Genomic DNA, 56,417 nt, shown 5'->3' with positions numbered 1-56,417 from the left:
AGCATCGGCCCGGTGCCGTCGCGGCGGCGAGCACCGCGTTCGGCTGGCCCGTCACCCCCAACTCGATCGAAATCTTCTGATACATCGGCGGGCGCGGCCCGAGGCGGTACTGTCGGCGTATGGGTGGGATCCAGCGCCGGCGGCGCCGCATGCGGCAACATCAGCCGGTGACCTCGACCGCGCCCGCACCGCCGGAGGCACCGCTGACCCCCACACCCTCGGCGGCAGAACCGGCGCCCCCCACCCCCGAGCCCGAGCCCGAGCCGGAGGAGGCCGCGGCCCCGAAGGCGGTGCCGCGCCCCTCGCCGCACCACCTCGCGGAGCTCTCCGGCACGTTCGCGATGACGTCGGCGGTGCACGACCCGGAGCCGGCGCCGGCCGCCGAGCCGCACGAGGAAGAGCCCCACGAGGACCATCAACCGCATCACGACACGCACCACCACCATCACCATCACGACGAGGTGGTGTCCGAGCGCGGGCTGCGCGGCCTCGTGGGCGGCGGCGCGTCGCAGGTGAGCGTGTCGGCGGCAATGCGGGCGCGCGACGCGGCCCGGCCGAGCGACGACGACATCGCCGCCGCCGAGCGGGACCTGCAGATCATCCGGCGCGGCTGGGTGCCCCGCGAGGAGCTGACCCGGCCGGGCCGCCGCTCGCCGACGAGCTGAACGCTCGGTGGCCGTTGCACAGCGGTGCGTGAGGGGTCCGTCCGACTGATTTGTGGCCGCTCCGGCCGCGCTCTACGGTGGCTAACGCCTGCTGTCGCAGTACGGAAGAGGCCCCCCGTTGTTCGTGCCGCACTGGATTCGCCGGAAGATCATCCTGCCCATCGCCGCCGCCGCCATCCTCGGCGGCGCCAACGTGCCCCCGCTGTATTCGGCCACCGTCGACTGGCTGCACGAACAGAAGATCAACAGCCCGGAGTACAAGGCGGCCAACGGCTACTGGCAGGTCGTCGAGCTGCCCAAGGGTCAGCGGGTCAACGCGATCCACGCCGCGCTGCTGCCGTCGGGCCGCATCCTGCTGATCGCCGGGTCGGGCAACGACCGCGAGCAGTTCCAGGCCGGCACGTTCAAGACGCTGGTCTTCGACCCGGTCACCGGCCACACGACGCTGGTGCCGACGCCGAACGACCTGTTCTGCGCCGGGCACGCGTTCCTGCCGGACGGCAAGCTGCTGGTGGCCGGCGGCACGCTGCGCTACGAGGTGCTCGAGAACGACGTCAAGAAGGCCGGCGGCACGATCACGGTCAAGAACGAGTCGCCCGAGGGGCCGCGCACGTTCCCCAAGGGCACCGTGCTCGACAGCGTGGACGGGCACAAGTACATCCTCGGCGACGACGTCACCGTCCCGGCCGCCACGAAGGTCACCTACCCGCCGCACCACCCCGGCGACCAGCCCAAGGTCGTCATCACAGCCGGCGAGGCGAGGGTCTGGGTCGACGCGGCCGGCGAGGGCGCCGAATACGTGGTCGACCACAAGGCGCAGTACGAGTTCGAGGGCCTGACCGGCGTCGACCACCACAACTACTACGCGCTCGCCGACAAGATCACCATGGACAAGCAGGACTACCAGGGCCGCAAGGAGGCCTACGAGTTCAACCCGGTGACCGAGCAGTACGAGCGCGTCCAGGACATGCACGAGAAGCGGTGGTATCCGACGCTGACCGGCCTCGCCGACGGCTCGGTGCTCGCGGTGTCCGGTCTCGACGGCGGCGGCCAGGTCGTGGACGGGTCCAAGAACGAGATCTACGACCCGAAGACGAAGACGTGGACGCTCCGCAAGGACCTCGACCACTACTTCCCGACCTACCCGGCCCTGTTCCAGACCGGCAAGGACAACGTCCTGTTCTTCTCCGGCTCCAACAGCGGTTACGGCCCGGCGACCAAGGGCCGCGACCCGGGCCTGTGGGACCTGACCACCAACGACTTCCAGACGGTGCCGGGCATGCGCGACACCGACCAGCTGGAGACGAGCGGCTCGGCCTGGGCCGGCCCGGTGCAGAACCAGACGGTCATGGTCGTGGGCGGCGGCGGCGTCGGCGAGTCCTCGAAGGCGACGAGCCGGATCGACATCATCAAGCTCAACGGGGAGAACCCGCACTTCGAGCCCGGCCCGAGCCTGCCGCAGCCGACGCGGTACCCCAACCTCGTGCAGCTGCCCGACGACACCGTGCTCATCACCAACGGCGCCTCGGACTACCGCGGCCGCGGCGCGACGGACAACCACACGGCGCGCATCTACCACCCGGACACCAACACGCTGACCTACGCCGCCGACCCGCACGTCGGGCGCAACTACCACAGCGCGGCGGTGCTGCTGCCCGACGGCCGGGTGCTCACGGTGGGCTCCGACCCGCTGTTCCGGGACAAGAAGAACACCATCAGCGGGACGTTCGAGCAGCGTCTGGAGATCTACACGCCGGCGTATCTGTACCGCGGCGGCGCCCGCCCGGCGATCGGCGACGGCCCGACGGCGCTCACCGCCGGCCAGTCGGCCACTTACAAGACCGGCTCCCCGGACGAGATCGCCGCGGTCCGCCTGATCCGCCCGAGCGCGGCCACGCACATGCTCAACACCGACCAGCGCTCGCTGATCCTGGACTACAAGACCACCGTCGACTCGGTGACGGTCACGCTGCCGACCTCGCCGGCGCTGATGCCGCCGGGGCCCTACATGCTGTTCCTGCTCAACAAGGACGGCGTGCCCTCCGAGGCCAAGTGGGTCTCGGTCGCCTGACCGGCGCAAGGCCGGGCCCCGCTGACGCGGCGGCCCGGCCGGCGAAACAGTCGCCTTACGGCAGCGGGGGCAGGACGTGGGTGCTCTCGTAGTCGAGCACCTGGTCGATGCGCCGAGCGTGGCGCTCGTTGCCGGAGAACTTCGTCGTCAGGAAGGCCGTCACGAGCGTGGTGGCCTCGTCCAGCGTGTGCTGGCGCGCGCCGATGGCGACGACGTTGGCGTTGTTGTGCTCGCGGCCCAGCTGGGCGGTCTCGACGTTCCACGCCAGGGCGGCCCGAACGCCGGGGACCTTGTTGGCGGCGATCTGCTCGCCGTTGCCGGAGCCGCCGATGACCACGCCGAGGCTGTCGGGGTCGGCGACGACCCTGGCGGCGGTGTGGAAGCAGAAGGCCGGGTAGTCGTCGTCGGGGTCGTACTTCGCCGGCCCGACGTCCACGATCTCGTAGCCCTGCAGCCCGAGGGCGCTGACCAGGTGCACCTTCAGCTCATAGCCGGCATGGTCCGAACCAAGGTAGACGCGCATACCCGGCAGTCTGTCAGAACCGGATCAGGCCCAGGCACGAACCCGCCAGCAAGCCGCCGCCCAGCAGGACGAGGCCGAACACCCAACCGGCGGTCGCGCCCGTCTGGAGCCGCCAGATACGGCGGCGGTCCCACACGAGCGCGGCCGCCGCGAACGCGCCGATCCCGCAGGCGGCGATCATGGCCGCCAGGAAGAACTGCATCTGCATGTGCACACCCCAGGCCCGGAAGTTCAGCGGCCTAGTGTGTATCACGATCGGGTGACTAGAACGAATCGAGCTGCGCCACGACCAGTCCGGCCCGCGCCTTCGGCGTGAACCAGGTGCTCTTGCGGGGCATCTTCTGGCGGGCCAGGTTGACCGCGACGAAGTCGTCGACGGTCACCGGCGCGATGAGCACGGCCAGCTCAGCGCGGCCGGCGTCGACCTCGCCGCGCAGCCACTCGGCCGGGTAGTCGCCGCCGACGTAGGTGATCCGCTTGTCGCCCGGCTCGAGGCCGAGGGCCTCGGCGAACAGCCGCCGCTCGACGAGGGCGTGGTCGAGGTTGTCCACGACCCCGGCGTCCTCGATGCGCGGCAGCGCGGCCGACCAGGAGCCGTCGCGGGTGTACAGGTGCACGCGGCCGCCCGCGGCGGGCACGCCGGCGGGGCCGGACAGCGCCTCCAGCTCGAGGCCGTCGAGCGGGCCGGGCAGCTCGGAGACGAGCCGGTTGTACGGCTGGATCGCCACCGACTCCGGCGTGGTGATGACCGCGAGGAAGCGCGGGTAGCCCGCCGTCTGCGCGGCGAGGCTGCGGTGGTTGCCGTCGGCGACGACGAGTTCGCCGCCGCCGGCGAGGGCCAGCAGGCGGTCGCGGGTGGTGCCGGCGCCGACGGCCCAGATCTCGTGAGCGCGCCCGGACGGGTCGAGGTCGGTGACGGCGGGGCTGCCGGCGGCGGCGACGGCCTGGGCCAGCGCCGTGTGCAGCGCGTCGCCGTGCGCCGTCTGCAGCAGCAGCACGGGCGAGAGCAGGTGCCGGGTGGCCTCGGCGAGCGCGACTCGCTCCCGGACCTTCTCGATGAAGACGTCCTCGTTGCGGATGACCGTGCCGGGCTCGTCGGCGCTGGTCGAGATCTGGTCGGTGTCGACCATGCACCACAGGCCGTAGGCGCGGGCGCCGTCGGGCGCGGTGATCCGGTACAGCACCACGACATCGGCGGCGGGCGCGTAGTTGCCGTCGTCCTTGGCCGACTGCAGCCGCGCCACGGCGTCGGGCAGGCAGTCCAGGAAGGGCCGCCCGACGCTCTGCGGCGCCCGGTGCGGCATCTCCACGGCCAGGGCGCTGGATGGGTTGGCGGCGATGATCGCGGTGATCTCCGCGTCGTCGGCGAACTCGTCGTAGTTCTGCGCTCCGGTCCCTCCGGTGGAGAGCCAGGCGTGGGCGATCGGGTGCGCAACCGTCATGGAACGACGCTATAGCTCAGTGAGCGGCGGCCTTGGCACGGGGGATGGTGCGTCCCGAAGTGCGGCGCAGCGCGCCGCGGACGAGTCCGGAGGCGCACACGACCACCGGCGGCGCGAGCAATGCGCTCACGTCGTCGGGCAGCTCGGGCAGCTCGTCCTTCCAGGTCCGTTCCTGGACGGTCCAACGGGTCTCAGACATGGTCTCGGCCTCTCCCAGAGATGTCGTCGCTACATTGCGAACGCCATCTGTTCGCGCCGGCGTCGCACCGGCTGTGCGTCTTTCCTGTGTGCTTCTTCCAGGGAACGACACGCGAGACCGGCCGATACGGTTCTGTCGCCGACGCGGCACGAAAACAGTACTCATGGGTGAGGAACCCGCGACGATCCGTCACCCGATCAGGAATATGCGGGTGTGGTCCGGGTGAGGAGTTTGACGATTCGCAACGCCATCCCGCGGGGCTGGCGGCGGCGCAGCTCTACGATGTCGGCCAGCGCGTGAATGATCTTCAGGCCGCGGCCGGCCTCCGCGTCGGGCGGGGCGTCGGGAACCTCAGCGATCTCCTCGAGCCCAGTGCCCTCGTCGACGACGTCGATGATGCAGCGGTCCTCGTGGATCGTGACGGTCACCTCGTAGTCGGTGCCGGCGTGCTGTACCGCGTTGGCACACGCCTCACCGATGGCCAGGCCGATGTCGTCGCGGCACTCCTTGGTCACCGAGAAGACGGCCAGGGCCGCGTCGAGGACGCGCCGGGTCAGCGGCACCGTGGAGCGGTCGCGCGGCAGGGAGAGCGAGAGCCGGACTTCCATCCCCACGTCGGACTCCCTTCGCGTGCCATGGCTGCCCTTTTAGGGTGCCCCGGAGGCCACGAGAGGAAACTCGGCCCGGACGCGGCGGGTCACGACGCGCTCGGCGACGAAGGACAGGAACGGCACGGTGCCGGCCAGCAGGACCAGCACCGTGAACGGCAGCTTCCAGCGGGCGCGGCGGGCCAGGTCGGCGGCGAGCACCAGGTAGACCATGTAGAGGAAGCCGTGCGCCGGGCCGACAACGGCCACGATGGTGTCGTCGTCGGTGGTGTACTTCAGCACCGTGCCGGCCGTGAGCACGAGCAGCAGCACGCCCACGATCCAGGCCACGACGCGGTAGCGGGTCAGCGCAGGGTTCAGGTTCATGTCCGGTTCATCCTGGGAAGTCGCTCGGTCGGCGGTCTGGGTTGGCGGAGAGCCAGGCGAGCATCCGGTTGTACTGCGCAAGCTCCGGATCATCCTCGTCGCTCACGGCAGGCGTCGCGGGCGCCCGGCTCACCGGCGGGCGCAGCGGCGGCGGGGCGGGCCTCGGCGCGCGCGTCCCCCGGGCGTCGCGCACGGCGCGCGCCCACAGGAAGATCACGAAGAGCGCGAACAGCGGCCATTGCACGGTGTACGCCCAGCTGAGCATGTTGCCGGCGGCGGCCCGCTGATACTGCCAGCGGCCGGCGAGCAGGCAGACGGCCACCCCGGCGAGCGCCAGGACGTGTCCGAGCACCCACCGGGTAGTGAAGAACTGCCGCACGGGTAGGCAGGCTACTCCTTTTGTGTTCAGTCGAACTCGGGACCCACATCCCGCGTGCGCTTGATCTCGTAGAAGCCGGGCGTGCCGGCGACCAGGAGGGTGCCGTCCCAGAGGCGGCCGGCGGCCTCGCCCTTGGGCCGGGGGGGTGACAACCGGGCCGAAGAAAGCGATGAGATTGCCGTCCGGGCCGGGCACGTGGATGACGGGGGTGCCGACGTCCATGCCGACCGGGTTCATCCCGGCGAAGTGGCTCTCGCGCAGCTGCGCGTCGTACTCGGTGGACTCGGCGTACTCGGCCAGGTCGGCGGGGAGCCCGGCCTCGACGAGCGCGGAGCGGTACAGCTCGTCGCTCAGCTCCTGCTTGTCGTGGTGAATCCGGCTGCCAAGTGCGGTGTAAAGCGGACGAAGTACCTCATTGCCGAACTTCTGCTCGGCGGCGATCGCGACGCGGACAGGCCCCCAACCCTTTGCCAGACCCTCCTTGTATCGCTCCGGCAGGTCGTCGCGCCCCTCGTTCAGAATGGACAGGCTCATGACGTGGAAGCGCACCCTGACGGGCCGCACCTGTTCCACCTCGAGAAGCCAGCGAGACGTGATCCAGGCCCACGGGCAGCGCGGGTCGAACCACATGTCGGCGATGACGCGGTCTTCGGCCATGACGGTGACCACCTCACTAGTGAAAGAGTCGGAAATCCATTCCGATCCTTACTCCTCCACCATGGCGGACACTACTTCGCGCGTGGGTGACCTGAGCCACTCCCCCAGCGTCCTCCACGAACATGGAACACTCGGTGTGACGCCGTCGACGGGGACGGCCACAGCGAAACGACAGGAGACGACACGTGGCCGGTGTACGCAACCTACGCCAGGTCGAAGCGGTCGAGCGGGCTCGCCTGCTCGACGTCACGGCGTACGACATCAGCCTCGACCTGACCGATGGCGCCGGAAATCCCGGGGAAGGCACGTTCCGGTCGACCAGCGAGGTGCGGTTCACCTGCCGGGAGCCGGGAGCCGACACCTTCATCGAGGTCGCCGCGGCTGCCCTGCGCGGCGCGACGCTCAACGGTGAGCCCGTCGACACCAGCGGCTGGTCCACGGAGGGCGGTCTGCCGCTCGCGGGCCTGCGCGCCGAGAACGTCCTGGTCGTGGACGCCGACTTCACGTACTCGACGACCGGCCAGGGCCTGCACCGCAGCGTCGACCCGGTGGACAAGGAGGTGTATCTCTACAGCCAGTTCGAGACGGCCGACGCGCAGCGCGCCTTCGCGTGCTTCGACCAGCCCGACCTCAAGGCCCGGTTCACGTTCCGCGTCACGGCGCCGGCGCACTGGAAGATCATCTCCAACATGCCGCTGGAGCGGCAGGAGGGCCTGGTGCGCGTCTTCGCGCAGACGCCGCCGATGAGCACCTACATCACCGCCGTGTGCGCCGGCCCCTACCACGAGGTCCGCGAGACGCACGACGGCATCGATCTCGGCGTGTTCTGCCGGCAGTCGATGAAGCAGTACCTCGACGCCGACGACATCAACCTGATCACCAAGCAGGGCTTCGACTTCTTCCACGAAGAGTTCGGCATCCGCTACCCGCTGCCGAAGTACGACCAGGTGTACTCCCCGGAGTTCAACGCCGGCGCGATGGAGAACTTCGGCTGCGTGGTCCACGCCGAGCAGCACTACATCTTCCGCTCGCCGGTCACCGACTTCGAGTACGAGCAGCGGGCCAACACGATCCTGCACGAGCTCGCACACATGTGGTTCGGCGACCTGGTCACCATGCGCTGGTGGGACGACCTGTGGCTCAACGAGTCGTTCGCGGAGTGGGCGAGCCACTGGTGCAACACCCACGCGACCCGCTTCACCGACGCCTGGACGACCTTCCTGTCGGTGCGCAAGAACTGGGGCTACCGGCAGGACCAGCTGTCCTCGACGCACCCGGTGTACACCGAGATGCCCGACGTCGAGGCGGTCGAGGTCAACTTCGACGGCATCACCTACGCCAAGGGCGCCAGCGTCATCAAGCAGCTGGTCGCGTACGTCGGCATCGACCCGTTCCGCAGCGGCCTGCGGGCGTACTTCCAGCAGCACCAGTGGGGCAACGCGACCTTCGACGACCTGCTCACCGCGCTGGAGACCGCCAGCGGCAAGGAGCTGCGCAAGTTCGCCGCCCAGTGGCTGGAGACCGCGCAGGTCAACACCCTGCGCCCGGAGGTCACCATCGCCGCCGACGGCACCTACGAGCGGGTCGTCGTGCAGCAGGAGGCCCCGGCGGCCTACCCGACGCTGCGCACCCACCGCATCGGCATCGGCCTCTACGACCTCGTCGACGGCGGCCTGGTCCGCCGCGAGCTCATCGAGACCGACGTGGACGGCGAGCGCACCGAGATCGCCGTCCTCGCCGGCCGCCCCGCCGCCGACGTGCTGCTGCTCAACGACGACGACCTGACGTACGCCAAGCTGCGCCTCGACCCGCGCTCCATGGCCACGGTCGTCGACCACATCGACGGCCTGGACAACTCGCTGGCCCGCGCGCTGGTCTGGTCGGCCTCGTGGGACATGGTCCGCGACGCCGAGCTCGCCGCCCGCGACTACGTCCGGCTCGTCGCCGGCGGCCTGCCGGCCGAGAAGGACATCAACCTCGTCACGGCCACGATCCGCCAGGCCCAGTCGGCCCTCGTGTTCTACGCCGACCCGGCCTGGGCGCCGCAGGGCTGGACCCAGCTGGCCGACACGGCCCGCGAGGCCCTGCGCTCGGCCGAGCCCGGCAGCGGCTTCCAGCTGGCGTGGGCACGCTCGTTCGCGGCCGCGGCCCGCAGCGAGTCCGACCTGGCGGTACTCGCGGGCTGGCTCCGCGGCGACGACGTGCCGTCGGGCCTGACCATCCAGGCCGACCTGCGCTGGGGCATCCTGCACGCGCTGATCGCCAACGGCGCCGCCGACCCGGCCCAGATCGAGGCCGAGCTCGACCGCGACCGCACCGCGAGCGGCGAACGCCAGGCCGCTCTGGCCCGCGCCCTGGTCCCGACGCCCGAGTCGAAGGCCGAGACGTGGCGCCGCCTGACCGAGGACCACGCGCTGCCGAACTGGCTGCAGCGTTCGCTGCTGCAGGGCTTCCAGCACTCGGCACAGACCGCCCTCACCGCCCCGTACGTCCCCGCCTACTTCGACGCGCTCCTCCCGGTGTGGGAGAGCCGCGACAGCGAGCCGGCGGCGGAGTTCGTGGAGATGGGCTACCCGGCGTACCAGGTGAGCGAGGACACGGTGGCCCGCACCGAGGCCTGGCTGGCCACGCCGGACAGCCCGGCGCCGCTGCGGCGCCTGGTCGGCGAGGGGCGCGACGGCATCGTGCGCGCCCTGAAGGCTCGCGCGAAGGACGCCTCGGCCTAGCGCAGTTCGCTTTCGACCCCCGCCGCCTCCGGGCGCGCGGGGGTCGTTGCTTTCCGGCACCCCACGAGCCACGAGGCGCCGCCCAGCCGAGGCCGCCGCCCCCGCAAGCCCGCAGCCGCGGCGAGGCGCCGCCGAGCCACGGACGTCACCCCGCAGCTGCAGCGAGGCGCCGCCCAGGCACGGACGTCACCCCGCAGCTGCAGCGAGGCGCCGCCCAGGCACGGACGTCGCCCCCGCAGCCACAGCGAGGCGCCGCCCCAGCCGAGGCCCAGGCCGTCGCCCCCGCAACCCGCAGCCGCGGCGAGGCGCCATCAGCGAGGCCGAGGCCGCCGCGCCCGGCAGCCCGCAGCCGCGGCGAGGTGCCGCCCAGTCACGGACGTCGCCCGCGCGGCCGCAGCGCGAGGTCCGAAACCGAGCCGCGGCAAGGACCGAGGCGAGGCCGGCAAAGGCGACGGCGCGCGTCCCCAATGCGGGGCGCGCGCCGTGATCGCTGGTTGATCGGGGTCGGGCTCGGCGGTGCGGCTCCGCTTCATTCACCGTACCCGCCGCCACCTAACCGATCTTCAAACCGGTTTCGGAGCGTAGTTCTCCGTCACGCCTAGTGGCGGCCGGCGTGGTCGGCCAGTTGGGCCAGGCCGCTCACCAGGCCGCCGGCCAGGTCGCCGCCGCCGAAGGACGCGGCCATCGACAGGGCGGCCAGCTTCGCGGCGCGGTCCGGGAGGCGGCGGCGAGCCTCGCCGCCCGTGACGATCTCCAGGAGGCGCTGGTTCGGGGAGAGCGCGATGAGCACGGAGTGCGGCGGGTCGGCGAGCTGGGCGTGCAGCTTCTCCGCATGCGCGCGGACCGGCTCCTCCAGGTCGCCGACGTAGATGCTGAACGTCAGGCCGGTCGACGAGTCGGCCAGGCGCAGCGCCTCGTCCAGGCGCAGCAGCTGGCGCGTGGTGAACGGGCCGTTGAGGACTTCGGGGCGACCCACGTGGGTCCCCGTGCTACCAACGGTCACTTGCGCCTCCGATGACGTGCGGCTGGGCCTTGTCGCCGGACCACTCGGTCGCGGTGGCCTCGCCGCCTGCGGTCAGTTCCGCCCGCCGCGCGCCGGTGAGCTCGCGGGCGTTCGCCGCCTTGGTCAGCTGCTCGGGCGCGGAGAGGAACCAGACGGGCGTGAATTCAAACGGCCGTCCGGGCCGGTAGCGCTTGCTACGGCGGGAACCTCCCGCGTAGACGGCGCCCGCGATGAGCAGGATGACCGCTGCCGGGATGCCGGCGAAGATCAGCGTCGTCTCGATGATGGACAAGCTCAACGCCCCCAGGCGTCGAAGGGACTAAAAGACCGGCTTCACGTTAGCGGGCGGCCATGACCAGCCGGTTGCCGGGGGCCTACCGTCACTGACATGGACCTCTCGCGCCACTATGCCGAAACGCAGGACGCCCAGGACTCGATCGGACATTTCCGGTCGCTTTTCTATATTCCGGACAACGAGCTCGTCTACTACGACGGTAACTCGCTCGGGCGCCTGCCGCTGGCCACCCGCGAGCGGCTCCGCGAGGCCATCGACCGCGAATGGGGGCACGACCTGATCCGGGGCTGGGACGTGTGGATCGACCTGGCCCGGTCCGCCGGTGACATTCTGGCCGCATCGGTACTCCATGTCGCGCCCGGCGAAGTGATCCTGTCGGACTCGACCAGCGTCAACCTGTACAAGCTCGCGGCCGCGGCGCTGGATGCCCGCCCGGGGCGCCGCGCGATCGTCATCGACGACGACAACTTCCCCACCGACCGGTACGTCCTGGAGGGCCTCGCCGCCGCCCGCGGCCTCGAGTTGCGCGTCGTCGAGACCGACATCGACGCGGGGATCGACCCGGCGCGCGTGGCCGCGGCCCTCGACGACGACGTGGCGCTGGTGTGCCTGTCCCACGTCGCGTACCGCTCCGGCGCCATCGCCGACATGGTGGCGATCACCACTGCCGCGCACCGGGTGGGCGCCCTCACACTGTGGGATCTGTGCCACTCGGCGGGCGCCGTCCGGGTGCCGCTGCGCGAGTCGGGCGCGGACCTGGCGGTGGGGTGCACGTACAAGTACCTCAACGCCGGCCCGGGCGCCCCCGCGTTCCTGTATGTCCGGCGGGATCTGCAGGAGGCGCTGCGCCAGCCGATCTGGGGCTGGTTCGGAAGGCGCGACCAGTTCGCGATGGCGGCCGGCTACGACCCGGCCGAGTCCATCGACCGCTACCTGGTCGGCACCCCGCCGGTCCTCGGCGGCTATGCCGTCATCGAGGGCGCGCGCATCACCGCGGAGGCCGGCGTCGATGCGCTCGCGGCGAAGGGGCAACGGCTCACGGAGTACACCAACCAACTGGCCCAGGAATGGCTCGGACCGCGACTGACCCTCGCGAGCCCGGCCGATCCGCGGCGCCGCGGCAGCCACGTGACGTTCCGCTCGCCCGAGGCCTGGCAGATGTGCCAGGCCCTCAAGGCGGCCGGGGTCATTCCGGACTTCCGCACGCCGGAGCGGCTGCGGATCGGCCTGGCCCCGCTCTACACGCGGTTCGTCGACGTGTACGACGGCATGGCGCGGCTGCGCGACATCGTGGAGTCCGACGCGCACCTGTCGTACCCGGCCGAACTGGGCCGGGTCACGTGATCTAGGCGGCCTGGACCAGGCCGTCGGCCGGGAGGTCCAGCCAGTCGGCCCAGCGCGGGTCCGGGGTGCGGTGCCCGAGGACCCGCCACGCCACGCCCTTGGGCGCTATTGGGGTGGTATGCAAACGCCAGCCGAGTTCGGCTGGCGTTTTGTCACCTTTGGTGTGGTTGCAGCGGGCGCAGGCGGCTACGACGTTCTCCCAGGCGTGCCGCCCGCCCCGGCTACGTGGCATCACGTGGTCGATGGTCTCGGCGGGGCCGCGGCAGTAGGCGCAACGCCATCCGTCGCGGGCGAATATGCCGCGCCTGGAGAGGCCTATATGCGTGCGGTACGGCACCCGGACGTAGCGGGTGAGCCGGACCACGGACGGCACCGGCAACTCGTTCATCGCACTGTGGAGGATCCCGTCACCGTCGGCGACGCACACGGCCTTCGACGTCAGGACCAGGATGGTGGCACGTCTGACAGACACGACACACAGCGGCTCGTAGGTGGCATTGAGCACCAGCGCACCCGATACTCGTGCGGGTCGTATGTCAGGCATCGCGCCGTCTCCCTTGCTACGTGAAGGATGTCTCCCTGGAAATGGCCATGTGAGGTCAACTCGCCGGCCCACCGGCGGCGGTCCGTGGGCTAATCGTCCCTGATAGATCCTCGGATTGCACGTACTATTTGCGGCCGGTGGGTGAACCTTCGCCGGTGTTAGCCCCTGAACCCCCCACATTTGTGCGAACTTGCCCCGTTCGCCCCGGTTTGCCGCTAGGAGCTTTGTGATCAGCCCGCTCGCGATGCCTCTGGAGACGCCGACCCCCTCCGTCGTTCCGAAGCCGAGCTGCGCCGGCAAGAGCGGCCTGTGCGACTACGTCTTCGACCTGACCCACAACGGCTGGCTCGCCGAGAGTAGCTACTGGGTGCTGGTCAAGCCGCTGACGATCCTGGTGATCATCCTCATCGCGTTCGTGGTGCGGGCTCTGATCCACCGCGCCGTCGACCGCCTGATCAAGCACACGGTCTCCGAGAACGAGACAGGAGGCTCGCTGCTGCGGCCGCTGCGCAACCGGCTGCCCAACGCGCTGACGCTGCCCACCGAGCGGCGCAACCAGCGGGCCCGGGCGCTCGGATCAGTGCTGCGCAGCATCGCCTCGGCAGTGGTGTTCTCCATCGCGGCGATGCTGGTGCTCGGAGAGATCGGCATCAACCTCGGTCCGCTGCTGGCCAGCGCCGGCATCGCCGGCCTCGCGATCGGCTTCGGCGCGCAGAACCTGGTGAAGGACTTCATCGCGGGCCTGTTCATGCTGCTCGAGGACCAGTACGGCGTCGGCGACGTCGTCGACGTCGGCGAGACCAGCGGCACCGTCGAGGCGGTGGGGCTGCGCATCACCACGATCCGCGACGCCGCCGGCGTGGTCTGGTACGTGCGCAACGGCGAGATCGTCCGGGTCGGCAACAAGAGCCAGGGCTGGGCCGTGGTCAACATCGACGTGCCCGTCGGGTTCGTCGCGGTCGACCAGGCGACCGCCGTGCTGCGCGAGGCCGCCGAGGCGTTCGGCGCGGACCCGGAATTCGCCGACGACTTCATCGACCCGCCGAAGGTGCTCGGCGTCGAGCAGCTCACCGCCGACGGCGCGGTGCTGCGCACGACGGTGAAGACCTCCACCGAGGCGCAGTGGCGGGTCGGCCGCGAGCTGCGGCGGCGGCTCACCGAGGCGCTCGAGCGGGCCGGCATCGCCGCCCAGCTCACCGCGGCGCGCATGTTCATCCGCCCGGGCTCCACGGAGGGGAACGACGCCCCGACCGGCGCTGGGGTCAACCCGTCCGGACCGACCTGACCGATCCTTCTCGACGAGCCACCCGGCCGTGGTACACCTGGCTTCGTGTAGCCATATAGCCAGTACTGCGCCGAACGGTGGAATTTGTCCGATCTAGCGGCCATCTGTGATCAACCCGGAGGGTAGGGTCGCGCGTCGGGTGGTCATTCGGTTATCGTCCGTTCGTTCAGGTGCATCGCTGCACAGTGTCCCGGTCCGCCGCCGTTGACCCCTGTACGTGGCGGAATGACCGGTTCGGCCGCGCCCGCGAACGTTTGACGCCGCTGTCGTGACCGTGGGAAGGGGGCTCAGCCGGTGTCAGATCCCGACGAGTCCGCTCAGCGCCCTGCAACCATTCGCGAGACGCTCGCCAACAAGGAGTTCGCGGCCTCGTTCTGGGCGCAGGCGCAGTCCACACTGGGCGACAACGTGGCTCGCGCGGCGATCGTCGCGGTGGTCTACGGCCAGACCAAGTCGCCGCTGCTGGCGGCCGCCGCGTTCGCGGTCAGCTACCTGCCCTGGCTCGGCTTCGGCGCGCTGCTGGCGGCATGGGCCGAGCGCCACCCCTACCGGCGCACCATGATCGGCTGCGACCTGATCCGCGCCGGCATCATGTTCCTGCTGGCCGCCTACCCGCACGCGCCGGCCGGCCTGCTCATCGCCCTGCTGTTCGTCAACGCGCTGCTGAGCCCGCCGTTCGACGCCTCCCGCTCGGCGCTGCTGCCGCAGCTGATCAGCGGCGAGCAGTACGTCACCGGCGTGACCCTGTCGCGCACCACCGCCCAGATCGCGCTGATCGGCGGCTACGGCCTCGGCGCCCTGCTGGTGAGCATCGACGACTCGGCCGCGCTGCTGTTCAACGCGATCACCTTCGTGGTCTCGGCGCTACTGGTGCGCACCATGGTCCGGGAGCGCCCGCCGAGCCTGAAGGCCGAGCAGCGCACCAACCTGGTGCGCGAGGCGATCGACGGCTACCGGGTCGTGCTCCGCTCGCCGGTCATGCGCTCCATCGCGCTGATCGTGTTCAGCGGCGTGTGCTTCGGCGTGATCCCCGAGGGCATCGCCGCGACCTGGGCGGCGCACCTGGCCGGGCACGCCGACTCCTTCGCGTTCGGCGCCATCATGACGGCCGCAGCGTGCGGCTTCGTGCTCGGCAGCGCTCTGGTGACCTGGCTGCTGCGGCCCCAGCGGCGCGTGGCGCTCATCCGGCCAGTGGCGCTCATCACACCGCTGGTGCTGGTGCCCGCGCTGTTCGACCCCAACCTGGTCGTCGTCGTCATCATGACGGTGATCAGCGGCGCCTCCCTGGCGATCACGCTGCCGGCCGGCAACGGGCTCTTCGTGCAGGTGCTGCCGCCGGCCTACCGGGCCCGCGCGTTCGGCGTCATGCAGAGCGGCATGCACCTCATCCAGGGCGGCGCGGTCATGCTCACGGGCTGGCTCGCGTTCATGTATCCGCTGCCCGACGTCGTGGGCTTCCTCGGCATCGCCGGCGTCGCCGTGCTGGTGCTGATCATCGCCTCCTGGCCGACGCCGGCCACGATCGCCGACGCGATCGCGGCCAACAAGGTGCGGGTCGCCGCCGATGCGCACGCCGCCGCGAGCCCCGGGCAGATCGAGGACTTCGGCGAGGTCACGATCGACCTGGGCCGCGCGCCGCTGCCCCCGCGCCGGCGCCCCTCGCCCGGCCCGTCGGCGCGCCGCGAGCCCCCGATGCCCGACCCGGCGGAGCGCACGGTCGACCTGACGGAGCGCACCGCGGAGCTCGGCGGCCTCCCGCCCGCACCGCCGTCGCAGCCGGCGCGGCATAGTTGACGGCGTGACGTCCCCCAACTTCTACGAGCTCGTCGGTGGCGAGCCGACGTTTCGCAAGCTCGTCGACGAGTTCTACGCCGGTGTGGCCGAGGACCCGATCCTCCGCCCGCTGTACCCGGAGGAGGACCTCGGCCCGGCCAACGAGCGCTTCCGGCTGTTCCTGATCCAGTACTGGGGCGGCCCGAGCACCTACTCGGAGAACCGCGGCCACCCGCGGCTGCGGATGCGCCACGCGCCCTTCCGGATCGCCTCGGCCGAGCGCGACGCGTGGCTGCGGCAGATGCGCCGGGCCGTCGACGCGATCCAGCTCGCGCCCGAGCACGAGGCGGTGCTGTGGGAGTACCTGGAGCGGGCCGCCCACTTCATGGTCAACGCCGACGATCCGGACGAATCGGAATCACCGGCCATTCCCGTGCTTTAGCCCGGACCCCCAGCGCATTCCGCAGGGCGTGGGCGCCAGGGCGCCCCTGGCGCTGCTGCCCGCGTCGTGAGGTACCACCGAAAAAGCAATCGGCCCCCGTCCAAGGACGGGGGCCGACTTCACATGGGGTGACTGATGGGATTTGAACCCACGACACCCGGGACCACAACCCGGTGCTCTGCCAACTGAGCTACAGCCACCATGAACTCGCCCGCTAATAGTAGGGCATGGGGGGCGGGATCCGTCGACGGGGTTATGACCCGTTCGTGTCGCCTTCCTTGCTGAGCTCGGCGGCGATCGCCTTGGCGGTGTCGACGTCGGGCCCGGGCAGCGGAACGAAGAGCGTGCGCCGGTAGTACTCGAGCTCCCGGATGCTCTCCCGGATGTCGGCCAGGGCGCGGTGTGCGAGGCCCTTCGGCGGCTGGCCGAAGTACACCCGCGGATACCACCGCCGGCACAGCTCTTTGATCGACGAGACGTCGATCATCCGGTAGTGCAGGTGGTGGTCGAGGCGCGGCATGTCCCGCGCGAGGAAGCCGCGGTCGGTCGCGATCGAGTTGCCGCACAGCGGGGCGGTGCGCGGGTCGCGCACGTGCTCCGTGATGTACGTCATGATCATGTCCTCGGCTTCGGCCAGGCTAACGGTGGAGGCGCGCACCGCCTCGGTCAGCCCCGACCGCCCGTGCATCTCGCGAACGACCTCGAGCATGCCGTCCAGCGCCGCGTCCTCGGCGTGGATCACCACGTCGACGCCCTCGCCGAGCACGTTGAGATCCGGGTCGGTCACCAGCGCCGCGACCTCGATCAGCGCGTCCTTACCCAGATCGAGACCCGTCATCTCACAGTCGATCCAGACCAGAAGATCACCCACACCCGACAGCCTAGTGTTCATCTGGCCGACTGCTCACCTCTCGGTGCAGGCAACCACCTAAACTGCGCGATCTCGTTATCAACGGGCCGCACGGTGACGACTCGCTCACCGTGCGGCGCGCCGATGCGGCGGGCGGCGCCCAGGCCTTTCCCCGGCACTGCCAGAGCGGCATCACCGGCAAATCGGTCGGGCCGTTCAGGACTTCACGGGCACCTGCACCGTGACCGTCGTCTGGTTGAGGTCGTCGACCCGGGCCGTGAACTTGAACTCCCATGTGCCCGGGGCGGTGAGCGTGATCTGCCCCGCCGCGTGGTCGTCGCCGATCCCCAGCAACGGCACGGCGAGCGGCTCGATCTCCTTGGACGGCAGCGCGGCGGTCGCCCGCCACTCGACGACGGTCTGGGGCCCGGAGCCGTCGGGCTTGAGGGCGTACAGGTGGACGGCGTTCAGCCCGACCTGGCCCGGCGAGATGTCGACCTGGAGCTTGAGCAGGTTGGTCGTGACGGTGCTGTCGAACGGGCCGGCCGGGACCCCGTTCTGGCTGCGGGCCGGGCTGGTCTGCACGAGCACCGACGTCAGCGCGAGCACGATCACGGCGATCGCGACCTCGATGAGCACCGCGGTGCGCAGCCGCTTGCGATCCGTCCCGTTCGCGGCCTCCTGGGCGCCCTCGCCCTGTGTGCCGCTTTCGCCTTCGCCGGCCTCATCGCCTGGTTCGTCATCTTCGAGGGCATCGTCGCTTTCGGCGTCACGCACCGCTTCCGACGTGCCGCCCATTCCAGGCATTTCCGAACTGCCGCCGACGCCCACCGCTACCGGGATCGGGGTGAAGCGGCGATTCGTGATGCGGCGGGAGTACGCCGCCACGGACACCACGACGGCGAGCAGCGCGACCTTGGCGATGACCAGCTGGCCGTACAACGTGCCGGTGAGCGCGTCGAGCGTGCCGATCTCCACGAGCGCCTGCGCGGTGCCGGCCAGCACGAGCACGGTGATCGCGAAGAGCGCCCACCCGGACCACACCGGGACGATCGCGGTGAGCTCGCGGGTGTTGGCCCGCCGCAGCAGGAACCCGAACAGCATGACCAGGCCGCCCAGCCAGATCGACATGGCCGCGAGGTGTGCGACGTCGGCCACGACCGTCAGCGTCGGCACCGGCGAGGCGCTCGGGTGCCCGGAGACCGGCCAGGTCCCGAGGCCGACCACGCCGAGGATGACCAGGAGCGTCTGGTCGATCTTGCTGGCCCGCCCGGCGATGAGCGGCCGCAGCAGCAGGGCCACCGCGATGACCACGCCGAGCCGGACCAGGTGCGCGGCGCCGAACGGGGTGCCCAGCACCTCACGGGTGGCGGCGCCGGAGACGTCGAAAAGGGACGTTCCGGCGGTATAGGGGATCTGGAGGTACAACTCCAGGATCGTGCTGACCGCGAGCAGCCCGGCGCCGGCCTGCGCCAGCCGACCCGGATCGCGGGTGGGCAGCCGGCGCGGCCAGAGGGCGAACAGGATCAGCGCCGGGCCGATGAGCAGCACGAGCCCGGCGAAGCCCAGGAAGCGCGCCACCGACATTGCGTTCTTGACCACGGCGTCGGTCTGGACAGAGGAGCCGGCGTCGTCCTGGTTGGGGACGGCGGAGGGCTGGCCGTAGGAGAAGGTGTAGCCGCCGCTGACCGGGTGGCTGTCGGCCGAGATGACCCGGTAGCTGACCAGGTACGTGCCCTTCGGGCCGCCCTGTTTGAGCGGGATGACCAGCTCCGAGTCACGCACGGCCGGCTTGCCGGTGTCGGCGCGGTTGCCGTCCGGCCCGGTCACCCGGATCTTGTCGACGACCAATCGGACCGGCTCGCTGAAGTTCAGCGTGACCTCGCCCGGGAGCTGGTCGAGCACCGTCCCGGCGACGGGTGCGGTCTGCTCGAGGGTGGCGTGCGCGCTGGCGGGCGCGGCGGGCAGCACGAGGATGGCCAGGGCGCCCAGGAGCATCGCCAGGGGTATGGACCATCTGCGTCGGGTCATGACGTCATGATTTCTCGCCCGTCATGCTCGGGTGGTCGCGGGTCACCCCTCAAAAGTTCCCGGTGACTTTGAGTGTCGGCTCATGGACGTACCGCTATGGGCGCCCGCGCGCGAGAAGACCACGCGATAGAGTCCCAGTCATGACGACAACGCGCCTCGAGCCGGGTGACACCGCCCCCGAGTTCACGCTGCAAACGGACCGGGACGAGCCTTTGTCGCTCGCCGACCTTCGCGGCCGCAAGGTCGTCCTGTATGTCTATCCCGCCGCGATGACCCCCGGCTGCACCAAGCAGGCGTGCGACTTCCGCGACAACCTCGCCTCGCTCAAGGCGGCCGGCTACGAGGTCGTCGGCATCTCGCCGGACTCCCCCGCGAAGCTGGCCCAGTTCCGCGAGCGCGACGCCATCACGTTCCCGCTGGTCTCCGACCCGGACCGCGCGGTCCTGCGCGCCTACGGCGCATACGGCGAGAAGCAGAACTACGGCCGCACGGTGCTCGGCGTGATCCGCTCGACGTTCGTGATCGACGAGAAGGGGCAGATCGAGCGCGCCATGTACAACGTCCGGGCCACCGGCCATGTGGCGAAGCTGCGCAAGGACCTCGGCCTGGACTGACGCCACGCCGCCGCCCGCGTATTGCGGGCCGAGCATGGTGAAGCCCGGTGGAGTATCCATCCACCGGGCTTCGGCGTGCCGCCCAATTGCGCACACCGGCGACGTTTGAAGAACGTGGATCAGATTATGACGTCGCGCTCTTCGATTGAGCTATCGGCCCATGGAGAGGACCGAGCGGGAGTTGAACCCGCAACCTCGACGACTGGCGTCCCGTTCGTTTGATCCGGCGTTCGGCGGCGAATGCTCAGACTGGAGCGAGAAGTTGAGTTTGTGTTTCGGCTCCCGCGGCCGCCTCTTCCGTTGGGCTACGCCGCCACGTGAATGGCGGCGGGAGGAATCGAACCTCCACATTGACACCGCGCGCACCTGTCAAACTGAGCCTCAGGTTCAGTCTGCGCTCCTTGCGCACCGCCGATCCTATGCTCACCCGAAGAGGTAGCGAAACACCTTTTCGCCGGTCTCCTGCTCGACCACCTCGACCGCGTTGGCCTCCTCGCGGGCGAACTTCACCGCCGCCTGCAGCCGCTCCACGCGCTCGATGAGCTCGTTGACGCGCTTGGCGGGCAGGGCGCCGGAGAACTTCACGGTCTTCCAGTACCCGATGACCACGTCCTCGTAGTAGACCTCGACCTGCGCCGGGTGCTTCTCCGTCGCCTCGGCCTTCACGTGGTTGCGCGGGATCTTCTTCGTGCGCGTGGTCTGGGTCGGCTCGGTGGCGTACGTGTCGGCCGAAGCGTCGTACACCCACGTCTCCGCGGCGTCGAGCACCGGCAGCTTGCGCACGAACGTGAGCAGGTCGGCGAGCTGCTTCTCGAGGAACAGCAGGTACGACACGGGCACCTCGCGCAGCAGTGTGTTGCCGTCGACGACGACATCGGCGCGGGCCACGCAGTTCGTCCAGTCCTTCGTGGCGGTCACGTCGAACAGGCGCGTGAGAATGGTGCCCGTCTGCCGCAGCACCTCTTCGGCCTTGACCTGCACGCGCGTCGACTCGGGCGGCAGCTGCTCGCCCTCCTCGTCCTTCGGGCGGTACGTGCGGGAGATACCGGCCAGCAGCGCCGGCTTCTGCAGGACGTGGTGTGCCTCGGTGAGGTCCTGGAACGAGCGGGACTTCACGCCCTTCTCGACCGCGATGATCTGATTCAGCTTCGTCATAATGCGCACGAGTGTACGAGCCGGTCCGCCACCCGGAGAAACGATAAAACGCAAGCACCGAGGCGGCCACAACCCCCGATCCCCGTGGGGTTTCCGCGGACATGGTCTGCAGACGAGCGCAAGGTGCGAGCTAGGCGCAACCACCGATCCCCGTGGGGTTTCCGGGGGCTCGGCCCCCGGAGCCAGCATGACGCCCGACCAGGTCCGCGCTTTCCGCGGACATGGTCCGCCCGAGGGCGTGGGGCCGGTGAGAGTCGAACTCACACTGGCACGGACCTAAACCGTGTGCCTCTGCCATTGGGCTACGGCCCCGTGTAGACCGAGAGACACAATACTCAGGCCAGGCGCGTGATCTCCACCGTGACGCCGAGGTGCTTGCTCGGCGCGCCGTGGTATACCCCGCGCAGCGGCGGCACGTCGTCGTAGTCACGCCCGCGGGCGACCACGACGTGACGCGGTCCGACCGGCACACCGTTCGTGGGATCGAAGCCGGTCCACTCGCCGCACCACCACTCGACCCAGGCGTGGCTCTGCCCGGCGACCGTCTCGCCCACCTCGGCCTCGACCTTCGGGTGGAGGTACCCCGAGACGTACCGCGCCGGCACCCCTCGCGCCCGCAGCAGCCCGACGGTCAGGTGCGCGATGTCCTGGCAAACGCCCTGGCGCAGGTCCCACGCCTCCTGGGCGCTGGTCTGCACGCCGGTCGACCCGGGCACGTATGCGACCTCGGCGCGCACCCACTCCGACACCGCCTCCGCGGCCTCGGCCGGCGCCAGCCCGCCGGTGCCGGCCCACGCCTGCTCGACGAGCGCCGGGTCGACCGCGGTCACCCGGCTGTCGGCGAGGAACTCGGCGTGCGCGTCGCGCACGGCGTCGGCGACCAGCCCGTCCCAGCCGAGCCGGATGCGGGGCGCAGGCGGCGAGAAGACTTCGACGAGGCTGCTGGACACGACCCGCAGCTGCTGGTGCGGCCGGTGCAGGTCGAACGCGGTGACCTGGGTCGCCCAGTAGTCGTGGTAGCGGTAGGTGGTCGCGCCGGGCGTGACCTCGACCTGGCTGAACAGCGTCGTCTGCCAGGGCAGGGTCAGCGGGGTCAGCCGGGCCTCGTTGTACGACGCGGAGACGGTGCCCGCGTACTGGTAGCCGGTGACGTGCCGGATCTTCAGGCGCCAGTTCATGACCCACCCCAAGCGACGGTGCCCCACGTGACGGGCGTGGACTGCGGGAAGTACCGATCGGTGATCGCCGCGCTCGCCGTGGCGCAGGTCTGCTGCAGGGCGCGCAGGTGCTGCGGCAGCTCGGCGAGCAGGACGCTGGTGTCGGCGTACTCCAGGCGCGTGCGAATCTGCCCGATCGGCCGCCGCGCCGCGTCGGTCACGCCGGCCCGCTCGATGGTGGGTGCGAGATCGATCAGGCACTGCTCGGCGGTACCGAGTGCGTGCAACGCGGACCGGGGAAACAGGCGGTCCAGGAGCAGGAACTCGGTGACCCGCTGCGGGTCGAACGTGCCGCCGTGGGTGCGCAGGAACGCCTCGTCGGCGCCGCACGAGCGCAGCACCGTGCGCCAGCCGGTGACCTCGTCCGGGGTCGTGGTCTGGATCGACAGCAGCCGGGCGGTCATGTCGACCCGCTCGAGGCTGCGCCCAAGCACGAGGAAACGCCACCCGTCGTCGCGGCTCATCGTCGACTCGGCGAGCCCGGCGAGCACCGCGGCCCGCTCCCGGACATAGCTGAGGAACACGGTCGGCCCGAGGCGCTCAGCGGCGACCCGCCGCGAGGCGAGCGTGTGCCACGTGACGTTGAGGCACTCCCACATCTCGCTGGAGATCGTCTCGCGCACCCCGCGCGCGTTGTCGCGCGCCGCCACGACCGCGCCGGAAATCGCGCTCGGGTCCTCCGCGTCGAACGCGAGCAGCTCCAGCACGTCGCCGGTGGTGAGGCGCCGGTCCTGCGGCGCGGGCGCGCCGAGGATCGACAAGAGCGTGCGGCAGGCCGTGTCCTCGTCGGCCCACGGGTCCTCCAGCAGCCGCCCGAGGAACGCGTCGAGAATGCGGGCGGTGTCGTCGGCGCGCTCGATGTAGCGCCCGATCCAGAACAGCGACTCCGCGATGCGACTGAGCATCAGCTCTCCTACTGCTGTTGTCCGGCCATCTGCGCGGCCGCCGGCCCGCTGTCGCGCGGGCTGCCGCCCGAGTCGCGGGGCTCGACCGCGACGCGGGGCCTCGGCACGGGCGCCGGCTCGCCCGGATGCGCCAGCACCCAGGTGTCCTTCGACCCGCCACCCTGACTGGAGTTGACCACCAGCGCCCCCTCGGGCAGCGCGACCCGCGTCAGCCCGCCCGGCAGGAGCCAGATCTCATTGCCGTCGTTGACCGCGAACGGCCGCAGGTCGATGTGCCGCGGCGCGACCCGGTCCCCGAGCAGCGTCGGCGACGTCGACAGCGCCACCGGCCGTTGCGCGATCCACCCGCGCGGATCCTTCTTGACCGCCCGGCGCAGCGCGTCGAGCGTCTCCTCGGACGCCTGCGGCCCAATGACGATCCCCTTGCCCCCCGCCCCGTCGACGGGCTTGAGCACCAGTTGATCGAGCCGCCCGAGCACGTCGTGCAGCACATCGGGATCGCGGTCGTCCAGCCGGTACGTCTCGACGTTGTCGATCAGCGGTTCCTCGGAGAGGTAGTAGCGGATCAGGTCGGGCACGTAGGTGTACACGAGCTTGTCGTCGGCCACCCCGTTGCCGACGGCGTTGGCGAGCGTCACCTGCCCGGCCCGCGCCGCGTTCACGATCCCCGGGCACCCGATCACCGAGTCCGGCCGGAAGTGCAGCGGGTCCATGAACTCGTCGTCGACGCGCCGATACACCACGTGCACGGGACGTTCCCCCTGCGTCGTGCGCATCCGCACCCGGTTGCCGCTGCACACGAGGTCCCGCCCTTCGACGAGCTCGACACCCATCAACCGGGCGAGCAGCGCATGCTCGAAGTACGCGGCGTTGTACACCCCAGGCGTCAACACCACGACGGTCGGATCGTCCACCCCTTCAGGCGCCGCGGCTCGCAGCGCCGCCAACAGCCGCGCCGGGTAGTCGTCGACGGGCCGCACCCGAGCATCCGCGAACAACGCCGGCATCGTGTGCGTGAGCGCCCGCCGGTTCTCGATGACGTACGAGACCCCGGACGGAATCCGGAGATTGTCCTCGAGTACCCGGAACCGCCCTTCTTCGTCCCGCACGAGATCGACCCCGCTGATGTGCACCCGCACCCCATTGGCCGGCTCGATCCCGTAGGCCTGCCGATGAAAGTGCGCGCTCGTCGTCACCAGCCGCCGCGGCACCACCCCGTCGGCAAACACCCGCCCCGGCCCGTAGATGTCCGCGAGGAACATTTCGAGCGCCTTGACCCGCTGCTGCACCGCAGCGGTCAGAAGATCCCATTCCGCCGCATCAAGAATCCGCGGAATAAGATCGAGCGGAAACGGTCTCTCTTCCCCCGCGTACGCGAAGGTCACCCCTCGATCCGTGAACACCCGGGCCAGCTGATCGGCCCGAAACCGCAGGTCGGCCGGCGCCAACGGCTGCAGTGCGGCGAACAGCGACCGATAGGGCGACCGCGGCTGTCCGGGGCGCTCGAACATCTCGTCCCAAGCTTCGAACATGCCCCCGGACATCGAGTACTCATCGAAGATGTCCGCCATGACGAGAGCCTAGGCACAAACCGTTTCGCCCGCATTACCGGTGTGTTTTGGCCCGCGATCTTGCGCTCCGTAGATACCGATGATCTATATATGCATGACTCGGACCGCGTCACTACCTGACCGTTGTTCCCACCAGACACCGGTCGGCGCTGGCGCGCCTCCCTGCCACCTGATCGCCGCCAAGCCCCGCAGCCGCAAGGCACTCGGCGCCGACTCCCGCCTTACCGCGCGGCCATCCGCATCCGGTTGAGCACCGCAACGGCATCTTCGGGTTCATCGACACTGACGGTGAACTGCCGCCCCGCAAAGTCGAACATCAACGCCGGCCCCGACCGCACGATGACGGCCCTCCCGCGCCCGGGCACCCACGTCCACCCCCACCGCTGCCCAATACTGGACTGCACGTCAACCGCCCGCAGGTCATGCACCATCCGCAACGGCACAGAGATCGGCGGCATAGGCAACAGCCCATGCCGGATCCGCACGTTGTACATGCTGACCTGCACCCCAACGTGCCCCATGGCCGCCGCCCACCCCAGCGCTGCCACCCCCGCCAACACCAGCAGCACCGTCAACGCCAGCCGCTTGGGATGCTCGAACGCCTCCCCCGGCGCCACAACGTACGCCCCAACGAAGCACACAACGGCAACCCCGACCCCGGCCCCCGCCCGCCGGTACCCGATGGCCCGCCCGCTCCAAAGCAGAAACGACACGCGCGTTGTTCTACCAGAGCCCCACCCCAAGAACATCGACCCGCCACGTGACCGTCCACACTCTTCAATGCTCGATTTCCACGCCAGCCCGAGACTCCCACCCCGCAGCCAGCCCAAACAGCTCCCGACAGCGCCCCGCCAACGCGCCACGGAGGCACATGTCCGATCCCAGTCACTCCGCCCCGGCCTAGCCCACCGCCACATCTTGAATCGCACAAACCACGCCCACTACAGACATTCCGCCCGCACGCATCGCCCCGACGCCCCGCCACGCAAGCCTGCGCCCCTTGAAGCCGCCTGCCGCCTCGTGAGGCCGCTCGCCGCCCGGCGAAGCCGCCCACCGCGCCGTTGAGGCCGCCCACCGCCCCGTGAGGCCGCCCGCCGCCCGGCGAAGCCGCCCGCCGCCTCCCGAAGCCGCCCGCCGCCCCGTGAGGCCGCCCGCCCCGCCCCCGCGAAGCCGCTCGCCGCCCCGCGAAGCCGCCCGCCGCCTCTGAGGCCCGCCTGCCGCGCGAAGCCGCCTGCCACCTCGCGAGGCCGACCCGCACCGCGAGCCCGCCCGACGCCTCGCGAAGCTGGTCGGGCAAAGGCTCGGGGCTCAGGGCGACGCGGCGCTGGGTCGGCCGGCGAGGTGCAAGACGGGGAGCTGGCGCGTCAGAGGATCGTGATCTGGTCCCCGATTGCGATCTTGCCGCGCACGTCCGGAATCAGGTTGAGACCGAACAGCAGCCCACCAGGGAATCGCCGGTGCTTGCCGAGCACGCGCAGCGGTTGCCGGCCCTTCTCACCCGTCTCTGGGTCGATGGTCGTCAGCACGCAGCGGTCGCACGGCTTCGGCGCCCGGAAGGTGACGTTGCCGATCACGACCCGCCGGCCGATCCAGTCGTCCTCCGCCCACGCCGACGCGCCGGACACCACGACGTTGGGGCGGAACCGGGTCATCGCGATCGGCTCGTCGCCGTCCTCGGCGAGCCAGTCGTTCACCGCCCGCAGTGATGCCTCGTTCGTCAGCAGCAGCGGGTAGCCGTCCGCGAACGAGACCCGGTCGTCCGGGTTGCCGTACTCCGGATCGACCGCCCGCCGGGTCGGATCGTCGAGATAGAACAGCCGCGCCGGCCGCCCGATCACCTGCGAGACCCATTGCGCAGCGACATCCCCCGCAGATGTCGCCGCGATCCACTGGTGAAAGTGCCTGACGTCCGTCGGCTCCCCCGACGGGAGCGGCACCGCGAGCGAATCCGTGCCGGCTGCCTCGAGCACGAGGCCCCTGTCGCCGTACCGCGGCCGGATCCGCCCCATCGCGGGCCATTCGCGCTGCGTGATCAGTTTCGCCTGCTCGTCGACGACGAGCCAGCGCCGGTCTCCGGCCAGGCCCCAGGGCTCCACCTCGGCGAGGTCTGCCTCGGCGCGGTAGCAGCTCTTGATCGGGTAGGTCGCCAAATAGCTCAGGTACACGTCCAGAGAGTCGCATGTGGTCCTCCCTTCCCGCCATCATTCTGAATGACTCCATGCGGTTGACGCAACCCTGAAAGGCGACTTACAGTCGACCCATGACCACCTCCCCGCGCCAGCGGATCCTCGACCTCTTCGACGGGCAGCGACTGACGCCCGTCCAGCGCCGCATCGCGCGGATCCTGGTCGAGCACGCGGGGCGCGCGGGCTACCTCTCGAGTGGCGACCTGGCCAACCTCGCCGGCGTGAGCCAGCCGTCGGTGACCCGGTTCGCCACGGCCCTCGGTTTCGAGGGCTATCCGGCGCTCAGGGACGAGCTGCGGGTGACGATCGACGGCTACCGCCATGGTCCGTCCACAATGGACGACACCGACGAGAGCACGCCGGTCAGCCAGTTCGAGCAGGCACTGAGCGATGAGATCGCCAACCTGCAGCGACTGTCCGACGCGCTGCGCGACACCGGGCCGCTGACCGAGGCGGGCCAGCTGCTGATGGAGAGCCGCCCACTGCCGGTGCTCGGCATGCGGGCGGCCGGCGCGCTCGCGGGGGCGTTCGCTTATTTCGCCGCCAAGGTGCACCCGGACGTCCGCCTGCTGCACGAGCAGGGCAGCCTGCTCGCGGACCGCCTGGAGCAGGCATGCGCGGCCGGCGCAGTTGCCATGCTGGCGTTCGTACTGCCCCGATATCCGCGCGAGGCCATCGACGTGCTGCGCGAGGCGCGGGCCGCCGGGCTGCGGGTGGTCACCGTGACCGACTCTCCGGTCAGCCCGGCCGCGGCGGAGTCGGACGTGGTGCTGCCGGCACCCGTCGGGTCGCGGCTCGTGTTCGACATGCACACCGCGCCAATGGCGATGGTGACGATGCTCTTGCAGGCGATGTGCGACGCCGCGCCTGCCGAGACCCAGGAGCGGCTCGAGGCGTTCGAGCGCTCCGCCGCCAATCGTCAAGTATTCCTGCCCTAGCCGAGGAGAATCATGGAAGCAATCCGTGCCCCTCGGGGCACCCAGTTGACGGCGCGAGGCTGGCAACAGGAAGCTGCCCTGCGCATGCTCATGAACAACCTCGACCCTGACGTCGCGGAGCGTCCGCAGGACCTCGTGGTGTATGGCGGCACGGGCAAGGCCGCACGTGACTGGCCCTCCTACCGCGCACTGATTCGCACGCTGACGACGCTGGGCCCCGACGAGACCATGCTGGTGCAGTCGGGCCGCCCGGTGGGCGTGCTGCAGACGCACGAGTGGGCACCACGGGTGCTCATCGCCAACTCCAACCTGGTCGGCGACTGGGCCACCTGGCCGGAGTTCCGGCGGCTGGAGGCGCTCGGCCTGACGATGTACGGCCAGATGACCGCCGGCTCGTGGATCTACATCGGCACGCAGGGCATCCTGCAGGGCACCTACGAGACGTTCGCCGCGGTCGCCGAGAAGCGGTTCGGCGGCTCGCTGGCCGGCACGCTGACGGTCACCGCGGGCTGCGGCGGCATGGGCGGCGCTCAGCCCCTCGCCGTCACGATGAACGGCGGCGTCTGCCTGATCATCGACGTCGACCGGACCCGCCTGGAGCGGCGTGTCGCCACCCGCTACCTCGACGTCATCGCCGACTCGCTCGAGGACGGCGTGCGGCAGGCAGCGGAGGCCCAGACCGCCCGGCGCGCCCTATCGGTCGGGGTCGTCGGCAACGCCGCGCTGCTGGTGCCCGAGCTGCTGCGGATGGGCGTCGCGGTCGACATCGTCACGGACCAGACCTCGGCGCACGACCCGCTGTCCTACGTGCCGAGCGGGATCGCGCCCGAGGACGCCGCGGACTACGCGGCGAAGAAGCCCGAGGAGTTCACCGAGCGCGCGCGGCACTCGATGGCGCGGCACGTGGAGGCAATGGTCGGGTTCCTCGACCGCGGCGCCGAGGTGTTCGACTACGGCAACTCGATCCGCGGCGAGGCTCAGCTCGGCGGGTTCGACCGGGCGTTCGCGTTCCCGGGCTTCGTCCCGGCGTACATCCGGCCACTGTTCTGCCAGGGCAAGGGCCCGTTCCGCTGGGCGGCCCTGTCGGGCAACCCGGCCGACATCGCGGCGACCGACCGGGCGATCCTCGACCTGTTCCCGGAGAACGACTCCCTGCGCCGCTGGATCACGATGGCGCAGGAGCGCGTTGCATACCAGGGATTGCCGGCCCGGATCTGCTGGCTCGGCCAGGGCGAACGCGACAAGGCCGGCCTGCGGTTCAACGAGATGGTCGCCGACGGCACGCTCGAGGCCCCGATCGTCATCGGGCGGGACCACCTGGACACGGGCTCGGTCGCCTCGCCCTACCGGGAGACAGAGGCGATGCGCGACGGCTCCGACGCTATCGCCGACTGGCCGCTGCTCAACGCGCTGGTCAACACGGCGTCGGGAGCGTCCTGGGTGTCGATCCACCACGGCGGCGGCGTCGGCATCGGGCGGTCGATCCACGCGGGCCAGGTTTCCGTCGCCGATGGCACCGATCTCGCCGCGCAGAAGCTCGCCCGGGTGCTGAGCAACGATCCGGCGATGGGCGTGCTGCGTCACGTCGACGCGGGATACGACGACGCGGCCGAGGTCGCCGAGGCGACCGGCATTCGCGTACCGATGCGGGAGCAGTCATGAGCACCGATGCGGAAGCAGCCATGATGGGCGCCGAGCGGTTCGCCGCGCTGTGGGGGTCGCTGAGCCCGGTCGGCCGGGTCGGCGACGACGGTGGGTACGTGCGCCATTCGTGGACCGACACCGACCTGGTGTGCCGGGAGTGGTTCGTCGAAGAGGCATTGGACCGCGACCTTGAGGTCGAGATCGACCGCAATGGCAACCTGTGGGCCTGGTGGGGCGAGCCAGAGGGCGAAGGCGCCGTGGTCACGGGCAGCCACCTCGACTCGGTGCCGCACGGCGGGGCCTACGACGGGCCGCTGGGCGTGGTGTCGGGGCTGCTCGCCATCGATCGGCTCCGCGAGCGCGGCGTTACGCCCTCGCGGCCGATCGCGGTGGTCGTGTTCACCGAGGAGGAGGGCGCGCGGTTCGGCGTTCCGTGCTTGGGATCGCGGCTGCTCACCGGCGCTTACGACCCCGCGCAGGCGCTGCGGCTGCGCGACCGGGACGGGACGTGGCTCGCCGACGCGATGGGCCGCGCCGGGCTCGATCCGGACCGGCTGGGGCCCGATCCTGAGCGGCTGGCGCGCATCGGGGCGTTCGTGGAGCTCCACGTCGAGCAGGGCCGAGCGCTGGACCATCTCGACGCCCCGATCGGCGTGGCCAGCTCGATCTGGCCCCATGGGCGGTATCGCTTCGACTTCACCGGCGAGGGCAACCACGCCGGCACGACCCGCATGGCGGACCGGCACGATCCGATGCTGACGCTCGCCCACACCGTGGTCGCCGCCGACGTGGCGGCTCGGACCCACGGTGCGCACGCCACGGTCGGGCGGGTCGACGTCGCGCCCAACGCAACCAACGCGATCGCCGCCCGGGCGTCCGCCTGGCTGGACGCACGCGCCGCGGACACTGACACGCTGCAGAAGCTCGTCGATTCGATCCGGCAGCGGGCCGAGGAGCGCGCCCGGCACGACGGGACGCGGGTGGCCGTGGCGACCGAGTCGCTGACCGGCGAGGTCGGGTTCAACGGCGACGTGAGCCGGCTCGCCGCGCTGGAGCTCAACGCGCCGGTGCTGCCAACCGGGGCCGGGCACGACGCCGGGGTGCTCGCCGGGCACGTCGACACCGCGATGCTCTTCGTGCGCAACCCGAGCGGCATCTCCCACGCGCCGCAGGAGTCCGCCTCCGACGCCGACTGCGCCGTCGGGGTGGAGAAGCTCACCGACCTCCTGGCCCGGCTATGTCAGTGACGCGGTACCACTGCTCGCACGCCTGGCTGCCGACCGGCGTCGCCATCGACGTGCTGGTCGAGGTCGCCGGCGGCCGGTTCGTGGCGGTGCACCCGCGGACGCCGGTCGACGCGCCCGAGGCCGCTGGGGCGGTGCGGCTCGCGGGGGTCACGCTGCCGGGCATGGCCAACGCGCACTCGCACGCGTTCCATCGGGCGCTGCGCGGGCGCACGCAGCAGGGGCGCGGGACGTTCTGGACGTGGCGTGAGCAGATGTACGCGGTGGCTGGCGCGCTCGACCCGGACTCCTATCACGCGCTGGCCGTCGCCGCCTATGCCGAGATGGCGCTCGCCGGCATCACGTGCGTCGGCGAGTTCCACTATCTGCACCACGGGCCGGGCGGGGTGAAGTACTCGGACCCGAACGCGATGGGCGAGGCGCTCATCGCGGCGGCCGCCGACGCCGGCATCCGGATCACGCTGCTCGACACGCTGTATCTGACCGCTGGGGTCGACGGGCGGCCGCTGGAGGGAACGCAGCTGCGGTTCGGCGACGGATCGTTCGACGCCTGGTCCAACCGGCTCGACAGGCTCCGTCCTCGGCCGCACGCGCGCATCGGCGCGGCGGCGCACAGCGTGCGGGCCGTCCCGGTCGCGGCACTGGCCGAGCTCGCCGCGCGAACCGAGGGCATGCCGACGCACGTGCACCTGTCGGAGCAGCGAGCGGAAAACGAGGCGTGCCTCGCCGTCCATGGGCGCACGCCGACGGAGTTGCTCGCCGATCGCGGACTGCTCGGCCCGCGGGTGACCGCGGTGCACGCCACGCACCTGACCGACACCGACCGGGCGGAGCTGGGCGACAGCGGTACCGGAGCGTGCTTCTGTCCGACGACGGAGCGGGACCTGGCCGACGGCATCGGCCACGCGCGGGCCCTTTCCGACGCCGGCAGCCCGCTGAGCCTGGGGAGTGACAGCCACGCGGTCGTCGACCTGTTCGAGGAGGCGCGCGGCCTCGAGATGCACGAGCGCCTGCACACCGAACATCGCGGGCACTTCACGGGCGCCGAGCTGATCGACGCCGCCACCGCCGCCGGGCACGCGGCGCTCGGCTGGTCACACAGCGGCGCCATCGCGGTGGGCGCCCGAGCCGACTTGGTCACGGTGGCGCTCGACTCGCCGCGGACCGCCGGCTGCGATCCGGCCGCGATCGCGTTCGCGGCCACCGCGGCCGACGTGCGCCACGTCGTGGTCGACGGGCGGGTCGTGGTGCGCGACGGCCTGCACCTCGCCGTTCCGGATGTCGGAGCGGCGCTGACTCGGGCGCTGCAGACCATCACGACAGCCCCGGCCGGCGTGCTGCCGTCCTCGAACACCGACCGACCGGGTCGCGCCGACGCAGGACCGAGCGGCGACCCCGACGAGGGCGGCGCTGCGAACGGGGCATCTCCCAACCGCGCCGCGGGTGGGGCGGCCGAGCGAGGCGGTGAGTCCAGCAAGAGCGGCGCGCCAGGCTCGGCGGTTGGAATCGCCGAGCGGGGCGGGGAATCCAGCAAGGGCCGTGCGCCAGGTGCGGCGGATGGAACCGCCGAGCGGGGCGATTGGTCCGGCGAGAACGGTGCGCCACCCGCGGCGGATGGAGCGGCCGAGCGGGGCGGTGAGTCCGGCGAGAACGGTGCGCCACCTGCGGCAGTGGATGGCGGAAAGGCGGTCGCGGGGCAGGGCGGCGGGAACCGGATCGGGGCGGTGCAATGAGATCGCTGCTGGTCACCAACATCGGCGAGCTGGTCACGGGCGACCCGGCGTGGGGTCAAGGGCCGCTCGGCATCCGGCGCAACGCGGCGCTCGTCATCGACGACCGGCGGGTCGAGTGGATCGGGCGGGCCGTGGACGCGCCCGCCGCCGATGCGCGGCTCGACGCCGACGGCGCTGCGGTGCTGCCCGGGTTCGTCGACAGCCATTCGCACCTGGTGTTCGCGGGCGATCGGTCCGCCGAGTTCTCGGCGCGGATGGCCGGGCAGCCGTATACCGGGGGCGGGATTCGCACCACGGTCGGGGCGACACGGGCGGCGGACGACGAGCAGTTGCGGGCGAACGTGGCGCGGCTGCGCAACGAGGCGCTACGGCAGGGCACGACCACGATGGAGATCAAGTCCGGGTATGGGCTGAGCGTGGCGGACGAGGCCCGATCGCTGCGGATCGCGCGGGAGTTCAGCGTCGAGACGACGTTCCTCGGGGCGCATGTGGTGCCGGCGGAGTACTCGGATCGGACCGACGACTACGTCAGCCTGGTCTGCGGGCCGATGCTCACCGCTGCGTGCGGCGCCGGGGCGCGGTGGATCGACGTGTTCTGTGAGCGCGGCGCGTTCGACGCCGATCACTCCCGCGCCATCCTGACCGTGGGGGCCGACGCGGGGCTGGGTGTGCGCGTGCATGCCAACCAGCTGGGCGAGGGACCTGGCGTACAGCTGGCGGTGGAGCTCAACGCGGCCTCGGCGGATCACTGCACACACCTGTCCGCCGACGACATCGGGGCGCTCGCCGGGTCCTCGACGGTGGCGACGCTGCTGCCGGGGGCGGAGTTCTCGACGCGGTCGCCGTATCCGCCGGCTCGGGCCCTGATCGACGCCGGGGCCACGGTTGCGCTGGCCACCGACTGCAATCCCGGGTCCTCGTATACGTCGTCGATGCCGTTCTGCATCGCGCTCGCCGTGCGGGAGATGGCGATGACGCCGGCCGAGGCCGTGTTCGCCGCCACCCGGGGCGGAGCGGCCGCGCTGCGCCGCGGCGATGTCGGGCATCTCACGGTCGGGGCGCGCGGCGACCTCGTCGTGCTCGATGCCCCCTCCCACGTGCATCTGGCTTACCGGCCTGGGGTGCCGCTCATAACCACCGTCGTGCTCAATGGGGAGCTGATTTGATCACCATCACGGCCAATGGCATTACCCCGGACGACCTGATCGCGGTCGCCCGGGCCAACGCGCGGGTGACCCTCGCGCAGGACGCGCTCGACGCCATGCGCGCGAGCCGGTCGATCGTGGACGCGATCGAGCGGGACGGCCGACCTGTGTACGGGGTGTCGACCGGGTTCGGGGCGCTCGCCAACACCTTCATCGCACCTGAACGGCGGGCCGAGCTCCAGCACGCGCTCATCCGATCGCACGCGGCGGGCGTCGGGGCGCCGATGCCGCGGGAGGTCGTACGCGCGATGATGCTCCTGCGGATCAGGTCGCTGGCCATGGGGCGCTCGGGGGTGCGGCCCGAGGTCGCGCAGGCGCTCGTCGAGCTGCTGAACGCGGACATCACGCCCTGGGTGCCCGAGCACGGGTCACTTGGCGCCTCCGGTGACCTTGCGCCGCTGGCGCACTGCGCGCTCGTGCTCATCGGCGAGGGCTGGGTCCTGGCGAAGGACGGAGCCCGGGTCAGCGCCCTCGACGCCGGTGTCTCGCCGATCGAGCTGTCGTCGAAGGAGGGGCTGGCGCTCATCAACGGCACCGACGGCATGCTCGGCATGCTGCTCATGGCCGTCGCGGACGCCGCGCACCTGTTCACCATGGCCGACGTAACCGCGGCGCTGTCGATCGAGGCGATGCTCGGGTCCGACCGGCCGTTCATGCCGGAGCTGCACACGATCCGGCCGCATCCGGGGCAGGCGGCGTCGGCGGCGAACATCCATAGGCTGCTGCAGGGCTCGCCGATCATGGACTCGCACCGGGACGACCTTGTGCATGCGGTGCAGGACGCGTACTCGATGCGGTGTGCTCCGCAGGTCGCCGGGGCCGCGCGGGACACGCTGGAGTTCGCGGCGACGGTCGCGGGGCGGGAACTGCGGTCGATCGTCGACAACCCGGTGGTGCTCACCGACGGGCGGGTCGAGTCGACCGGCAACTTCCACGGGGCGCCGCTCGGGTTCGCCGCGGACTACCTCGCGATCGCCGCGGCGGAGGTCGGAGCGATCTCGGAGCGGCGGGTCGACCGGCTGCTGGACGTGACACGGTCGCGGGACCTGCCGCCGTTCCTGTCGCCGGACGCGGGCGTGAACTCGGGGCTGATGATCGCGCAGTACACGGCGGCGGGCATCGTCGCCGAGAACCGCCGGCTGGCCGCGCCCGCGAGCGTCGACTCGCTGCCGACGTCGGGCATGCAGGAGGACCACGTCTCGATGGGGTGGGCGGCGACCCGCAAGCTGCGCACCGTGCTCGACAACCTCTGCAGCATCCTGGCCGTCGAGCTGATCTCGGCCGTCCGCGGCATCCAGCTGCGCGCGCCGCTGCAGCCCTCGCCCGCCGGGCGACTCGCGGTGGCGACGGTCGAGCGGTTCGCGGGCAAGCCGGGTCCGGACGTGTTCCTCGCACCGGTGATGGAGGCCGCGCGCGGCCTGGTGATGTCGCGCGAGCTGCGAAAGGAGATCGAGCGGGAAGCCGGCCCGCTGGCCTGACGTTCGGCGAGCCGAGAGCAAGACGCGCTTGCGCGGGCAGACGCAGCCCGGGCGGCGCCCGCAACGGCGCGCGGGCGCGGCGCAGGCCAGGCGCGGCGCAGGCCAGGCGCGGCGCAGGCCAGGCGCGGCGCGTGGGCTCGGCGCGGGCGTGGCGTGTGCGCCGGCGCGGGACGGGCGCGGGCGCGGGGCGGTCGCGAGCGCGGGACAGGCGCGGCGCAGGCCAGGCGCGGCGCGGGGACAGGCGCGGGGCAGGTGTGGGCGCGGGCCAGGCGCGGGGCAGGTGTGGGGCAGGTGTGGGGCAGGTGTGGGGCAGGTGTGGGCGCGGCATGGCGTAGACACGGCGCGGGTGCGGCGCGGCGGGGGCCGGGCGCGGCGCAAGCGCGGCGCGGCCTCAGGGGCGGGTAGACGCGGCGCGCGTTGGCGCGGCGGACTCAGCCCGAACGCACACAGACGCCCACCGAACGCACACAGACGCCCACCTGGGCGCGGGCGTGACGCAACCCAAACGTGGACGTCCCCGTTCGAGCCCGACCGGGCACGGCGCGACACGACCGGGGCGCGCGGTGAGACGCGTTCAGGTGGAGCACGACACCACCGGGGCGAGGCCAGGACGACAGCTCGCCCCGGAGCCGTGCGATGAACTACGGACCGCTAGAGGCGGGCGGCCAGGGCGCGGAAGGCCTTGCCGCGGTGACTGATGGCGTCCTTCTCGTCCGGGGAGAGCTCGGCCGTCGTCTGCGCGTAGCCGTCCGCGACGAAGATCGGGTCGTAGCCGAAGCCGCCCTCACCCCGCGGGGCGCGGATCAGGTGGCCGCGCATCTCGCCTCGTAGGACCTCCTCGCGGCCGTCCGGGTGGACCAAGGCAGCTGCGCAGACGAAAGCGGCGCCCAGGTGCTCGTCGGGGACGTCGCCCAGCTGGGCCAGGACCAGGCGTAGGTTCGCACCGTCGCGGTCCGGGGTGCCGCTCGGCAGGCCCGACCAGCGGGCCGAGAAGACGCCGGGCATGCCGTTCAGGGCGTCGACGGCCAAACCGGAGTCGTCGCCGACGCTGGGGAGGCCGGTGTACTGGACGGCCTCGCGAGCCTTCAGGAGAGCGTTCTCCTCGAAGGTGAGGCCCGTTTCAGGGGCCTCGGGGTAGGTCGGGACGTCGTCGAGGCCCAGGAGCTCGACGTGGGGCGCCGAGGTTTCCAGGACTCGGCGCAGCTCCACGAGCTTCTTCTTGTTGCGGGTTGCCAGCAGCAGCCTCATCCGGCGATCGCCTTCTGCTGCAAGGTCGCCAGCTCGGCGCAGCCCAGGGCGCCCAGGTCGACCAGGGTGTCGAGCTCGGCGCGGGTGAAGACACCCTGCTCGCCGGTGCCCTGGACCTCGACGAACTCGCCGGTGCCGGTGCAGACGACGTTCATGTCGACGTCGGCGACGACGTCCTCCTCGTAGCACAGGTCCAGGCGGGGCTCGCCGCCGATGATGCCGACGCTGACCGCGGCCACGGAGCGGTGCAGGACCTCGGCGGGCTTGCCGGCCAGCTTGCGCTGGGAGGCCAGCCAGGCGACGGCGTCGTGCAGGGCCACGTAGGCGCCGGTGATGGCGGCGGTGCGGGTGCCGCCGTCGGCCTGCAGGACGTCGCAGTCCAGGACGATCGAGTTCTCGCCCAGGGCCTTGAGGTCGATGCAGGCGCGGAGGCTGCGGCCGATGAGCCGGGAGATCTCGTGCGTGCGGCCGCCGATCTTGCCCTTGACGCTCTCCCGGTCGCTGCGGGTGGTGGTGGCGCGGGGCAGCATGGCGTACTCGGCGGTGAGCCAGCCCAGGCCGGAGCCCTTGCGCCAGCGGGGCACGCCCTCGGTGACGCTGGCGGTGCACAGCACGCGGGTGGCGCCGAACTCGATGAGCACGGACCCCTCCGGGTGCATGCTCCACTGGCGGGTGATCGATACGGGTCGAAGTTGCTCTGGTGCGCGTCCATCGGGTCGAGCCATACCGACCACCCTAGTCAAGCCGTGGTCACGCGACCTTGCCCGGTACCTCGTCGTTGCGCACCGCGGCGCCCAGCTGCTCCAGGTCGAGCAGGTCCAGGTCGGGCGAGCCGTGGCGCCACTCCGCCCAGGCGAGGCGGAGCAGGCCGGGCAGGAGGTCGGTGGAGCGGCGGATCACCCAATGGGTGCCGGCCGTCGAGATCCAGGCCGCCTGAGCGAGCTTCGACGGAGGGCGGTTGGTCGGGATGGGCGACGGGCGGCGCACCGGGAGGCCGGCAGCCGCCAGGTGGTCCATGACGCCCCGCCGGGTGAGCAGGTCGAAGTAGGAGCAGGCGATGAACCGGTGGCCGCGCTCGCTCGGGTGGAGCCGGTCGACGCTCCACATCGGGCGTTGGTACGAGTCGGGGTTGCCCGCCGCGTCGAAGTGCACGGTGTCGTAGCGGGCGGCGATGAGATCGACGGCGTGGTTGATCTCGGCCATCCGCCGGGCGAGCGGGCGGGCGAGCGGACCGGGCAGGCCGAACATGCGGCCCGGGCTGGGCAGCCGGATCGTGAGGACCTCGGCACCGGCCCCCCGCAGGGCGGCGACGGTGGCCTCGAGGTGGTCGGCGAAGCGGGCGGACGAGAACGGGTCCCGCAGCGTGTCGTTGGTGCCGATGAGCACCGCGGCGATGTCCGGCGCCACGTCCAGCGCCATGGGCAGCTGCACGCGCTCGACGTCGGCGGCGCGGGCGCCGCTGGTGGCGAAGTTGTGCAGGCGGATGCCGACGGACTCGGCGAAGATCGGGGCCCAGCCGCGCCACCGGCCGCCCACGCGGTCGCCGTAACCCGCGGTCGTGGAGTCGCCGAGGGCAGCAAACACCGTCATCGCACGGCCACCGTCGGGGACGAGTGGTGCACGGCGAGGAACCCGGCCACCGCCGCCGGCCATGAGAACTGCTCCGCGCGAGCACGGGCGTCGGCTCGACGGGCTGCAACGGGTCGAGCGAGCACTTGCAGTACACCTCCCGCAAAATCATTGGTGACGGCGACGCCGGCGGCACCGATCACCTCGGGCAGCGCGGACGCCGCGTCGACGACGACGGGGGTTCCGCACGCTAGGGCCTCCAGCGCGGCCAGCCCGAACGTCTCGATCGGGCCGGGCGCGACGACCACGTCCGCGGTCGCGAGCAGCGAGGCGACGGCGGTCCGGTCGGCCACGAACTCCATGAAGTGCACGGTGTGGCCGCGGGCCTGCTCCTGCAGCCGGGCCCGCAGGGGCCCATCGCCGGCGATCACGAGCACCGCGTCGATGCCGCGCTTGCGCAGGCCGACGAGGGCGTCGACCGAACGCTCGGGGCGCTTCTCCGACGACAGCCGGCCGCAGTGCACGAGCAGGACCTGGCCGGGCTTGGCGTAGCGGGCGCGCAGCGAGTCGTCGTAGCGCGACGGGTTGAACAGGTCGAGGTCCACGCCCAACGGCACCTGGGCGACGTTGGCGGCGCCGATGCGGCGGAACTCCGCGGCCGCCCAGCCGGTCGTGCACACGATCCGGTCGTACGAGCGGAAGCTGCGGGTGTTGAGCAGGTCCGCCCACGGGTTGCCGAACGGCCCGGCGAAGGTGAGCAGGCCGGCGAGGCTCTCGTGCGACACCATGACCGCCGGGATGCCGCGCTCGCGGGCCCAGCGGCCGGTCCAGCGCAGGGTGAACCGGTCGGAGACCTCCAGCCGGTCCGGCTCGAGCTCCTCGAGCAGCTTGACCAGGCGCCGGCGGGCGAGCAGCACGCGGTACCCGCCGGTGCCGGGCACGACGGGGCCGGGGATCGTGATCACCCGGCCCTGTGCGGTCATCTCGTCGGCGTACGTTGCTCCGGGGACGATCAGGATCGGCTCGTGCCCGGCGGCGAGGTAGCCCGCGCCGAGGGCGTGCAGTGCCGTGCGCAGCCCCCCGGAGCGCGGCATGACGAAGTTCGCCAGCCGCACAATCCGTGAGGTCATGCCGGAATCGGGACGGACCGGGCGGCCAAGCCTCCCGAGTGCACGTCGACGTAGTGCCGGATCAGCTCGTCGCCGACCGCGGCCCAGGTGCGCGAGGCGACCGCGACGCGGGCCGCGACACCCATCGCCTGGCGCCGCTCCGGGTCATCGACCAGCGACGCGACCGCCGAGACGAGCGCCGGGGCGTCGCAGGGCGGCACGAGCAGGCCGGTCCGGCCGTCGTCGACCAGGTCGAGCGGGCCGCCCTGCGCCGGCGCCACCACGGGCACGCCGCTGGCCAGGGCCTCCTGGATCGTCTGGCCGAAGGTCTCGAACGGGCCGGTGTGCACGAACAGGTCCAGGCTCGCGAAGATCCGGGCCAGCTGCGCGCCGCGCCGCTCGCCGAGGAACACCGCGTCGGGCATGGCCCGCTCGAGGTTGGCCCGCGCCGGGCCGTCGCCGACCACGACCACCCGGACGCCCGGAATGCGGCTGACCGGGGCCAGCAGGTCGACGCGCTTCTCGACCGCGAGGCGGCCGACGTACCCGATGATGACCTGCCCCTCGCCGGCCACGGCCCGGCGCAGGCCGGGCGAGCGATGGCCCGGGTCGAAGCGGGCCGCGTCGACGCCGCGGCGCCAGAGCCAGACGCGCTCGATGCCGTGGCTGTGCAGGGCGGTGGCCGCGGCGGTCGAGGGCGCCAGGGTCCGGTCGGCGGCGTTGTGGATGTGCCGCAGCCAGCGCCAGGCGGCCGTCTCGCCGAGGTTGGACCGGTAGTACAGGCGGGCGTAGGCGGGGACGTCCGTCTGGTACACGGCCACGGTGGGCAGGCCGAGCGCCGAGGCCACGGTCATGCCGCGCGCGCCGAGCACGAAGGGGCTCGCGAGGTGGACCAGGTCGGTGCGGTGCGCCTTTAAGGCGGCGGCCAGGCGCGGGCTGGGCAGGCCCAGCCGGAAGCTCCCGTAGCCCGGCGTGGCGACCGAGGGCACGCGGATGATCTGGTACGGGAACGAGCCGGTGACCGAGCGCGCCGCGGACGACGGCTGTGGGGCGATCACGAGCGGCTCGTGGCCACGCGCGACGAGGTGTTCGGCGACCCGGACGACGGAGTGGGCGACACCGTTCACATCGGGCGGGAACGATTCGGTGACGATCGCGATCCGCATGCCATGACCATGAGGGCGGCGTCCATGCATGCGGCCACGTAATGTTGGCCAAACGGCAAACGGGTTCCTAAATGTCGTACCGAGCGCCTGGTCGGACGACGTCGATGGGGCCTGAGAAGGCGCTCGTGGCGGCCTCCAGCGTCAGCGCCTCGCTGCACCAGGCGGGCACCAGATGCGTGAGCAGCAGGCGGCCCACGCCCGCCTTGGTGGCGTGCTCGGCCGCCTCCCGGCCGGTCAGGTGCAGGTCGGGCGGGTTGTCGACGCCGTCGAGGTAGCTCGCCTCGCACAGGAACGCGTCGGCGCCCTGCGCCAGGCGGATGAGCGCCTCGCAGGGGCCGGTGTCCGCGGAGTACGTCAGGACCTTGCCCTCGTGCTCGATGCGCACGCCGTAGGTCTCGATCGGGTGGTTGACCCGGTCGACGGTGATCTGGAACGGCCCGATCGGGAAGCTGCCCGGCTGCAGGGCGTAGAACGTGTAGACGTCGCCGATCGACATCGGCTCGTTCTCCCCGCCGTAGGCGGCCGCGATGCGGTCCGGCGCGGCCACGGGCGCGTAGACGGGCAGGGGCGGGAACGGGCCGGCGGGCGCGTAGCGGCGGGCCACGATGTACGAGCAGGCGTCGAGCATGTGGTCGCAGTGCAGGTGCGACAGCAGGATGGCGTCGACGGAGTACAGGCCGCCGTAGCGCTGCAGCGTCGACATGGAGCCGGGACCGAAGTCCATCAGCAGGCGGAAGCCGTCCGCCTCGATCAGATAGGCCGAACAGGGCGCCTCCGGGCCCGGAAAGCTGCCGGCGCAGCCGAGAACCGTGAGCCTCATGATGCTGCCCTCAACCCGCCGTCTCCCGTCTTCGAACGAATCTGTGGATCGCACCGGTCAGGGTGAGGATAGATCCAATCCACGGACCGGCCGTTGTAGGGCACGGCTTCGCCCGTCACGCTGCGCAGCCTACGCCGGACTGGCAGCCCAGGCCGAAAGATCGGACGCCAGATGTCGCCAACGTGACACGCCTGCGTCACGCTCCACGACCTCGGTCGTTGCACCCGGTGAGCCAGCACCGGGCTATGAGGGGGCCATTGTGGCGGTAGACGTTTCACGCGCCAAGCGACTCGTGCGGGAGCTGCCGGGCGCGTTCCGGCTGCACACCGAGGCCGATCCGCGCCCGGCCAACCGCCGGATCGCCGCCGTGTGCGCCTGGGCGGCCGCGCTGGGCCTCGGCGGCATGGCGGTGGCGCTGCGGGCCTTCGTGGGGCTCATCGCGCAGTACCGCGCCTGGTACGCCCCCACCGTCATCGCCGTGGGGCTGCTGGGGCTCGCGTGCACGATCGCGGCCTTCGCGAGCCTGCACCACCGCCGGCTGCCGTTCGCCCTGCTGGGCGTGGCCTCCGTGAGCCTCACGATCGGCTGGATCGTCACGGGCCTGTAAAGGCCTTTCATCCGAGCTACCGCGACGCCCGCCGTGGTCAAGGCCCGTGACTCCCGGGCCTTCACCGTCCGCGTTCAGTCACCCCTTTCCTAGCGGCGCGGCTAGGCCCAGAGCTGGCCTTCGAGGGCGTTCTCGGCCTCGGCGAGGGTGCCGCCGTAGGCGCCCGTCGACAGGTACTTCCAGCCGCCGTCCGCGACCAGGAACACCACGTCCGCCCGCTTGCCGGCCTTCAGAGCCTGATGCGCCACCGCCAGGGCGGCATGCAGCACCGCGCCGGTGGAGAAGCCGACGAACATGCCCTCGACCTCGACGAGCTGGCGGGTGCGCAGCACGGAGTCGCGCGTGCCGACCGAGAAGCGGCGGGTGAGCACCGTCGCGTCGTACAGCTCGGGGACGTAGCCCTCGTCGAGGTTGCGCAGGCCGTAGACGAGCTCGCCGTAGCGCGGCTCGGCGGCGATGATCTCGACGTCGTCGACCTTCTCGCGCAGGAAGCGGCCGACGCCCATGAGGGTGCCCGTCGTGCCCAGGCCCGCGACGAAGTGCGTGATCGTCGGCAGGTCCCGCAGGATCTCCGGGCCGGTCGACTCGTAGTGCGCGCGGGCGTTGGCCTCGTTGCCGTACTGGAACAGCATCACCCAGTCCGGGTGCTCGGCCGCGATCTCCTTGGCCACGGCGACGGCGCGGTTGGAGCCGCCGGCCGCCGGCGAGAAGATGATCTCCGCGCCGTACATGCGCAGGATCGACGTCCGCTCGGCGGACACGTTCTCCGGCATGACGCAGACCAGGCGATACCCGCGCAGCTTCGCCACCATCGCCAGCGCGATGCCGGTGTTGCCGCTGGTGGGCTCGATGATCGTGTCGCCGGGGCGGAGGCGGCCGGACTCCTCGGCCGCCTTCACCATCCACAGCGCCACGCGGTCCTTGACGCTTCCCGTCGGGTTGCGGTCCTCGAGCTTGGCCCACAGCCGCACGTCGGCGCTCGGCGACAGCCGGGGCAGGCCGATCAGGGGCGTGTTGCCGCACGCGTCGAGGAGGGACTCGTAGCGCGCCACGACGTCAGCCGCGCAGGGCGTGAGCGGCGGCGAACGCGAACGCGCCGCCCGCGACCGCGGGCAGGATCGTCACGGAGTCGCCGTCGTTGACCTTCGCGTCGAGCGCGCCGAGGAAGCGGACGTCCTCGTCGTTGATGTACACGTTGACGAACCGGTGCAGGCCGCCCTCGCCGGTGATGAGCCGGTCCTTGATGCCCGCGTGGCGGGAGTCGAGGTCGGTCAGCAGGTCGGCGATCGTGTCACCGCTGCCCTCGACGGTCTTGGCGCCGCCGGTGTAGCTGCGCAGGATGGTGGGGATGCGAACCTCGATAGCCATGATGATGTTCTCCTCTGGTGCGACATGAGCCTGGACGACGACGAAACGGACAAGTGTGACAGGGCGGCTGGTCAGCTGCCGGTCTGACACTCGTAGTCGACGGTCGCCGGGCTCTGCCCGAAGAGGTAGCTCTGGACGGCGTTCGGATCCACGACTGCATTCACTACCTGAACCGGCTCCTCCGTGACGGCCCCGTCCACGATGCGGAACGACCGGATTTCCGTGAGCTCCGGGTGGCGGGTGGAGACCAGCAGGTAGTGCGCGTCGGGCTCGCCGGCGAAGGACACGTCCGTGCGCGAGGGGTAGGCCTCGGTCGCGGTGTGCGAGTGGTAGACGACGACCGGCTCCTCGTCGGCGTCGTCCATCTCGCGCCACAGCCGCAGCTGCTCCTTCGAGTCGAACTCGTAGAAGGTCATGGACCGGGCCGCGTTCTCCATCGGCACGTGCCGCTCCGGCCGGTCGGAGCCGGCCGGACCCGCGACGATCCCGCACGCCTCGTCGGGGTGGTCCCGGCGGGCATGCGCGACGATCGCGTCGAGGATCGCGGCGTCGATGGTCAGCACGCCTGACAGCCTACCGAAACCCGAGCGACGCTCGCCCCGTGACCGCCCTCACGCCCGGTCAGCCCATGAGGGCGCCGACGAGCGACTCCTGCAGGTAGGTCAGGTACTGGTACACCGAGAGCTGCCCCACCCGCGCGGACGTCGGGTCCTTGAGGATTGCCTCGTCCAGCTCCTCCTCGATGTCGACGTCGTCGTCCACGATGCCCAGGCGCATGCCGAGGGTGAGCCGGACGTCGGTCAGGGCCCGCAGCCAGGCCTCCGCCTGCTCCTCGTCGAGGGCCACCTCGCCGCCCTCCACCGGCAGCGCGTCCAGCAGCATGGCGGCCTGCTCCAGCTTCGCCGAGCGCAGGTCGTCCTCGGTGTAGCGGCGTAGCTCGGCGGAGAGCTCGGCATCGTCGCGGTACACATCGGGGAAAAGCCGCTCGATCACCGGGTCGGTGCGGTCGAAGCCCTCCGACAGCAGCGTGATCACCTCGAGCATGACCTCGTTGAGCACCGCCGCCTCGCCCGGACCGAAGCGGGCGACGCAGACCGTGCCGGCGCGAACGAACATGGTCACGACCGCTCCACCGTCGCCCAGAGGCCGTGGGCCTGCAGCCTCGAGGCGTCGTACTCCATGCGCTCGCGCGCTCCGCTGGTCACGATCGCCTTGCCCTTGTGATGCACATCGAGCATGAGCCGCTCGGCCTTCTCCTTGCTGTACCCGAACAGCTTCTGCAGGACCCAGGTCACGTAGCTCATGAGGTTGACGGGATCGTTCCAGACGACGGTCACCCAAGGACGGTCGGTCTGGGGCACCTCATCAACCTCGACGTGGGTCTCTTCGATCGGTAGGACCTGCGGCGCCGCCATACCAACATGGTGCCATCAAGCGAGCAGCACGCCATGGTCGACCGCGTCCCCGGCGACGATCGCGAGCGCCTGGCGCAGCTCCGCGTACCGCTCAGTGAGCTCTTGGCCCAGTTCAACCTCGACCTCACGCAGGGCGTGCTGCAGCCAGCGGCGGCAGTCCTTCTTGTCGGGCAGCTTCGGCGGGCCGCCGGGCGCGTGCTTGGGCTGCCACATGGCATACGACCCGGCGTTGAGCCCGATGCCGATCGGCGAGAGCACCTGACCGGCGTCCGGGCCAGCCGCGCCGACCGCGGAGAGGCCGTCCAGCGCGCCGGCGCCGGTGAGCGCGGCGACGCCGGAGGTGGTCGTGACCAGCAGTGCCCGGTCGCGCTCACGGTCGTCGTCGCGCGCGGAGTCCACGGCGCGGCGTGCGGCCGCGGCGATGCGGGCCCGCACGGCCTCGCCCGGCGGGGTGTCCAGCAGCGCCGCGAAGACGGCGCCGATCACCTCGCGGGTGTCGGTGTGCAGCTGGCGGGTGCCGCGCACCGACAGCGCGTGCAGCTCCCGGTCGAGCACGCGGGGCAGCTCCGGGCAGCCCTTGCCGGAGCCGAGCTCCTGCACGCAGCGCACGTGGATGGTGGCCAGCTCGATCGAGACGCGCTCCACGGCGGCGAGCCGGCGGGCGAGGATCTCCCGCTCGAGCACCTCCTGCCAGGTGTCGCCGTCCGCCGAGACGGTGGCGGCGGCCAGCCCGCCGGCCCGGGAGCCGGCGACGGCCTGCTCGTCGGCCCACGTCTCGAGCTGGTGGCGCAGCTCGGCGACGCCGAAGACGCCGTCGGGGTCCAGCGAAACCGGGAACCAGGGCGCGGTGGCCAGCCGAGAGCCGCGCGAGGCGAGCAGCGCGCAGTTGGCGGCGAGCATCTCGGGCCAATCGTCGTGCTGGTCGATGCGGGTGAGCACGAACGCGATCCGCTCCACCCGCTCGGCGGCCGCGCCGAGCAGGTCGAGGTCCGCGCGGGACAGCGGCGCGGCGGCGTCGACCACGAACAGCAGGCCCAGCCCGTCGCCGGCCGCGTCGAGGACGATCTCGGCCGTCGCCGGATCCGGACCCCCGCTGCCGGGCGTGTCGATCAAGGCGACCCGCTTGAGTAATGGCGACGGGTGCGCGATCTCGACGCGCCGGGCCGGGCGGATCGGGCCCTTGACCGAGCTGCGCTCCGGGAACGGGCGCGGCTCGCGGTGCCCGGGCACGAAGGCCCACGCGTCGGCCCGCTCGCCGTGCCGGAAGACGACCCAGGCGTCCCCGGCGTCGATCGAGGCCTCGGCGGTACGCCGGATCAGCGCATTGACCAGCGCGGTCTTGCCGCCGCGGTGCGTGCCCGCGACGACGGCGTACGAGCGGTGGGACGGCTGGAACGGGGCGGTCGGCGGCCGATGTTGACGGCTGCCGCGAACCGGCATGGCGAACACTGGACTCCCGCTCGTCGTGACGCCATAGCCCGGCGCCGACGTGACAGTCAGATCGATCAGCGGCGCCTGCATGACCCCGAAGCCCATGTGCGACCTCCTTGTGCACGCCCGGGAAGATCCGCCCAGCGGCAGCTCAGCAGCCGTGCTGGGCGGGGCATCGGAACGCTACGTGAACGGACACTTACAGCAGCAGGGTCGGGGCTACTCAACTGGGGCCGAACGCACTACTCAAGTTCGTGCTTCCGCGGGTACGCGCAGTAATCAACATATCGATATGCTGCGACGGTGCCCCCCTGGAGTTTTGTCGGCAGGAACGCAGAACTGATCCGAGTCGCCGAGGCGGCCTCCGGTTCCACCGGTCGCGGTCTGATTCTCGGCGGCCCGCCGGGCATCGGCAAGAGCCGATTGCTCCGTGAGGGCGTAAACGCCCTTGACCAGGACAGACTTGCAGTGTGGACGGCGACCGCCAACGCCGCCACGGCCGGCCTCCCGCTCGGCGGGCTGGCTCAGGTCCTCCCGCCCGATCAGCCGGCGGGCGGCTCGCCGGCCGGTCTGCTGCGCTGGGCGGTCGACGCGCTGCACCGCCAGGCGGCCGGACGGCCGATCGTGGTCGCGATCGACGACGCCCACCTGCTCGACCCGCTGTCCGCCGCGCTGGTCTACTACGTCGCCCGCTCGGAGAACGCGACGGTCATCGGCACCGTGCGCACCGGCGAGTCGGTGCACGACCCGATCTCCGCGCTGTGGAAGGACGACCTGGTCGAGCGGATCGAGCTCGGGCCGCTCACCCTGCAGGAGACGTCCGACCTGCTGCAGCAGGTGCTCGGCGGCCCGGTCGACTCGGCGTCGGTGGACCGGCTGCAGCAGCTGTCGCAGGGCAACGCGCTGCTGCTGCGCGAGCTGGTGATCGCCGCGCACGCCGCCGGCGAGATCATCGAGAGCTACGGCATGCAGCGCTGGACCGGCAAGGTCGACCTGGCGCCCACGCTCACCGAGGTCGTCGACGCACGCATCGGCAAGCTCACCTCGCAGGAGCGCGCGGTGCTGGAGCTGGTCGCCTTCGGCGAGCCGATCGGCCTGCCGCTGCTGGTCAAGGCGACCGACCTGGCCACGGTGGAGATCGCCGAGGAGCGCCAGCTGGTCCGGGTGGTCGTCGAGGACCGGCGCACGACGGTGCGGCTGGCCCATCCGCTGTACGGCGAGGTCGTGCGCCGCCGCTGCCCCGTCACCCGCTTCCGGCGCCTGCTCGCCGACCTCGCCACGCTGGTGGAGAACAGCGGCGCGCGCCGCCGCGACGACCTGCTGCGCGTCGCGGTCTGGCGGCTGGACAGCGACACCGCCCGCGACCCGGTGCTGCTGCTCAACGCCTGCCGGCTCGCCTTCGCCACCTACGACATGGCCCTGGCGATGCGGCTGGGCAAGGCGGCGGTCGCCGCCGGCGGCGGGTTCGACGCCGCCGAGACCCTCGCCACGATCCTCATGTTCGCCAACTGCCCCGACGAGGGCGCGCTGATCCTCGACCAGAACGAGGACCAGATCATCGACGAGGCCCAGCGCAGCCGCTGGCTGGCCATCCGGCACATCACCTCGCAGTGGGGCCTGGGCGACTCGTCCACCGCCGACGAGATGAACCGGCAGTCGCACAAGCTCGGCGACCTGCGGGAGCGCTCGCTCGCCCTCGCCGTCGAGTCGACCATGCGCCTGCACCGCGGCGACCACGGCCAGGCGCTCACGCTGGCCCGCACGGTGCTGGACAGCCCGGCCAGCGCTCCCGGGCCGCGCGCCCTGGCCCGCAGCAACATGGGCCACCTGCAGGCGATGCGGGGCACCCCGGTGCAGACGGTGCGCGCGATGGCGCTGCTGGACGTCGACGCCGCGCAGTGGCGGGCCGAGGTGCCGTACATCCAGCTGGGCATCGAGCTGGCCCGCGGCACCGCCATGATCCTGTCCGGCGACCTCGCCGCCGTCGACGCGGTCGTGGCCACCGAGTTCGCCGGCATGGCCGACGCGGGCAACTTCCTGCTCGGCTCCGGCTACCTGCAGATCGTGCGCGCGCAGGCGGCCCGCCTGCGCGGGCACCTGCGGGAGGCCGGCCGCGCCGCGAGCCAGGCCAGCGCGATGCTCGCCACCGGCCGCATCTTCGTCGCGCTCGCGCACGCCGAGCGGGCGCACATCGCCGCGCTGCTCGGCGACGCCGCGGCCGCCGCGACCGCGTTCGCCCTCGCCGAGGAGGCGCACTACCGCTCCATGGAGGTGCTGTACCCCTGGATCGAGGAGGCCCGCGCCTGGGTCGCGGTCGCCTCCGGTGACGTCACCACCGCCGCCGAGGTGCTGCGCCTGCTCGCGGCCCGCAACCAGAACGACGGCTTCGCCGGCCACGAGATGTTCGCGCTCTACGACCTCGGCCGGCTCGGCTTCGCCGCCGAGGTCAACGACCGCATCGCGGCGCTGGCGCAGACGGTCGAGGGCCGCCTCGCGCCGGCCATGGCCTGGCACGTGCGGGCGATGGCCGAGGAGGACGGCGGCGCGCTGCTGTCGGTCGCCGAGGAGCTCGCCGAGATGGAGCTGTATCTCTACGCCGCCGAGGCCGCCGCCGGCGCGGTGACCCTGCTGCGCGGCATCCGCTCGCCGCAGACGCCGCGGGCCGCCCAGCGCCTCGCCGAGCTGCGGCTGGAGTGCCCGCACGCGGTCACGCCGGCCCTGGTGGTACCGCAGCCGATGCTCACCGGCCGGGAGCGGCAGATCGCGCGGCTCGCCGCCGCGGGGGTGCCGTCGAAGGAGATCGCCGACCAGCTGTACCTCTCTTCTCGTACCGTCGACAACCACCTCATGCGGGTATACGCCAAGCTCGGTGTGACCGGGCGCGCAGAACTGGCCGCCGCCCTGCGCTCGCTGCCGCCCGAGGACTGAATATTGTTGGCGGGGTGACGAGTAGCGCACTGCTGACCGACCACTACGAGCTGACCATGCTGTCGGCCGCCCTGCGCGACGGGACGGCCGACCGGCACTGCGTGTTCGAGGTGTTCGCGCGCCGCCTGCCGACCGGGCGCCGCTACGGCGTCGTGGCCGGCACCGCACGCCTGGTCGAGCTCATCAAGGCGTTCCGCTTCGGGCCCGAGGAGATCGAGTTCCTGCTCGGCCGGGGCATCGTGGACGCGGCGACGGCGGAGTGGCTCGGCAAGTACGAGTTCCGCGGTGACGTCGACGGCTACGCCGAGGGCGACCTGTTCTTCCCGGGCTCGCCGATCCTGACGGTCAGCGGCACGTTCGCCGAGTGCGTGGTGCTGGAGACGTTGATCCTGTCGGTGCTCAACCACGACAGCGCCATCGCGGCCGCCGCGGCCCGGATGGTCACCGCCGCCCGCGGGCGCCCCGTGATCGAGATGGGCTCGCGCCGCACGCACGAGGAGTCCGCGGTCGCCGCGGCCCGGGCCGCCTACCTGGCCGGGTTCGCGTTCACGTCCAACCTCGAGGCCGGCCGTCGCTACGGCATCCCGACCACGGGCACGGCCGCGCACGCGTTCACGCTGCTGCACGACTCGGAGACGGCGGCGTTCGCCTCGCAGGTGTCGACCCTGGGCAAGCAGACCACCCTGCTGGTGGACACCTACGACATCGCGCAGGGCATCCGTAACGCGATCGCGGTGGCCGGGCCCGACCTGCGGGCCGTGCGCATCGACTCCGGCGACCTGTCGGTGCTCGCCTCCGAGTCGCGTGCGCTGCTGGACTCCCTCGGCGCCACCGACACGCAGATCGTCGTGTCCGGCGACCTGGACGAGTACGCGATCGCCGCGCTGGCCGCCGAGCCGGTCGACGCATACGGCGCTGGCACGGCGGTGGTCATCGGGTCGGGCGCGCCGACGGCCGGGCTGGTGTACAAGCTGGTCGAGGTCGACGGGCGCCCCGTGGTGAAGCGGTCGGAGCACAAGGGCACGGTCGGCGGGCGCAAGACCGCGGTGCGCCGGCACAAGCCGACCGGCACCGCGACCGAGGAGGTCGTCGTCTCCCTCGGCGCGCCCGAGGCCCAGCCGCACGACCGCGCGCTGCAGCGGCCGTTCCTGCGCGCCGGCGCGCCGGCCGAGGACCTGCCGACGCTCGCCGACTCCCGCGAGCACCTGCGCCAGTGCCTCATCTCCATCCCCTGGGAGGGGCTCAAGCTTTCCGCCGGCGACCCGGCGGTACCGGTGATCATGACTGGAGGCTCCGCATGACGCGGGCGTTGATCGTCGTGGACGTGCAGAACGACTTCTGCGAGGGCGGCTCGCTCGCCGTCGCCGGCGGCGCGGCAGTGGCCGCGTCGATCTCCGCGGCGCTGGCCGAGGGTGGCTGGGACCACGTCGTGGCCACCCAGGACCACCACATCGATCCCGGCGCGCACTTCGACCCGCACCCGGACTACGTCTCCACGTGGCCGGTGCACTGCGTGGTCGGCACCGGCGGCGTCGAGTTCCATCCGTCGCTGGACACCGCCCGGATCGAGGCGGTGTTCGAGAAGGGCGACTACAAGGCCGCGTACTCCGGCTTCGAGGGCCACGCCGCCGGCCGGGGCCTGGCCGAGTGGCTGCGCGAGCGCGACGTCACCGAGGTCGACGTCGTCGGCATCGCGACCGATCACTGCGTCCGAGCGACCGCGTTGGATGCGGTCCGTGAGGGCTTTGTTACAACTGTGCTCCTGAACCTCACCGCCGGCGTGATGCCGGCCACGACCGCATCCGCCCTGGTGGAGCTGCGTGAGGCCGGCGTGACCTTGGTCGGTGAACCGGTCGTGGCCACGAGTTGACCGTCCGGCGGATGGCACATGGCTGGACTTGCCGTGTAACAACCGACGTGTACCGTCATCCGGGCAAGCGGTTCCGCAAACCGATGTGAGGACTTCTCACGTCGTAACGTAAGGAGCACCTACACGGAGCGTGGCGAAACTGGCCAGACTTCGCTACGCTTGCGGGACCTCGAAGGGTCGTCCATGGTGGACGGCTCAGCACCAGGAGGGTCACGTGAAGTTGTCGATCGAGACTCGCCCTTCGGATCAGCGAGAGTCAGTGCTGACGCTGAGTGGCGAAATCGACTATGAGACCGCTCAGGAGCTCCGCACCTCGGTGAGCTCAGTGCTCGACGGAAGCATCGACCTCCTCGTCATCGACCTTGCGGGGGTCACTTTCCTCGACTCCACCGGCATCGGCACCCTCGTCGTTGCCAAGCGCATCTGCCACAGCATGGGCGTCAAGCTCGATATTCGCCGGCCCAACCCGTTCATCGCGCGCCTCTTCGCCGTGGTGGGCGTGAGCGACATCCTCGGCGTACCGATCCCGCCCGGCACCGTGTCCGGCCGGCTCCCGGCCCCGCGCGAGCGCGGCGTCACGCAGCCCGCCTGATCGATCACCGAAAGTAGTTTTCCGGCCGACCCGAATCGGCCTCTTTGACGACGACGCATGGAGCGCCCCGCCTACACCCCCGCGGCGGCGCTCCATCAGCGGCGCCTCAACGCAGCGTTACGTGCCTACACGCAGCGTCACTCGTACGCGCCTCCCCGTTCGGGCGACATGCCGGATTTATCGGAAATTTCAATGAAGGCCGGGCGGGCTCGGCCATCCGATCTTTTGCCTTGCCGGTGGGCGAGCCGCATTGCCTCACACCGGGCCGGGCGGCGCTGTGAGGAGCGCCGTTGCGGCGGTTCAGCGGGCCGCTCGCGGCCTAACGGGTGCCGGCCCATGGGATTTCCTCGCCCCGAACGCGCGACGGCTCAGACGGCCCGGAAACGAGAAACGCCCCCGGCTCGGCGCTGGGGGCGTTCCTGTCGGACTTAGCGGATCATTCCCGATCCTGGTACGTCGCGCCGCCGTCGGCCTCGTGGCTCAGCGGGCGGGCGCCGCCCGGGGGCGGGGCCTCCAGCGAGTGGCCGGGCGCGTGCGCCGGGAACTTCATGTCGAAGGCCGGGCGCTCCGAGCGGATGCGCGGCATGCTGTCGAAGTTGCGAAGCGGCGGCGGGCAGGACGTGGCCCACTCGAGCGACATGCCGTGGCCCCACGGGTCGTTGACCTCGACCACGCGGCCCGTCTTGTACGACTTCCACACGTTCCAGATGAACGGCAGGGTCGACAGGCCGGTGATGAACGAGCCGATCGTGGAGATCGTATTCAGCGTGGTGAAGCCGTCGCTGGCCAGATAGTCGGCGTACCGGCGGGGCATGCCCTGGGTGCCGAGCCAGTGCTGGACCAGGAACGTGGTGTGGAAGCCGATCGTGGTCAGCCAGAAGTGGATCTTGCCGAGCCGGTCGTCGAGCATCCGGCCGGTCATCTTCGGGAACCAGAAGTAGATGCCCGCGTACACCGCGAACACGATCGTGCCGAACAGCACGTAGTGGAAGTGGGCCACCACGAAGTAGGTGTCCGAGACGTGGAAGTCGATCGGGGGGCTCGCCAGCAGCACGCCCGAGAGGCCACCGAAGAGGAAGGTCACCAGGAAGCCGATCGCGAAGAGCATCGGCGTCTCGAAGGTGATCTGGCCCCGCCACATCGTGCCGATCCAGTTGAAGAACTTCATGCCGGTCGGCACGGCGATGACGAAGCTCAGGAACGAGAAGAACGGCATCAGGACCTGACCCGTGGCGAACATGTGGTGCGCCCACACGCTCATCGACAGGGCGCCGATCGCGATCGTCGCGCCGACGAGGCCCTTGTAGCCGAAGACCGGCTTGCGGCTGAAGACCGGGATGACCTCGGTGATGATGCCGAAGAACGGCAGCGCCACGATGTACACCTCGGGGTGGCCGAAGAACCAGAACAGGTGCTGCCAGAGCATCGCACCGCCGGTCTCGGCGTCGTAGACGTGCGCGCCCAGCCGGCGGTCCGCCTCCAGCGCCAGCAGTGCGGCGGCGAGGATCGGGAAGACCATGATCACCAGGACGCTCGTCACCAGGATGTTCCAGGTGAACATCGGCATCCGGAACATGGTCATACCGGGCGCGCGCAGCGTCAGCACGGTGGTGATCATGTTGACCGCGCCGAGGATCGTGCCCAGACCCGAGAGGACCAGGCCGACGATCCAGAGGTCGGCGCCGACGCCGGGCGAGTTGATGATGCTGTTGAGCGGCGCGTAGGCGAACCAGCCGAAGTCGGCCGCGCCGCCGGGGGTGATGAAGCCGATCAGCGTGATCGACCCACCGAACGCGTAGAGCCAGTAGGCGAACGCGTTGAGGCGCGGGAACGACACATCGGGCGCGCCGATCTGCAGCGGCGTGATGTAGTTCGCAAAGGCGAACACGATCGGCGTCGCGAAGAACAGCAGCATGATCGTGCCGTGCATGGTGAACAGCTGGTTGTACTGCTCAGGCGAGAGGAACTGCAGGCCCGGCCGGGCCAGCTCGGCGCGCATGAGCAGCGCCATGAACCCGCCGATCATGAAGAAGACGAACGACGTGACGAGGTACATCAGGCCGATCTGCTTCGCGTCCGTGGTGCGCAGCAGCCGAGCGAACGCCGAGCCCTTGACCGGCTTGTGCACCGGCCAGGGCCTGGTGACGATCGGCTTCGGTGCGACGGTGGTCACGAAAGGCCTCCTGAGGCTGTTGAACCAGCTGGCGAGCCAGCTCCGCGAGGCTGTGCCGACCCGAACAGCGCGATCAACACGTCACCCCGTGGGCAGAATAGTCTGCCCGCCCGGCAGGTCATCGCTGGGGTTCAGCTACCGCCCTTGGCGCCGAAGTCGAAGCTGATCGCACCGGCCGCGATGGCCGACAGCACCAGCAGGATGATGCCCCAGAAGATCAGCCGATCGGCGGCGGTCGGGTTCTTCACCGCGCCGAACAACCGGTCCGCGACCGGCACCGATGCGGTCCGGGGCGCCGGGACGGCGGCGGAGGTGTCCGTGCCGTAGTCGGCCTCGAAGCTGGGGACGGGTTCGGCCGCGGGAGCGAGCTGGCGACGCTCGCCGAGGGCATGCAGGACGATGAGCACGCCGCCGGCGAGGACCAGTAGGACCCCGAGCACCGCGACGATCACCGCGATCCAGTCGCGCATGAGTTGCCTCCCTGGGGGGTTGCGAGAGGGATCTATCTGCCCAAGCAGGCTAGAGACCTTGGACCTGCGCGTCGAGACCCGCCCGTCGCCGGGCCGCTGAAATTTACAGACCAAACCCCGGTAACGAAACCTTGCGGCAATCTCGTGTTGACACCGCAGAAACGGTGGACGACGCTCCGATATGGAAGCGCTCCCAAAATCGACGACTTGCTATCTGAGGAGGTCGCGATGTCGATTACCGCCGCTCCAGAAGCAACGCATGACGCCGCGCACGACCCCATGCGCGACTCGGCCGAACACCCCACCCTCGCTCACGTCGCCGCCCTTGCAGGTGTCTCCTCCGCTACCGCCTCCCGCGTGCTCAACGGCTCCGCCCGCGTCTCGCCGACCGCCCGCCAGCAGGTCCGCGACGCCGTCGACCGCCTCGGCTACGTCCGCCAGCGCGCCGCCCGCGCCGTCGACCGCCGCCCCCGCTCCGTTGCCGCCGTGGTGTGCGAGCCGAACGCACGCCTGTTCGCAGACCCGTTCTACTCCCGCGTCCTGGCCGGCGCCAGCGCCGCGTTCGCAGAGCGTGACATGCCCATGCTGCTGGCGGCGGGCGAGCGGCCGGCTTCGCTGCAGCGGTACCTCAGCAGCGGCCACATCGACGGGGTGCTGCTGATCTACTGCCGCAGCAGCCACCCGCTCGTCGTCACCCTCCCGGCCCTCGGCGTCCCGGTGACGCTGATCGGCCGGCCCCTGCAGGGCAGCTCGCTGTCCTACGTCGACGCCGACAACCGGGGCGGTGCTCGCCAGGCCGTGGAGTACCTGGCGCGCACCGGCCGGCGGCGGATCGTCACGATCGCCGGCCCGCCGGACGTCTCCGCCGGCGTCGACCGGCTCGCCGGCTTCCGTGAGGGCCTCGAACGCGCGGGCCTGGAGCCCGGGCCGATCGCGTACGGCGACTTCACCCGCCCGGCCGGGGTACACGCGATGACCCGGCTGCTCGACCACCGCCCCAACCTGGACGCGGTCTTCTGCGCCTCGGACCTCATGGCCGTCGGCGCCCTGCACGCGCTGCGCCAGTCGGGCCGCCGGGTGCCCGAGGACGTGGCGCTGGTCGGCTTCGACGACCTGCCCCTCGCCGCGTTCACCCAACCCCCGCTCACCACGATCAAGCAGCCCGTCGAGGAGATCGGCGCGGCCGCGGCCCGCCAGCTGCTCGCGCAGATGTCCGGCGAGCCGTGGGACGAGCCCCCGGTGCTGCCGACGACCCTCGTGAGGAGGCAGAGCGCATAGTGGTACGCGTGCATCCAATCGGCGCCGTGCCCGCGAATGAGTGGGTATGCGGCTGTCCGACCTATTGCATGCGGCCCAGAACCTGGACAGCGGCGCCGTCGCCGGCATCGTCTGCACCCTGACGGCCGAGCGCGGCGTCGCCGAGACCTGGAACAGCGCCTGCGTCCCGGCGCTGCACCGGGCGGCGGGCGCCCGCGACCCGCTGGGCATCGCCGTGGAGCGCTCCCTCGCCGAGGGGATCGCGCACGGCCTGGACCTGGCCACCGCCCGGCACCATGCGCCGCCCGGCGACGATCACGCGCGGACGGGCGGCACCCGCGCGCTGCTGACCTGTGCTCCCGGCGACGACCACGCGCGGAGGGAAGGTGCCCGCGTGCTGCCGGCCTGTGCCCGCGGCGACGATCACGCGCGGATGAGCAGCGCCCGCGTGCTGCCGGCGTGTGCGCCCGGCGACGATCGCGCGCGGACGGGCGGCGCGCTGCCGACCGCGGACCGCTGCTTCGGGGCGCGATGCCTGGTCGGTGTGCGCCCGCGTGCTGCTGGCCTGTTCGCCCGGGGAGGTGCACGAGGTGCCGCTGCGCGCCCTGGCCGCGGCGCTGGACGAGCGGCGTGTCGCTACCGTGCCGCTTGGCGCCCGTGTGCCATGGCCCGCGGGTGCCGCTTGGCGCCCGTGTGCCACGGCCCGCGCTGCACGCCGCGGTCGGCCGCGCGGCGCCCGAGACCGCGGTGGTCTGGGCACAGACCGCGGCGACCGCCGACGCCGCGGGCCTGCTCGCCGTAGCCGGCGCACACCGCCACCGCGTTCGCCGCGGCCGGTCCGGGCTGGGCGCAGGCCGGGGTGGCGGGCGCTCTCATCATCGCCGGGTTAGACCATCTCACCTCCCTTGACCTGGCCGTATTCGCCTGCGCGGGCGCCCTGAGCCGCTAGACATGGAAGGCGTGAAGGCCATCACGCTGACCGAGCAGAACGATGCCGGCGTCCTGTCCCTCCAAGAGGTCCCCGACCCGCATCCTGCGGCCGACCAGCTCCTGATCGAGGTCCGCGCCGCGGGCGTCGACCGCTCCGACCTGATCCTCCCGGCCCGGGCGGACTCCGACGTCCCGCCGGCCGAGGCGACGCAGCGCGAAGCGGCGCAGCCCGCGGGCGCGGGCGCGGCCCAACCGGCGGGCCCAGGCGCGGGTGCGCCCCCACCGGCGGGCGCAGGCGCGGGCGCGGCCCAACCGGCGGGCCCGGGCGGCGGCGCGAAGTCGGATCGTAGCCATGTCGTTCTGTGGGCCAA

54 protein-coding genes, 2 tRNA genes and 3 pseudogenes (1 of these 59 running past the window's edge) are annotated in these 56,417 nt (G+C 71.4%); 22 read left to right on the top strand and 37 right to left on the bottom strand.

Annotation, left to right across the window (positions count from 1 at the left end):
• The 3 genes from ABD901_RS48840 to glxA form a co-directional block, all read left to right on the top strand.
• Positions 1-80, top strand: partial view of a GNAT family N-acetyltransferase gene (locus ABD901_RS48840; RefSeq protein WP_345139600.1) — the 3' end only. 1,141 nt of this gene lie to the left of the window's left edge; the window shows 80 of its 1,221 coding nt (coding positions 1,142-1,221); the start codon falls outside the window, past its left edge; it ends in the stop codon at positions 78-80.
• Positions 81-167: 87 nt separating this feature from the next.
• Entirely contained in the window at positions 168-665 is a 498-nt protein-coding gene (locus ABD901_RS48835) for a hypothetical protein (protein WP_345139598.1), read from the top strand.
• 124 nt (positions 666-789) lie between these two features.
• Entirely contained in the window at positions 790-2,736 is a 1,947-nt protein-coding gene (gene glxA / locus ABD901_RS48830) for a radical copper oxidase GlxA (protein WP_345139665.1), read from the top strand.
• 55 nt (positions 2,737-2,791) lie between these two features.
• Here the strand turns inward: glxA and ABD901_RS48825 are convergent, their stop codons facing one another.
• The 8 genes and pseudogenes from ABD901_RS48825 to ABD901_RS48790 all read right to left on the bottom strand — a co-directional run bounded on the left by ABD901_RS48825 (position 2,792) and on the right by ABD901_RS48790 (position 6,910).
• Positions 2,792-3,259, bottom strand: coding sequence for a ribose-5-phosphate isomerase (locus ABD901_RS48825; protein WP_345139597.1), 468 nt, complete (start codon positions 3,257-3,259; stop codon positions 2,792-2,794).
• A gap of 13 nt (positions 3,260-3,272) precedes the next feature.
• Complete coding sequence (locus tag ABD901_RS48820) at positions 3,273-3,461, bottom strand: hypothetical protein (RefSeq protein ID WP_345139594.1); 189 nt, start codon at positions 3,459-3,461, stop codon at positions 3,273-3,275.
• Positions 3,462-3,522: 61 nt separating this feature from the next.
• Positions 3,523-4,701 carry a DUF1015 family protein gene (locus ABD901_RS48815; protein WP_345139591.1) on the bottom strand — a complete coding sequence of 393 codons (1,179 nt, stop codon included), beginning with the start codon at positions 4,699-4,701 and terminating at the stop codon, positions 3,523-3,525.
• Positions 4,702-4,717: 16 nt separating this feature from the next.
• Positions 4,718-4,900 (bottom strand): hypothetical protein, encoded by a 183-nt coding sequence (locus tag ABD901_RS48810; RefSeq protein WP_345139589.1) that lies wholly within the window; start codon positions 4,898-4,900, stop codon positions 4,718-4,720.
• Between the two features lie 197 nt (positions 4,901-5,097).
• Positions 5,098-5,508, bottom strand: a complete 411-nt coding sequence (locus ABD901_RS48805) for an ATP-binding protein (RefSeq protein ID WP_345139662.1) — start codon at positions 5,506-5,508, stop codon at positions 5,098-5,100.
• Positions 5,509-5,547: 39 nt separating this feature from the next.
• Positions 5,548-5,868 carry a DUF3817 domain-containing protein gene (locus tag ABD901_RS48800; protein ID WP_345139659.1) on the bottom strand — a complete coding sequence of 107 codons (321 nt, stop codon included), beginning with the start codon at positions 5,866-5,868 and terminating at the stop codon, positions 5,548-5,550.
• A 13-nt stretch (positions 5,869-5,881) separates the two neighbouring features.
• Positions 5,882-6,253, bottom strand: a complete 372-nt coding sequence (locus ABD901_RS48795; protein ID WP_345139586.1) for a hypothetical protein — start codon at positions 6,251-6,253, stop codon at positions 5,882-5,884.
• A gap of 26 nt (positions 6,254-6,279) precedes the next feature.
• Positions 6,280-6,910: pseudogene (locus ABD901_RS48790) on the bottom strand (mycothiol-dependent nitroreductase Rv2466c family protein).
• A gap of 185 nt (positions 6,911-7,095) precedes the next feature.
• On the opposite strand from ABD901_RS48790, the gene pepN reads away from it, so the two are divergent.
• Positions 7,096-9,636, top strand: a complete 2,541-nt coding sequence (pepN, locus tag ABD901_RS48785) for an aminopeptidase N (RefSeq protein WP_345139584.1) — start codon at positions 7,096-7,098, stop codon at positions 9,634-9,636.
• Between the two features lie 598 nt (positions 9,637-10,234).
• Here pepN and ABD901_RS48780 read toward each other — a convergent pair.
• Together ABD901_RS48780 and ctaJ are read right to left on the bottom strand one after the other, a co-directional pair.
• On the bottom strand, positions 10,235-10,639 hold the full coding sequence (locus ABD901_RS48780; protein WP_345139579.1) for a DUF5130 family protein: 405 nt from the start codon (positions 10,637-10,639) through the stop codon (positions 10,235-10,237).
• On the bottom strand, positions 10,626-10,931 hold the full coding sequence (ctaJ, locus tag ABD901_RS48775) for an aa3-type cytochrome oxidase subunit CtaJ (protein ID WP_345139575.1): 306 nt from the start codon (positions 10,929-10,931) through the stop codon (positions 10,626-10,628). The genes ABD901_RS48780 and ctaJ overlap by 14 nt, the downstream gene beginning before the upstream one ends.
• 96 nt (positions 10,932-11,027) lie before the next feature.
• On the opposite strand from ctaJ, the gene kynU reads away from it, so the two are divergent.
• Entirely contained in the window at positions 11,028-12,278 is a 1,251-nt protein-coding gene (kynU, locus tag ABD901_RS48770) for a kynureninase (RefSeq protein ID WP_345139572.1), read from the top strand.
• 1 nt (position 12,279) lies between these two features.
• Here the strand turns inward: kynU and ABD901_RS48765 are convergent, their stop codons facing one another.
• Positions 12,280-12,822 carry an HNH endonuclease gene (locus ABD901_RS48765; protein ID WP_345139569.1) on the bottom strand — a complete coding sequence of 181 codons (543 nt, stop codon included), beginning with the start codon at positions 12,820-12,822 and terminating at the stop codon, positions 12,280-12,282.
• A 244-nt stretch (positions 12,823-13,066) separates the two neighbouring features.
• On the opposite strand from ABD901_RS48765, the gene ABD901_RS48760 reads away from it, so the two are divergent.
• From ABD901_RS48760 to ABD901_RS48750, 3 genes are all read left to right on the top strand, one after another.
• Positions 13,067-14,107, top strand: coding sequence for a mechanosensitive ion channel family protein (locus ABD901_RS48760; RefSeq protein WP_345139566.1), 1,041 nt, complete (start codon positions 13,067-13,069; stop codon positions 14,105-14,107).
• A 294-nt stretch (positions 14,108-14,401) separates the two neighbouring features.
• Entirely contained in the window at positions 14,402-15,901 is a 1,500-nt protein-coding gene (locus tag ABD901_RS48755; RefSeq protein WP_345139564.1) for an MFS transporter, read from the top strand.
• A 4-nt stretch (positions 15,902-15,905) separates the two neighbouring features.
• Positions 15,906-16,322, top strand: a complete 417-nt coding sequence (locus tag ABD901_RS48750) for a globin (protein ID WP_345139559.1) — start codon at positions 15,906-15,908, stop codon at positions 16,320-16,322.
• A gap of 124 nt (positions 16,323-16,446) precedes the next feature.
• Here the strand turns inward: ABD901_RS48750 and ABD901_RS48745 are convergent.
• The 3 genes from ABD901_RS48745 to ABD901_RS48735 form a co-directional block, all read right to left on the bottom strand.
• Positions 16,447-16,522: transfer RNA gene (locus ABD901_RS48745), tRNA-His, on the bottom strand.
• A gap of 53 nt (positions 16,523-16,575) precedes the next feature.
• The gene (gene orn, locus ABD901_RS48740) at positions 16,576-17,214 is read right to left on the bottom strand and encodes an oligoribonuclease (protein WP_345139556.1); all 639 of its coding nucleotides are present in this window, start codon (positions 17,212-17,214) and stop codon (positions 16,576-16,578) included.
• 174 nt (positions 17,215-17,388) lie between these two features.
• Positions 17,389-19,203 (bottom strand): copper resistance CopC/CopD family protein, encoded by a 1,815-nt coding sequence (locus tag ABD901_RS48735; RefSeq protein ID WP_345139543.1) that lies wholly within the window; start codon positions 19,201-19,203, stop codon positions 17,389-17,391.
• Positions 19,204-19,343: 140 nt separating this feature from the next.
• On the opposite strand from ABD901_RS48735, the gene bcp reads away from it, so the two are divergent.
• The gene (gene bcp, locus ABD901_RS48730) at positions 19,344-19,817 is read left to right on the top strand and encodes a thioredoxin-dependent thiol peroxidase (protein ID WP_345139540.1); all 474 of its coding nucleotides are present in this window, start codon (positions 19,344-19,346) and stop codon (positions 19,815-19,817) included.
• Positions 19,818-20,240: 423 nt separating this feature from the next.
• Here the strand turns inward: bcp and ABD901_RS48725 are convergent, their stop codons facing one another.
• The 7 genes from ABD901_RS48725 to ABD901_RS48695 form a co-directional block, all read right to left on the bottom strand.
• Entirely contained in the window at positions 20,241-20,972 is a 732-nt protein-coding gene (locus ABD901_RS48725) for a DUF7873 family protein (RefSeq protein ID WP_345139529.1), read from the bottom strand.
• Positions 20,973-21,211: 239 nt separating this feature from the next.
• A tRNA-Leu gene (locus ABD901_RS48720) sits at positions 21,212-21,284 on the bottom strand.
• Positions 21,285-21,307: 23 nt separating this feature from the next.
• Positions 21,308-22,150: a transglutaminase family protein gene (locus tag ABD901_RS48715; RefSeq protein WP_345139523.1), complete on the bottom strand. Its 843-nt coding sequence runs from the start codon at positions 22,148-22,150 to the stop codon at positions 21,308-21,310.
• Complete coding sequence (locus ABD901_RS48710; protein ID WP_345139516.1) at positions 22,147-23,094, bottom strand: alpha-E domain-containing protein; 948 nt, start codon at positions 23,092-23,094, stop codon at positions 22,147-22,149. The genes ABD901_RS48715 and ABD901_RS48710 overlap by 4 nt, the downstream gene beginning before the upstream one ends.
• A gap of 8 nt (positions 23,095-23,102) precedes the next feature.
• Positions 23,103-24,665, bottom strand: a complete 1,563-nt coding sequence (locus tag ABD901_RS48705) for a circularly permuted type 2 ATP-grasp protein (protein ID WP_345139512.1) — start codon at positions 24,663-24,665, stop codon at positions 23,103-23,105.
• A 221-nt stretch (positions 24,666-24,886) separates the two neighbouring features.
• Positions 24,887-25,282: a hypothetical protein gene (locus tag ABD901_RS48700; protein ID WP_345139497.1), complete on the bottom strand. Its 396-nt coding sequence runs from the start codon at positions 25,280-25,282 to the stop codon at positions 24,887-24,889.
• Between the two features lie 747 nt (positions 25,283-26,029).
• A complete protein-coding gene (locus ABD901_RS48695; protein WP_345139494.1) occupies positions 26,030-26,830 on the bottom strand; it encodes an MOSC domain-containing protein in 801 nt (266 codons plus the stop codon).
• A 95-nt stretch (positions 26,831-26,925) separates the two neighbouring features.
• On the opposite strand from ABD901_RS48695, the gene ABD901_RS48690 reads away from it, so the two are divergent.
• From ABD901_RS48690 to hutH, 6 genes and pseudogenes are all read left to right on the top strand, one after another.
• Complete coding sequence (locus tag ABD901_RS48690) at positions 26,926-27,789, top strand: MurR/RpiR family transcriptional regulator (protein WP_345139488.1); 864 nt, start codon at positions 26,926-26,928, stop codon at positions 27,787-27,789.
• A 9-nt stretch (positions 27,790-27,798) separates the two neighbouring features.
• Positions 27,799-29,451, top strand: a complete 1,653-nt coding sequence (hutU, locus tag ABD901_RS48685; protein ID WP_345139656.1) for a urocanate hydratase — start codon at positions 27,799-27,801, stop codon at positions 29,449-29,451.
• Positions 29,448-30,680 carry an allantoate amidohydrolase gene (locus ABD901_RS48680; RefSeq protein ID WP_345139485.1) on the top strand — a complete coding sequence of 411 codons (1,233 nt, stop codon included), beginning with the start codon at positions 29,448-29,450 and terminating at the stop codon, positions 30,678-30,680. The genes hutU and ABD901_RS48680 overlap by 4 nt, the downstream gene beginning before the upstream one ends.
• Positions 30,677-32,002: pseudogene (locus ABD901_RS48675) on the top strand (formimidoylglutamate deiminase); the annotation flags it as partial. The gene ABD901_RS48680 and the pseudogene ABD901_RS48675, both read left to right, overlap by 4 nt.
• A 404-nt stretch (positions 32,003-32,406) precedes the next feature.
• Complete coding sequence (hutI, locus tag ABD901_RS48670) at positions 32,407-33,576, top strand: imidazolonepropionase (RefSeq protein WP_345139482.1); 1,170 nt, start codon at positions 32,407-32,409, stop codon at positions 33,574-33,576.
• A complete protein-coding gene (hutH, locus tag ABD901_RS48665; RefSeq protein WP_345139479.1) occupies positions 33,573-35,093 on the top strand; it encodes a histidine ammonia-lyase in 1,521 nt (506 codons plus the stop codon). The genes hutI and hutH overlap by 4 nt, the downstream gene beginning before the upstream one ends.
• 651 nt (positions 35,094-35,744) lie before the next feature.
• Here hutH and rdgB read toward each other — a convergent pair.
• From rdgB to ABD901_RS48635, 6 genes are all read right to left on the bottom strand, one after another.
• Positions 35,745-36,341, bottom strand: a complete 597-nt coding sequence (gene rdgB, locus ABD901_RS48660) for an RdgB/HAM1 family non-canonical purine NTP pyrophosphatase (protein ID WP_345139475.1) — start codon at positions 36,339-36,341, stop codon at positions 35,745-35,747.
• Entirely contained in the window at positions 36,338-37,066 is a 729-nt protein-coding gene (rph, locus tag ABD901_RS48655; protein ID WP_345139469.1) for a ribonuclease PH, read from the bottom strand. The genes rdgB and rph overlap by 4 nt, the downstream gene beginning before the upstream one ends.
• Before the next feature lie 25 nt (positions 37,067-37,091).
• A complete protein-coding gene (locus ABD901_RS48650) occupies positions 37,092-37,931 on the bottom strand; it encodes an SGNH/GDSL hydrolase family protein (protein ID WP_345139466.1) in 840 nt (279 codons plus the stop codon).
• Positions 37,928-39,040, bottom strand: coding sequence for a glycosyltransferase (locus ABD901_RS48645; RefSeq protein WP_345139464.1), 1,113 nt, complete (start codon positions 39,038-39,040; stop codon positions 37,928-37,930). The genes ABD901_RS48650 and ABD901_RS48645 overlap by 4 nt, the downstream gene beginning before the upstream one ends.
• On the bottom strand, positions 39,037-40,185 hold the full coding sequence (locus tag ABD901_RS48640) for a glycosyltransferase family 4 protein (RefSeq protein ID WP_345139461.1): 1,149 nt from the start codon (positions 40,183-40,185) through the stop codon (positions 39,037-39,039). The genes ABD901_RS48645 and ABD901_RS48640 overlap by 4 nt, the downstream gene beginning before the upstream one ends.
• Positions 40,186-40,252: 67 nt before the next feature.
• The gene (locus ABD901_RS48635; RefSeq protein WP_345139459.1) at positions 40,253-41,005 is read right to left on the bottom strand and encodes an MBL fold metallo-hydrolase; all 753 of its coding nucleotides are present in this window, start codon (positions 41,003-41,005) and stop codon (positions 40,253-40,255) included.
• Positions 41,006-41,264: 259 nt separating this feature from the next.
• Between ABD901_RS48635 and ABD901_RS48630 the strand changes: the two genes are divergently transcribed.
• On the top strand, positions 41,265-41,612 hold the full coding sequence (locus ABD901_RS48630; RefSeq protein WP_345139456.1) for a hypothetical protein: 348 nt from the start codon (positions 41,265-41,267) through the stop codon (positions 41,610-41,612).
• Between the two features lie 101 nt (positions 41,613-41,713).
• On the opposite strand, the gene ABD901_RS48625 is transcribed toward ABD901_RS48630, so the two are convergent.
• The 6 genes from ABD901_RS48625 to ABD901_RS48600 all read right to left on the bottom strand — a co-directional run bounded on the left by ABD901_RS48625 (position 41,714) and on the right by ABD901_RS48600 (position 45,931).
• Entirely contained in the window at positions 41,714-42,664 is a 951-nt protein-coding gene (locus ABD901_RS48625) for a PLP-dependent cysteine synthase family protein (RefSeq protein ID WP_345139453.1), read from the bottom strand.
• Between the two features lie 4 nt (positions 42,665-42,668).
• Complete coding sequence (locus ABD901_RS48620) at positions 42,669-42,980, bottom strand: MoaD family protein (RefSeq protein WP_345139450.1); 312 nt, start codon at positions 42,978-42,980, stop codon at positions 42,669-42,671.
• Positions 42,981-43,051: 71 nt separating this feature from the next.
• The gene (locus ABD901_RS48615) at positions 43,052-43,543 is read right to left on the bottom strand and encodes a M67 family metallopeptidase (RefSeq protein WP_345139448.1); all 492 of its coding nucleotides are present in this window, start codon (positions 43,541-43,543) and stop codon (positions 43,052-43,054) included.
• Positions 43,544-43,601: 58 nt separating this feature from the next.
• Positions 43,602-44,123 carry a DUF2017 domain-containing protein gene (locus ABD901_RS48610; protein WP_345139653.1) on the bottom strand — a complete coding sequence of 174 codons (522 nt, stop codon included), beginning with the start codon at positions 44,121-44,123 and terminating at the stop codon, positions 43,602-43,604.
• Positions 44,099-44,395: an ATP-dependent Clp protease adapter ClpS gene (clpS, locus tag ABD901_RS48605; protein WP_345139445.1), complete on the bottom strand. Its 297-nt coding sequence runs from the start codon at positions 44,393-44,395 to the stop codon at positions 44,099-44,101. The genes ABD901_RS48610 and clpS overlap by 25 nt, the downstream gene beginning before the upstream one ends.
• Before the next feature lie 15 nt (positions 44,396-44,410).
• The gene (locus tag ABD901_RS48600; RefSeq protein ID WP_345139443.1) at positions 44,411-45,931 is read right to left on the bottom strand and encodes a hypothetical protein; all 1,521 of its coding nucleotides are present in this window, start codon (positions 45,929-45,931) and stop codon (positions 44,411-44,413) included.
• 198 nt (positions 45,932-46,129) lie between these two features.
• On the opposite strand from ABD901_RS48600, the gene ABD901_RS48595 reads away from it, so the two are divergent.
• The 4 genes from ABD901_RS48595 to ABD901_RS48580 all read left to right on the top strand — a co-directional run bounded on the left by ABD901_RS48595 (position 46,130) and on the right by ABD901_RS48580 (position 51,216).
• The gene (locus ABD901_RS48595) at positions 46,130-48,754 is read left to right on the top strand and encodes a LuxR C-terminal-related transcriptional regulator (protein ID WP_345139441.1); all 2,625 of its coding nucleotides are present in this window, start codon (positions 46,130-46,132) and stop codon (positions 48,752-48,754) included.
• 14 nt (positions 48,755-48,768) lie between these two features.
• Positions 48,769-50,055 (top strand): nicotinate phosphoribosyltransferase, encoded by a 1,287-nt coding sequence (locus tag ABD901_RS48590; RefSeq protein WP_345139439.1) that lies wholly within the window; start codon positions 48,769-48,771, stop codon positions 50,053-50,055.
• Positions 50,052-50,624, top strand: coding sequence for an isochorismatase family protein (locus ABD901_RS48585; RefSeq protein ID WP_345139437.1), 573 nt, complete (start codon positions 50,052-50,054; stop codon positions 50,622-50,624). Before ABD901_RS48590 ends, ABD901_RS48585 begins: the two co-directional genes overlap by 4 nt.
• A 214-nt stretch (positions 50,625-50,838) precedes the next feature.
• Positions 50,839-51,216 carry an STAS domain-containing protein gene (locus ABD901_RS48580; RefSeq protein ID WP_345139434.1) on the top strand — a complete coding sequence of 126 codons (378 nt, stop codon included), beginning with the start codon at positions 50,839-50,841 and terminating at the stop codon, positions 51,214-51,216.
• Between the two features lie 436 nt (positions 51,217-51,652).
• Here ABD901_RS48580 and ctaD read toward each other — a convergent pair whose 3' ends face one another.
• Both ctaD and ABD901_RS48570 read right to left on the bottom strand, forming a co-directional pair.
• Positions 51,653-53,389, bottom strand: a complete 1,737-nt coding sequence (gene ctaD, locus ABD901_RS48575; RefSeq protein WP_345139431.1) for an aa3-type cytochrome oxidase subunit I — start codon at positions 53,387-53,389, stop codon at positions 51,653-51,655.
• 131 nt (positions 53,390-53,520) lie between these two features.
• A complete protein-coding gene (locus ABD901_RS48570; RefSeq protein ID WP_345139428.1) occupies positions 53,521-53,859 on the bottom strand; it encodes a hypothetical protein in 339 nt (112 codons plus the stop codon).
• 228 nt (positions 53,860-54,087) lie between these two features.
• Between ABD901_RS48570 and ABD901_RS48565 the strand changes: the two genes are divergently transcribed.
• The gene (locus ABD901_RS48565; protein WP_345139425.1) at positions 54,088-55,137 is read left to right on the top strand and encodes a LacI family DNA-binding transcriptional regulator; all 1,050 of its coding nucleotides are present in this window, start codon (positions 54,088-54,090) and stop codon (positions 55,135-55,137) included.
• A gap of 61 nt (positions 55,138-55,198) precedes the next feature.
• Here the strand turns inward: ABD901_RS48565 and ABD901_RS48560 are convergent, their stop codons facing one another.
• Positions 55,199-55,543, bottom strand: a complete 345-nt coding sequence (locus ABD901_RS48560; protein WP_345139421.1) for a hypothetical protein — start codon at positions 55,541-55,543, stop codon at positions 55,199-55,201.
• A gap of 209 nt (positions 55,544-55,752) precedes the next feature.
• Positions 55,753-55,995 (bottom strand): hypothetical protein, encoded by a 243-nt coding sequence (locus tag ABD901_RS48555; protein ID WP_345139418.1) that lies wholly within the window; start codon positions 55,993-55,995, stop codon positions 55,753-55,755.
• Positions 55,996-56,076: 81 nt separating this feature from the next.
• Between ABD901_RS48555 and ABD901_RS48550 the strand changes: the two are divergent.
• A pseudogene (locus tag ABD901_RS48550) lies at positions 56,077-56,417 on the top strand (hypothetical protein); the annotation flags it as partial.

This window comes from Dactylosporangium darangshiense, assembly GCF_039537565.1.
Taxonomy (GTDB): Bacteria; Actinomycetota; Actinomycetes; order Mycobacteriales; family Micromonosporaceae; genus Dactylosporangium; species Dactylosporangium darangshiense.
This window is presented reverse-complemented; position numbering and strand designations above follow the sequence as displayed.

Bases quoted from the DNA above. Each gene is read 5' to 3' on its own strand.
- ABD901_RS48565 (WP_345139425.1), top strand. From the start codon at position 54,088: ATGTCGATTACCGCCGCTCCAGAAGCAACGCATGACGCCGCGCACGAC.
- ABD901_RS48640 (WP_345139461.1), bottom strand. From the start codon at position 40,185: ATGCGGATCGCGATCGTCACCGAATCGTTCCCGCCCGATGTGAACGGT.
- ABD901_RS48680 (WP_345139485.1), top strand. From the start codon at position 29,448: ATGAGCACCGATGCGGAAGCAGCCATGATGGGCGCCGAGCGGTTCGCC.
- ABD901_RS48815 (WP_345139591.1), bottom strand. From the start codon at position 4,701: ATGACGGTTGCGCACCCGATCGCCCACGCCTGGCTCTCCACCGGAGGG.
- ABD901_RS48710 (WP_345139516.1), bottom strand. From the start codon at position 23,094: ATGCTCAGTCGCATCGCGGAGTCGCTGTTCTGGATCGGGCGCTACATC.
- ABD901_RS48715 (WP_345139523.1), bottom strand. From the start codon at position 22,150: ATGAACTGGCGCCTGAAGATCCGGCACGTCACCGGCTACCAGTACGCG.
- ABD901_RS48735 (WP_345139543.1), bottom strand. From the start codon at position 19,203: ATGACCCGACGCAGATGGTCCATACCCCTGGCGATGCTCCTGGGCGCC.
- ABD901_RS48725 (WP_345139529.1), bottom strand. From the start codon at position 20,972: ATGACGAAGCTGAATCAGATCATCGCGGTCGAGAAGGGCGTGAAGTCC.
- bcp (WP_345139540.1), top strand. From the start codon at position 19,344: ATGACGACAACGCGCCTCGAGCCGGGTGACACCGCCCCCGAGTTCACG.
- ABD901_RS48585 (WP_345139437.1), top strand. From the start codon at position 50,052: ATGACGCGGGCGTTGATCGTCGTGGACGTGCAGAACGACTTCTGCGAG.
- ABD901_RS48570 (WP_345139428.1), bottom strand. From the start codon at position 53,859: ATGCGCGACTGGATCGCGGTGATCGTCGCGGTGCTCGGGGTCCTACTG.
- ABD901_RS48805 (WP_345139662.1), bottom strand. From the start codon at position 5,508: ATGGAAGTCCGGCTCTCGCTCTCCCTGCCGCGCGACCGCTCCACGGTG.
- rdgB (WP_345139475.1), bottom strand. From the start codon at position 36,341: ATGAGGCTGCTGCTGGCAACCCGCAACAAGAAGAAGCTCGTGGAGCTG.
- ABD901_RS48690 (WP_345139488.1), top strand. From the start codon at position 26,926: ATGACCACCTCCCCGCGCCAGCGGATCCTCGACCTCTTCGACGGGCAG.
- ABD901_RS48555 (WP_345139418.1), bottom strand. From the start codon at position 55,995: ATGATGAGAGCGCCCGCCACCCCGGCCTGCGCCCAGCCCGGACCGGCC.
- ABD901_RS48650 (WP_345139466.1), bottom strand. From the start codon at position 37,931: ATGACGGTGTTTGCTGCCCTCGGCGACTCCACGACCGCGGGTTACGGC.
- ABD901_RS48600 (WP_345139443.1), bottom strand. From the start codon at position 45,931: ATGGGCTTCGGGGTCATGCAGGCGCCGCTGATCGATCTGACTGTCACG.
- ABD901_RS48760 (WP_345139566.1), top strand. From the start codon at position 13,067: ATGCCTCTGGAGACGCCGACCCCCTCCGTCGTTCCGAAGCCGAGCTGC.
- kynU (WP_345139572.1), top strand. From the start codon at position 11,028: ATGGACCTCTCGCGCCACTATGCCGAAACGCAGGACGCCCAGGACTCG.
- ABD901_RS48765 (WP_345139569.1), bottom strand. From the start codon at position 12,822: ATGCCTGACATACGACCCGCACGAGTATCGGGTGCGCTGGTGCTCAAT.
- ABD901_RS48820 (WP_345139594.1), bottom strand. From the start codon at position 3,461: ATGCAGTTCTTCCTGGCGGCCATGATCGCCGCCTGCGGGATCGGCGCG.
- hutI (WP_345139482.1), top strand. From the start codon at position 32,407: ATGAGATCGCTGCTGGTCACCAACATCGGCGAGCTGGTCACGGGCGAC.
- ABD901_RS48810 (WP_345139589.1), bottom strand. From the start codon at position 4,900: ATGTCTGAGACCCGTTGGACCGTCCAGGAACGGACCTGGAAGGACGAG.
- orn (WP_345139556.1), bottom strand. From the start codon at position 17,214: ATGAACACTAGGCTGTCGGGTGTGGGTGATCTTCTGGTCTGGATCGAC.
- ABD901_RS48635 (WP_345139459.1), bottom strand. From the start codon at position 41,005: ATGAGGCTCACGGTTCTCGGCTGCGCCGGCAGCTTTCCGGGCCCGGAG.
- rph (WP_345139469.1), bottom strand. From the start codon at position 37,066: ATGGCTCGACCCGATGGACGCGCACCAGAGCAACTTCGACCCGTATCG.
- ABD901_RS48825 (WP_345139597.1), bottom strand. From the start codon at position 3,259: ATGCGCGTCTACCTTGGTTCGGACCATGCCGGCTATGAGCTGAAGGTG.
- ABD901_RS48645 (WP_345139464.1), bottom strand. From the start codon at position 39,040: ATGACCTCACGGATTGTGCGGCTGGCGAACTTCGTCATGCCGCGCTCC.
- clpS (WP_345139445.1), bottom strand. From the start codon at position 44,395: ATGGCGGCGCCGCAGGTCCTACCGATCGAAGAGACCCACGTCGAGGTT.
- ABD901_RS48705 (WP_345139512.1), bottom strand. From the start codon at position 24,665: ATGGCGGACATCTTCGATGAGTACTCGATGTCCGGGGGCATGTTCGAA.
- ABD901_RS48620 (WP_345139450.1), bottom strand. From the start codon at position 42,980: ATGGCTATCGAGGTTCGCATCCCCACCATCCTGCGCAGCTACACCGGC.